At 63.3% G+C, this 57428-nt stretch carries 53 protein-coding genes (1 of these 53 only partly in view); 37 read left to right on the top strand and 16 right to left on the bottom strand.

What is annotated here, in order from left to right; translation table 11 throughout:
- Positions 1–48 precede the first annotated feature (48 nt).
- From U0S50_RS13865 to U0S50_RS13850, 4 genes are all read right to left on the bottom strand, one after another.
- Positions 49–1023, bottom strand: a complete 975-nt coding sequence (locus U0S50_RS13865; protein WP_322309357.1) for a sensor domain-containing diguanylate cyclase — start codon at positions 1021–1023, stop codon at positions 49–51.
- 269 nt (positions 1024–1292) lie between these two features.
- Positions 1293–3011: a gamma-glutamyltransferase gene (gene ggt / locus U0S50_RS13860; protein ID WP_322309356.1), complete on the bottom strand. Its 1719-nt coding sequence runs from the start codon at positions 3009–3011 to the stop codon at positions 1293–1295.
- 68 nt (positions 3012–3079) lie between these two features.
- On the bottom strand, positions 3080–3424 hold the full coding sequence (locus U0S50_RS13855) for a RidA family protein (RefSeq protein ID WP_322309355.1): 345 nt from the start codon (positions 3422–3424) through the stop codon (positions 3080–3082).
- A gap of 115 nt (positions 3425–3539) precedes the next feature.
- The gene (locus U0S50_RS13850; protein WP_322309354.1) at positions 3540–4286 is read right to left on the bottom strand and encodes a helix-turn-helix transcriptional regulator; all 747 of its coding nucleotides are present in this window, start codon (positions 4284–4286) and stop codon (positions 3540–3542) included.
- A 134-nt stretch (positions 4287–4420) separates the two neighbouring features.
- Between U0S50_RS13850 and U0S50_RS13845 the strand changes: the two genes are divergently transcribed.
- The 3 genes from U0S50_RS13845 (at position 4421) to U0S50_RS13835 (ending at position 8581) form a co-directional block, all read left to right on the top strand.
- Entirely contained in the window at positions 4421–6889 is a 2469-nt protein-coding gene (locus tag U0S50_RS13845; protein ID WP_322309353.1) for a TonB-dependent receptor, read from the top strand.
- Between the two features lie 26 nt (positions 6890–6915).
- Positions 6916–7830, top strand: a complete 915-nt coding sequence (locus tag U0S50_RS13840) for an oxygenase MpaB family protein (RefSeq protein ID WP_322309352.1) — start codon at positions 6916–6918, stop codon at positions 7828–7830.
- Between the two features lie 61 nt (positions 7831–7891).
- Positions 7892–8581: a Crp/Fnr family transcriptional regulator gene (locus U0S50_RS13835; protein ID WP_322309351.1), complete on the top strand. Its 690-nt coding sequence runs from the start codon at positions 7892–7894 to the stop codon at positions 8579–8581.
- Between the two features lie 80 nt (positions 8582–8661).
- Here the strand turns inward: U0S50_RS13835 and U0S50_RS13830 are convergent, their stop codons facing one another.
- On the bottom strand, positions 8662–9333 hold the full coding sequence (locus U0S50_RS13830) for an OmpW/AlkL family protein (RefSeq protein ID WP_322309350.1): 672 nt from the start codon (positions 9331–9333) through the stop codon (positions 8662–8664).
- A gap of 167 nt (positions 9334–9500) precedes the next feature.
- On the opposite strand from U0S50_RS13830, the gene ccoN reads away from it, so the two are divergent.
- The 12 genes from ccoN (at position 9501) to U0S50_RS13770 (ending at position 21429) form a co-directional block, all read left to right on the top strand.
- On the top strand, positions 9501–11159 hold the full coding sequence (ccoN, locus tag U0S50_RS13825; RefSeq protein ID WP_322309349.1) for a cytochrome-c oxidase, cbb3-type subunit I: 1659 nt from the start codon (positions 9501–9503) through the stop codon (positions 11157–11159).
- A gap of 12 nt (positions 11160–11171) precedes the next feature.
- Positions 11172–11954 carry a cytochrome-c oxidase, cbb3-type subunit II gene (gene ccoO / locus U0S50_RS13820; RefSeq protein ID WP_322309348.1) on the top strand — a complete coding sequence of 261 codons (783 nt, stop codon included), beginning with the start codon at positions 11172–11174 and terminating at the stop codon, positions 11952–11954.
- Positions 11951–12109 (top strand): cbb3-type cytochrome c oxidase subunit 3, encoded by a 159-nt coding sequence (locus U0S50_RS13815; protein WP_322309347.1) that lies wholly within the window; start codon positions 11951–11953, stop codon positions 12107–12109. Before ccoO ends, U0S50_RS13815 begins: the two co-directional genes overlap by 4 nt.
- Complete coding sequence (ccoP, locus tag U0S50_RS13810) at positions 12102–13037, top strand: cytochrome-c oxidase, cbb3-type subunit III (protein WP_322309346.1); 936 nt, start codon at positions 12102–12104, stop codon at positions 13035–13037. Before U0S50_RS13815 ends, ccoP begins: the two co-directional genes overlap by 8 nt.
- Positions 13024–14481, top strand: coding sequence for a cytochrome c oxidase accessory protein CcoG (ccoG, locus tag U0S50_RS13805; protein ID WP_322309345.1), 1458 nt, complete (start codon positions 13024–13026; stop codon positions 14479–14481). The genes ccoP and ccoG overlap by 14 nt, the downstream gene beginning before the upstream one ends.
- On the top strand, positions 14478–14948 hold the full coding sequence (locus tag U0S50_RS13800) for a FixH family protein (RefSeq protein ID WP_322309344.1): 471 nt from the start codon (positions 14478–14480) through the stop codon (positions 14946–14948). The genes ccoG and U0S50_RS13800 overlap by 4 nt, the downstream gene beginning before the upstream one ends.
- The gene (locus U0S50_RS13795; RefSeq protein WP_322309343.1) at positions 14945–17068 is read left to right on the top strand and encodes a copper-translocating P-type ATPase; all 2124 of its coding nucleotides are present in this window, start codon (positions 14945–14947) and stop codon (positions 17066–17068) included. The genes U0S50_RS13800 and U0S50_RS13795 overlap by 4 nt, the downstream gene beginning before the upstream one ends.
- Positions 17065–17220: a cbb3-type cytochrome oxidase assembly protein CcoS gene (gene ccoS, locus U0S50_RS13790; RefSeq protein WP_322309342.1), complete on the top strand. Its 156-nt coding sequence runs from the start codon at positions 17065–17067 to the stop codon at positions 17218–17220. The genes U0S50_RS13795 and ccoS overlap by 4 nt, the downstream gene beginning before the upstream one ends.
- Positions 17217–17447, top strand: a complete 231-nt coding sequence (locus tag U0S50_RS13785; RefSeq protein WP_322309341.1) for a hypothetical protein — start codon at positions 17217–17219, stop codon at positions 17445–17447. Before ccoS ends, U0S50_RS13785 begins: the two co-directional genes overlap by 4 nt.
- 64 nt (positions 17448–17511) lie before the next feature.
- Positions 17512–18855 carry an oxygen-independent coproporphyrinogen III oxidase gene (gene hemN, locus U0S50_RS13780; protein ID WP_322309340.1) on the top strand — a complete coding sequence of 448 codons (1344 nt, stop codon included), beginning with the start codon at positions 17512–17514 and terminating at the stop codon, positions 18853–18855.
- 395 nt (positions 18856–19250) lie between these two features.
- Positions 19251–20270 (top strand): dipeptide epimerase, encoded by a 1020-nt coding sequence (locus U0S50_RS13775; protein ID WP_322309451.1) that lies wholly within the window; start codon positions 19251–19253, stop codon positions 20268–20270.
- A gap of 91 nt (positions 20271–20361) precedes the next feature.
- Positions 20362–21429: a DUF1611 domain-containing protein gene (locus tag U0S50_RS13770; RefSeq protein ID WP_322309339.1), complete on the top strand. Its 1068-nt coding sequence runs from the start codon at positions 20362–20364 to the stop codon at positions 21427–21429.
- A 117-nt stretch (positions 21430–21546) separates the two neighbouring features.
- Here the strand turns inward: U0S50_RS13770 and U0S50_RS13765 are convergent, their stop codons facing one another.
- Both U0S50_RS13765 and U0S50_RS13760 read right to left on the bottom strand, forming a co-directional pair.
- Positions 21547–21789: a hypothetical protein gene (locus U0S50_RS13765; protein WP_322309338.1), complete on the bottom strand. Its 243-nt coding sequence runs from the start codon at positions 21787–21789 to the stop codon at positions 21547–21549.
- Entirely contained in the window at positions 21790–22842 is a 1053-nt protein-coding gene (locus U0S50_RS13760) for a Leu/Phe/Val dehydrogenase (RefSeq protein ID WP_322309337.1), read from the bottom strand.
- A 126-nt stretch (positions 22843–22968) separates the two neighbouring features.
- On the opposite strand from U0S50_RS13760, the gene U0S50_RS13755 reads away from it, so the two are divergent.
- On the top strand, positions 22969–23436 hold the full coding sequence (locus U0S50_RS13755) for an Lrp/AsnC family transcriptional regulator (protein WP_322309336.1): 468 nt from the start codon (positions 22969–22971) through the stop codon (positions 23434–23436).
- Positions 23437–23463: 27 nt separating this feature from the next.
- On the opposite strand, the gene U0S50_RS13750 is transcribed toward U0S50_RS13755, so the two are convergent.
- The gene (locus tag U0S50_RS13750; RefSeq protein WP_322309335.1) at positions 23464–23967 is read right to left on the bottom strand and encodes a MarR family transcriptional regulator; all 504 of its coding nucleotides are present in this window, start codon (positions 23965–23967) and stop codon (positions 23464–23466) included.
- Between the two features lie 190 nt (positions 23968–24157).
- Between U0S50_RS13750 and ectA the strand changes: the two genes are divergently transcribed.
- The 7 genes from ectA to U0S50_RS13715 are packed head-to-tail and all read left to right on the top strand — an operon-like array spanning position 24158 to position 31517.
- Entirely contained in the window at positions 24158–24733 is a 576-nt protein-coding gene (ectA, locus tag U0S50_RS13745; protein WP_322309450.1) for a diaminobutyrate acetyltransferase, read from the top strand.
- A gap of 4 nt (positions 24734–24737) precedes the next feature.
- Positions 24738–26042, top strand: a complete 1305-nt coding sequence (ectB, locus tag U0S50_RS13740; RefSeq protein WP_322309334.1) for a diaminobutyrate--2-oxoglutarate transaminase — start codon at positions 24738–24740, stop codon at positions 26040–26042.
- A 15-nt stretch (positions 26043–26057) separates the two neighbouring features.
- Positions 26058–26471, top strand: coding sequence for an ectoine synthase (locus U0S50_RS13735; protein ID WP_322309333.1), 414 nt, complete (start codon positions 26058–26060; stop codon positions 26469–26471).
- A 29-nt stretch (positions 26472–26500) separates the two neighbouring features.
- Positions 26501–27421: an ectoine hydroxylase gene (gene thpD / locus U0S50_RS13730; protein ID WP_322309332.1), complete on the top strand. Its 921-nt coding sequence runs from the start codon at positions 26501–26503 to the stop codon at positions 27419–27421.
- Positions 27418–28863, top strand: a complete 1446-nt coding sequence (locus tag U0S50_RS13725; RefSeq protein WP_322309331.1) for an aspartate kinase — start codon at positions 27418–27420, stop codon at positions 28861–28863. Before thpD ends, U0S50_RS13725 begins: the two co-directional genes overlap by 4 nt.
- 21 nt (positions 28864–28884) lie before the next feature.
- Positions 28885–30153 (top strand): MFS transporter, encoded by a 1269-nt coding sequence (locus U0S50_RS13720; RefSeq protein ID WP_322309330.1) that lies wholly within the window; start codon positions 28885–28887, stop codon positions 30151–30153.
- A 2-nt stretch (positions 30154–30155) separates the two neighbouring features.
- Complete coding sequence (locus tag U0S50_RS13715; RefSeq protein ID WP_322309329.1) at positions 30156–31517, top strand: MFS transporter; 1362 nt, start codon at positions 30156–30158, stop codon at positions 31515–31517.
- Between the two features lie 10 nt (positions 31518–31527).
- Here the strand turns inward: U0S50_RS13715 and trxB are convergent, their stop codons facing one another.
- The 5 genes from trxB to U0S50_RS13690 form a co-directional block, all read right to left on the bottom strand.
- Positions 31528–32502, bottom strand: a complete 975-nt coding sequence (gene trxB / locus U0S50_RS13710) for a thioredoxin-disulfide reductase (RefSeq protein WP_322309328.1) — start codon at positions 32500–32502, stop codon at positions 31528–31530.
- Between the two features lie 108 nt (positions 32503–32610).
- Positions 32611–33429 (bottom strand): IclR family transcriptional regulator, encoded by an 819-nt coding sequence (locus U0S50_RS13705; protein ID WP_322309327.1) that lies wholly within the window; start codon positions 33427–33429, stop codon positions 32611–32613.
- Positions 33430–33506: 77 nt separating this feature from the next.
- A complete protein-coding gene (argE, locus tag U0S50_RS13700; protein WP_322309326.1) occupies positions 33507–34691 on the bottom strand; it encodes an acetylornithine deacetylase in 1185 nt (394 codons plus the stop codon).
- Positions 34691–36361 (bottom strand): thiamine pyrophosphate-binding protein, encoded by a 1671-nt coding sequence (locus U0S50_RS13695; protein ID WP_322309325.1) that lies wholly within the window; start codon positions 36359–36361, stop codon positions 34691–34693. Before U0S50_RS13695 ends, argE begins: the two co-directional genes overlap by 1 nt.
- A gap of 115 nt (positions 36362–36476) precedes the next feature.
- On the bottom strand, positions 36477–37733 hold the full coding sequence (locus tag U0S50_RS13690) for an MFS transporter (protein ID WP_322309324.1): 1257 nt from the start codon (positions 37731–37733) through the stop codon (positions 36477–36479).
- A gap of 464 nt (positions 37734–38197) precedes the next feature.
- On the opposite strand from U0S50_RS13690, the gene U0S50_RS13685 reads away from it, so the two are divergent.
- Positions 38198–40471: a TonB-dependent receptor gene (locus U0S50_RS13685; RefSeq protein ID WP_322309323.1), complete on the top strand. Its 2274-nt coding sequence runs from the start codon at positions 38198–38200 to the stop codon at positions 40469–40471.
- Between the two features lie 202 nt (positions 40472–40673).
- Here the strand turns inward: U0S50_RS13685 and U0S50_RS13680 are convergent, their stop codons facing one another.
- Both U0S50_RS13680 and U0S50_RS13675 read right to left on the bottom strand, forming a co-directional pair.
- Complete coding sequence (locus U0S50_RS13680; protein ID WP_322309322.1) at positions 40674–40994, bottom strand: thioredoxin family protein; 321 nt, start codon at positions 40992–40994, stop codon at positions 40674–40676.
- Positions 40995–41058: 64 nt separating this feature from the next.
- Complete coding sequence (locus tag U0S50_RS13675) at positions 41059–41652, bottom strand: carboxymuconolactone decarboxylase family protein (RefSeq protein ID WP_322309321.1); 594 nt, start codon at positions 41650–41652, stop codon at positions 41059–41061.
- A gap of 359 nt (positions 41653–42011) precedes the next feature.
- On the opposite strand from U0S50_RS13675, the gene U0S50_RS13670 reads away from it, so the two are divergent.
- The 12 genes from U0S50_RS13670 to U0S50_RS13615 all read left to right on the top strand — a co-directional run bounded on the left by U0S50_RS13670 (position 42012) and on the right by U0S50_RS13615 (position 55938).
- A complete protein-coding gene (locus U0S50_RS13670) occupies positions 42012–42887 on the top strand; it encodes a DJ-1/PfpI family protein (protein WP_322309320.1) in 876 nt (291 codons plus the stop codon).
- A gap of 37 nt (positions 42888–42924) precedes the next feature.
- Positions 42925–44265, top strand: a complete 1341-nt coding sequence (gene hmgA, locus U0S50_RS13665; protein ID WP_322309319.1) for a homogentisate 1,2-dioxygenase — start codon at positions 42925–42927, stop codon at positions 44263–44265.
- 29 nt (positions 44266–44294) lie between these two features.
- A complete protein-coding gene (gene fahA / locus U0S50_RS13660) occupies positions 44295–45551 on the top strand; it encodes a fumarylacetoacetase (RefSeq protein WP_322309318.1) in 1257 nt (418 codons plus the stop codon).
- Positions 45552–45564: 13 nt separating this feature from the next.
- A complete protein-coding gene (locus tag U0S50_RS13655) occupies positions 45565–47007 on the top strand; it encodes an FAD-binding oxidoreductase (RefSeq protein ID WP_322309449.1) in 1443 nt (480 codons plus the stop codon).
- Positions 47008–47085: 78 nt separating this feature from the next.
- On the top strand, positions 47086–48273 hold the full coding sequence (locus U0S50_RS13650; protein WP_322309317.1) for an amino acid aminotransferase: 1188 nt from the start codon (positions 47086–47088) through the stop codon (positions 48271–48273).
- A gap of 13 nt (positions 48274–48286) precedes the next feature.
- Positions 48287–49246, top strand: coding sequence for an MBL fold metallo-hydrolase (locus tag U0S50_RS13645; RefSeq protein WP_322309316.1), 960 nt, complete (start codon positions 48287–48289; stop codon positions 49244–49246).
- Between the two features lie 6 nt (positions 49247–49252).
- Positions 49253–50827 carry an FAD-dependent oxidoreductase gene (locus U0S50_RS13640; protein WP_322309315.1) on the top strand — a complete coding sequence of 525 codons (1575 nt, stop codon included), beginning with the start codon at positions 49253–49255 and terminating at the stop codon, positions 50825–50827.
- Positions 50827–51039 carry a DUF2783 domain-containing protein gene (locus U0S50_RS13635; protein ID WP_322309314.1) on the top strand — a complete coding sequence of 71 codons (213 nt, stop codon included), beginning with the start codon at positions 50827–50829 and terminating at the stop codon, positions 51037–51039. The genes U0S50_RS13640 and U0S50_RS13635 overlap by 1 nt, the downstream gene beginning before the upstream one ends.
- Before the next feature lie 266 nt (positions 51040–51305).
- Positions 51306–52538, top strand: coding sequence for an aromatic ring-hydroxylating dioxygenase subunit alpha (locus tag U0S50_RS13630; protein WP_322309313.1), 1233 nt, complete (start codon positions 51306–51308; stop codon positions 52536–52538).
- Positions 52539–52568: 30 nt separating this feature from the next.
- Complete coding sequence (locus U0S50_RS13625) at positions 52569–53534, top strand: fumarylacetoacetate hydrolase family protein (RefSeq protein WP_322309312.1); 966 nt, start codon at positions 52569–52571, stop codon at positions 53532–53534.
- Between the two features lie 2 nt (positions 53535–53536).
- Entirely contained in the window at positions 53537–54529 is a 993-nt protein-coding gene (locus tag U0S50_RS13620) for an amidohydrolase family protein (protein ID WP_322309311.1), read from the top strand.
- Complete coding sequence (locus U0S50_RS13615) at positions 54526–55938, top strand: aldehyde dehydrogenase family protein (RefSeq protein ID WP_322309310.1); 1413 nt, start codon at positions 54526–54528, stop codon at positions 55936–55938. Before U0S50_RS13620 ends, U0S50_RS13615 begins: the two co-directional genes overlap by 4 nt.
- 183 nt (positions 55939–56121) lie before the next feature.
- On the opposite strand, the gene U0S50_RS13610 is transcribed toward U0S50_RS13615, so the two are convergent.
- Positions 56122–57099 (bottom strand): fumarylacetoacetate hydrolase family protein, encoded by a 978-nt coding sequence (locus U0S50_RS13610; RefSeq protein WP_322309309.1) that lies wholly within the window; start codon positions 57097–57099, stop codon positions 56122–56124.
- Positions 57100–57185: 86 nt separating this feature from the next.
- On the opposite strand from U0S50_RS13610, the gene U0S50_RS13605 reads away from it, so the two are divergent.
- Positions 57186–57428, top strand: the beginning of a protein-coding gene (locus U0S50_RS13605) for a hypothetical protein (protein ID WP_322309308.1). It continues 789 nt past the right edge of the window; the window shows 243 of its 1032 coding nt (coding positions 1–243); its start codon is at positions 57186–57188; its stop codon lies beyond the right edge, outside the window.

The raw sequence follows: 57428 nt of genomic DNA, 5'->3' as shown, positions 1-57428 counted from the left end.
ACATCCCCCCTCGATAATCGGATCCGGCGCCGTTCGGGCGCCGGCGGTTCACGCCAGCTCGATGCGGTTCCGTCCGCCTTCCTTGGCCCGGTATAGGGCGTCGTCGGCGGCTTTCAGCGCCGATCGGGCGTCGTCATAACCAAAGACATCGGCCACCCCGCCGGAAAAGGTAATGCGCCCAAAGGGCTCGTCGGTCTTGCGGTTGATCAGTTTGCGGTTTGCCAGTCCTTCGCGGGCACTGTCGAGCTTTGATGCGGCTTCGCTGGGTGCCAGCCCCCGGAACAGCATGACGAACTCTTCGCCGCCATGGCGCGCGACATGGCAATGGTCGTTGGAAATCTTGGCCAGCGTGTCCGCGATCAGCTTGATGACGCGGTCCCCGGCTTCATGGCCATGGACGTCGTTGACCCGCTTAAACTCGTCGATGTCGCAAAAGGCAACGCTCAGCGGTTCGCATGCGGAGCGGGCTTCGGCGTAATGCTGGTCGAGCAGGGTTTCGAACGCGCGGCGGTTGGGCAGGCCGGTCAGATGGTCGATCTCGGCGTCGCGCTTGGCGCGCGCCAGACTGCGGCGCAGCGCCTTTGCCTCTTCCTCGCTCTTGCGCATTTCCGCTTCGGCCTTGCGCGTGCGCTCGAGCATCGCGCGGGCAAGGCCGGCGAGGTTGGACACGATCCGCCCGGTTTCCTGAATTTCCTCAAGATCGGAAACATGCTGTTCGAGTTCGGTGCCATAGTCGGTGGTGACGCGGCGCGCGGCCTTGGTGTGCGTCTGAAAGGAATCGAGATTGGTTTCGAGGCGGGTCATCAACTGTTCAAGGTCGGCCTGGTTCGGTCCGGCGACCTCTTCAGAGGATACCTCGTCCAGCCATTGCTGGGTAATGGGCTCGCCCGCGTGCAGGCGGGCGGCGATACGCCGCGCGAGCCGGGGGCTGGCGCCTGAAAAGGCGGCGTGGGCGACCGTCAGGTTGGACGCCGAAATATCAAGATCATGGTCGAGCAGGAAAGCGGTGATGGTCTCCGCCAATTCCTTGCGCGCTTCGTGCGACAGGCGGCGGGGACTCCGCCCGCTGGGTGGCGCGTGCGCTTCATTAGGGGCGTCGCTTCGCGAGCCGCGAAACCCCAGCCAATCCAGAAGCCGCCCTACCGGCTCATGTGTTGATGTCGCTTTTGTGGTCATGCGACAGTTAACGGGCGCAATCTTCACATTTTAAGGGCGGTGGCGACAGTTTCATCGATTATGGATGGAACCTTGGCACAAGCGCTATGATCCGCTGCGTGCAACCGCTGCCGCGATCAGGGTTCGACGGCCAGCGCGCCCGGCCGACGCGGATCGGCGGCGCCCAGAAACAGCCCCTTTTCGATCATGATCGACTGGGCGCTGCCCATTGTTTCGTCGCTGGTGATCGGGTGGCCCATCGCTTTCAGGGCCGCGACCGTATCGGGGTTGAAATTGGGCTCGACGCGCAGTGCGTCGGTCGCACCCTGATAGATGCGCGGCTGGTGCGTGGCTTCGGCGACATTCATTCCGTGATCGATCATGTTGACGACCAGTTGGACGACCGAAGTGATGATGGTGCTGCCGCCGGGGGTTCCCGTGATCAGCCAGGGCTTGCCGTCCTTCATCACGATGGTCGGCATCTGGGTGGACAGCATGCGCTTGCCAGGGGCGAGCGCATTGAGCGGCGGCGGCGTGCCGTCGCGGCGGGCTTCCCAGGCTTGTTCGTGACTGAAATTGTTCATCTGGTTGTTGAACAATACCCCGGTGCCTGCGGCGACCACGCCCGATCCGAAATCGGAACCCAGCGTATAGGTGACCGAGACTGCGTTGCCCGAGGCGTCCGAGATCGAAAAATGGGTGGTCGATGGGCTTTCATATTTCAGCGGGTCGCCAAAGGGCATGGCGTCCATCGGCTTGGCGCGCGCCGGGTCGATCAGCTTGGCGCGCTCGGCGGCATATTCTTTCGAGATAAAGCCTTTGACCGGCGCGGTAACGAAGGCGGGGTCGCCGAGGGCGCGGTAACGGTCGACATAGCCCAGCTTCATCGCTTCCGCCATGATGTGCAGCGAAGCGGCGCTATTGGCGCCCATCGCCTTGATGTCGAAATGTTCGAGCTGATTGAGGATGTTGAGCATCGTTGCACCGCCCGCGCTGGCCGGCGGGCTGGTGTAGATGGCGTGGCCGCGATAGCTGCCGACCAGCGGTGCCCGTTCGACAGCGCGATAGGCGGCAAGGTCGGTGGTGGTGATCAGGCCCCCGTGCGCTCGCATGTCGGCGGCGATGCGGGCGGCGACCGGCCCCTTGTAAAAACCGTCGGCACGATGCTTTGCGACCTGTTCCAGCGTCCAGGCGAGGTCGGGCTGCTTCAACAGCTCGTCCTTGGCATAGAGGCCGCCGTCGGCCTTGTAGAATGTCGCCTTGCCCGATGCGCTTTTCGACAGCCGATCCTTGCCCCAACTGAAGACAAAAGCTTCGTCGGCGGTCAGGCGGACGCCGCCGCGTGCCAGGGTGATGGCGGGGGCGACCAGATCGGCCCACGGCATTTTGCCCCATTTGCGGTGTGCATGATCAAATCCCGCAACGGTCCCGGGGACCGCGGCGGAAAGATAGCCATAGTTGGCGACGTCGCGTTCCTTGCCCTTTTCGTCGACGAACATCGCGGGGGTGGCGGCGCCGGGTGCGACGCTTCGGAAATCGATCACCCGCACTTGACCGCTTGCGGCGTCATAAAGCGTCATGAAGCCGTCGCCGCCGATATTGCCCGCGCGGGGAAGGGTGACGGCAAGCGCGAAGCCGACGGCTATCGCCGCATCGACTGCATTGCCGCCCTCGCGCAGGATGCGAGCCCCGACTTCGCTGGCGATCGCATTCTGGCTGACGACCATGCCGCGCGTTCCGACCGTCGGTGAATGAACCGACGGATATTCCAGCAGGTGGCGGCTCTGCGCGGCCAGCGGGGCGGGAAGGGTCAGCGCCAACGCCAGGGCGGATGCGATCAGGCGGCGAACGGTCATGGGCATTCTTTCACGGGGGTGTCGGGGCGTCATGCTTTCACCGCGCTGCCGCGATGACAAGGATGGCGTCAGGGGCGAACGGCGATGGCTTCGATCTCTACCAGTGCGCCGGGTGCGAGAAGGGCCGATACCACGGTCGATCGGGCCGGATAGGGGGCGCCGAATATCCGGCAATAGGCGGCGTTGAACGCCGCGCCGAACGACGGATCGGTCAGCCAGGCCGTGACCTTGACCACATCATTTGGCTTGCAGCCCTCTGCTTCCAGCACTCTGACCAGATTGGCGAGCGCCTGTTCGGCCTGGGCCTCGATTCCACCGGGAACGATGGCGCCGTCGCCGCCGCGTGCCAGCTGGCCAGAGGTGAAGACCAGCGAACCGGCGGTGCGGGCGGCGGAAAGGGGCGGAGCGGACATGGCAATTCCTCGAAGGCTGGATAAGGGCGCGCGACGATATGGCGCGCGCGTGGCCGCGCCAAAGTCAAATCGCTTGCCGTGTCATAGGCTGGGGTTATGGGCGGGGCGCGACGGGTCAGGCGGCTCCGACGAAGCCCAGCCCGGCCGCCAACTGGATCGACTGGGCGCGCCCCGTCGCACCAAGCTTGGCGGCCGCGTTGCGCAAATGGAATCGCACCGTCGATACCGACAGCGACAGGATGATGCCGATTTCGCCGTCGGTTTTCCCCGCCGCCGCCCAGCGCAGACACTGGACTTCGCGCCGGGTCAGACGCTGCGGCACTGTCGCGTTGCGTGGGCGCCCCCGGGCTTCATTGTGGGTCGCAACCAGTCGCATGGCCAGGCAATGCAATCCTTCGGCGTGCTCCGCGAACGATGCCTCGACGCCCACCGCTTCGCGTGAGCACCACACGACCGCGCCGATCAGACCGCGGGGCAAGTGGACGGGGGCGATGATCGCTTCGCCCAGATGCGGACTTTCCTTGGCTTGCGTGCAGTCCACCGCGTCGAGCAGCGCGGTGGGACGCCAGCTTCGCAAGCGGCCATCGGCATAGAAAAACGGCTCCGCGACCAGCCGGGCGGCGGTCAGAAAGGCGATGTGCAGCGCAAGTTTCCGGTCCCGCCAATATTGGTGCGACGGGTCGATCCACTGAAAGGTCGATGCGGCATAGGGGCGTCCTTCGGCGTCGGCCATCGGCTCCGGGTCGCCCAGGTCCGCCTGTGCAGCGATATAGGGCATGCCGAGAGCCTGTCCGGCCGTCTGCACCGCGTCGATCAGTTCGGGCATTTGTGCCCAGCACAGCGCCTTATAATCCTCGTTCACGCCTGTCCCTCACACCATCCTGTCACAGATGCCAGCTTGCGGCGGCAACCGCAATTGCCTCCTCTGTCACCGTCCGGTTTTCCGCGATGCCTGCAAAAGGACGGGTGCGTGTGACGCCGATCGAGGGAGGATGGATGATGAAGGCAATTCGATATTTGCTGCTCGCCGGAACGGCTGCCGGCTTGACGCTTTCGGTCCCGGCGATGGGTGCGGAAACAGTCGCTGCTGCTGCTGCTGATGCGGAATCGACCGACGGCGCGCCGGCCGACATCATCGTCACGGCACAGCGACGCGCGGAATCGCTCAACGACGTCGGCATGGCGGTGCAGGCGGTCGATGCCGAAACGCTTCAGAATCTGCGTGTCACCGACGTTCGCGATCTGACCGCGGTGGCACCCAGCTTCACCGTGTCGCAAAGCTATCAGGGCGTTCCGACCTATACGCTGCGTGGGATCGGCTTCAACACGATCAACCTGTCTTCGACCTCTACCGTCGGCACTTATGTCGACGAGGTCGCCTATGCCTATCCGATCATGAACACCGGGCCCGTCATGGATCTCGAGCGGGTCGAGGTGCTGAAAGGGCCGCAGGGTACGCTTTATGGTCGCAACACGACGGCGGGGTTGATCAATTTCATCACGGCCAAACCCACCGACCGCTTCGAAGGCAGCATAAAGGCCGATCTCGGCAATTATCAGACCTATAATTTCGCGGGACATCTTTCGGGCCCGTTGGGCGAGGGGATCGCCGCGCGCATCGCCTTTCGCAGCGAGAACAGCGACAAGGGGTGGCAGGTCAGCAACACGCGCGGCGAACGCCTGGGCCAGGTGGACAAGCTTGGCATTCGCGGATCGCTGGCGGTCGACCCGGCGCCGGGGACTCATTTCGATCTGTCGGTGACATGGTGGCGGAACCGCTCGGATACGGTGGCAGGGCAGGGGATCGGATTTACGCCCGCAACCGATCCGGTGACGGGTACCAGCAGTTCTCGCTTCTTTAACGCGCCCGGCCTTGCAGCTTATATCGCTGGCAACGTTCCGACCCGCGCAAGCCAGGCCGATTGGGCACCGCTTGCCGTCCGTTCGGCCGATGTCGGCACCGGTCTGGGGCTCGACGGGCCATTGGCGGAAGACAATCGTTTCTGGGGTCTGAAGCTGCGATGGGATCAGGATATCGGCGATGCGATGAAATTCGTCTCGCTCACCAGCTATAATGATTTCAAGCGCGACGCGCTGTCGGACTGGAGCGGCGCGCCATTCGAAATTCTGCTTCAAAACACCGTGGGACGGATCAAGAGCTTTGCGCAGGAGGTCCACCTCGAGGGCGAAGCGGGCCGTGTTACATGGCTGGTCGGTGCTTATTATGCAAAGGACCGGATCATTGATTCAAATCGCACGCTGCTCGGCCAGAATGCCAATGTCGGCCTGATCCGGGCGGCGGGGGCGCCGCTGCTCGGAACGCCGTTCAATTCTGGCGGCTATACGCTGGCCCAGCTTGCCCAGGCCTTTCGGACCTACGAGGATTTCGGGCGCATCCGTACGCGGACCTGGAGCCTTTTCGGCAATGCCGATGCCGAACTCACCGATCAACTGAAACTCACCCTGGGCCTGCGCTACACAGAGGACCGGCAACGGTACAATGGCTGTTCGCGCGATTTCAACGGCAACATGCTGCCCAACGTCAACGTCGTGAACCGGGCGCTCTACTTTCAGACCTATGGCGTCCTCGCGCCCGAAATCTCGCAGGGGCAATGCAATACGTTCGATCCGGAAACCGGCAACTTCGGAGAGGTGCGCTCCTTGCTCGACGAGAATAATCTGGCGTGGCGCGCCGCGCTCGACTGGTCGCCCAACGATGACACGCTGATCTATGCCTCGGTATCGCGCGGCTATAAATCTGGGACGACCCCGATCAACGCGGCCAATCTTGCGCGGCAGAATGCGCCGGTGACGCAGGAAAAGCTGACGGCATATGAAGTCGGCGTAAAGGCGACATTGGCGGACCGCAGGGTGCAGGCCAATCTGTCGGCCTTCTATTATGATTATGCGGACAAGCAGATCAGCACCTATTTCGCCGACCCTATCTACACGGCGCTGTCGCGGCTCGACAATGTTCCCGATTCAAAGGCCTATGGCATAGAGGGCGAATTGACGCTGCGTCCCGTAACCGGCGTGACCATTGCGGCCAACGGTCTGTGGCTGAAAACCCGTATCGACGATTATGACGGCACCAATGCCGCGGGACAGCCGCAGAATTTCGACGGGGCACCCTTTATCTACAGTCCGCGGTTCCAGGGCAGCATCCTGCTGTCCTATGACACGCCGGTTTCGGACACGCTTGATCTGACCGGGGCAATCAGCGCCCGCTATCAAGGCAAATCGAACACGATTTTCGAGGACCTGCCGCTGTACAAGGTGGACAGCTATGCCGTGGTCAATGCCAGTGTCGGATTGCGCGACGAAAGCGGCTGGTCGGTGTCGTTGTGGGCAAAGAATCTGTTCGACAAATATTATTGGTCGGCGGTCGCCAGCAACGCCAATGTCGTCGTCCGTTTCGCCAACCAGCCTCGGACCTATGGCCTGACTGTCGGCTATGATTTCTAAGGCGGATTGCGAAGGGCGCGCGCGACATGCGGGACGCTGAACCGGCCGCGGCGATCGACTTTTCCCGTCCGGCGGGAGAGGACGCCTTGCTGGCGCCCGACAGCGTTCAATGGCGGGTGTATAAAAATCCGATCGCACTCGGGATCGGCGGCATAGCGGCGGTGCTGCTGGAGTTCGCCGATCCGCGCATCCGGTCGGGGGTATGGGATCATTCGACGTACAAGGTCGATCCCATCGGCCGGTCGCGTCGAACCGGCACGGTGGCCCTGCTTGCCTGCTACGGTCCGGCAAGCCAGGCCCGCGCGGCGATAGCCCAGGTCAACCGGATGCATGCCAAGGTGCGGGGGGGCACCCCGGCGGGCGATAAATATCGTGCGCTCGATCCCGTGTTGCTCGACTGGGTCGCGGCGACGGCCTCCTATGGCTTTCTGATGGCCTATGACCGCTTCGTGCATCGGCTCGGCGATGCCGACAAGGATCGCTTTCTGCGCGACGCCGATGCGATCGGCCGCGAATTCGGCGCGCGGCGGACGCCGCCCTCGGTCGATCGTTTCATGGCGATGCTGGCGACGATGGAAGCCGGCTTCGAACCGCACCCGATCATCTTCGAATTTCTGGAGATCATCGAATCGGGCCGCGCCGCACCGGGGATTCCGCGGCGCCTGCACCGCGCCGTCGCGCGCGCCGCGGTGTCGTTGCTCCCGCCGCAGGTCCGGGCGCGGCTGGAGTTGGGGCGGCGATATGATCTGACCCGGATCGACCGGTTGCTGCTCGGCCTTGCGGGGCGGCTCGCCGATCGCCGGGCCGACCGGGAATCCGCGCCTTGTCAGGCGTGCGTGCGCTTGGGGCTGCCCTATGATTTTCTTTATCGGTCGACGGCGGAACAAGGCGCCTTGCTGCGGCAAAGAGGGGAAGGGCGCGCACCGGCTGCCGCCGCCTGATCGACAGGGCTTTTCGTCGCCGCCTATTCCCAATGCGCCAATCGTCGGGTAATCGGACGGGGTGACTGACTGCGCATCCTGTATTGTCCGCAATCGCGCCATTTGTGCGAGCCTTAATCCCGACGAGCTGATTCTGCTCGGCAAGATGGGGCGGCGCCAGCGCGTCAAGGCGGGGCATACCCTGTTGTGGGAAGGCGATGATGCCCCCGTCGTCGCCAATGTTCTCGAAGGCGTGCTGAAACTGGTTGTTGCGGCTGCCGACGGGCGCGAACAGATTGTGGGCGTCGTCTTCCCCTCGGACTTCATCGGTCGGCCTTTCGGGAAGGAAAGCCCGTACAGCGTGACGGCGATGACCGACGCCGAAGTCTGCATCTTCAACCGCAACAGCTTTGACGAATTCGCGGGGCAGCACCCCGATCTGCAACAGAAGCTGCTGCGCCGTACGCTCGACGAGCTTGATCGGGCGCGGCATTGGATGATGTTGCTGGGGCGCAAGTCGGCAACCGAAAAGGTCGCATCCTTCCTGCTTGAAATGTCGGAGCGCCTGTCGGGGCTGGGGTGCCATTCCGACCGTCAGGGAGCGTTCGAGCTGCCGTTCGGGCGCCAGCAGATCGCTGACATATTGGGGCTGACGATCGAAACGACCAGCCGCCAGCTGACCAAGATGCGCGCCGACGGGGTTCTCGACCTGCCGTCCCGCCGCGAAATCGTGATCAATGACCGCACGGCGATGGAGGCATTGGCCGGCTAGGGCTTGTGGCTGAGGGCCGATCGACACCCGCCTTGGGGGACGACCGGCCCTGATCTGCTACCGGCGCAAGGTTCCGGTGGTCAGAAACGGAAACCGATGCCGGCGCTGATGACCCACGGGTCCAGCTTGTGCTTGGTGCGCAGCACTTCGGTATTGCCCGCGAACCAGCGTGCCGTCGGCCGCAGGAAATAGCGCTTGGCATCGAAAGTGACCGACAGGCCCTTGTCGTTGACCGGGACGTCGATCCCCGCCTGCAATGCAAAGCCGAACTTGTCGTTCATCTTCTGCTTCGTTGCGCCCAGCGTTGCCGCGGTTGCACCGGGTTTCTCGTCGATGAAGATGAAATAGCTGGGTCCCGCGCCGACATAGGGCTGGACGCCGCCATCCTGTCCGAAATGATATTTGACGGTCAGGGTCGCGGGAACGATCTTGGCGTCGGAAACCAGGCCAGCGCCAGCCAGCGGCCCCCGCCCGACGACATCGTGCTGGGTTACGCCCGCAATGGTTTCAATCGACACATTATCGGCAACGAAATATTCGACCGCAATCGTCGGAATGACGTTATCGTCAGCCTTGGTCTGGGTGCCGGCGGGGAGGCCGATCGCATCGAGCTCGACGTCCTTGATCTTGCCGTCCGGCGCGACGAGCGTCGCGAGCAGCTTGACGTTGACGTCGCCGCTCTTGGCGGCCGCCTGCCCGGGCACAGCCATTGCGGCAGCCAGGACGGCAAGGGAGAGATGGTTGCGATTCATTGCTTTGCTCCTCAGTTGATGGCATTTTTTTATGGGGGCGGACAAATCGCCGCATTGACGCGGCGCAATATTTAAGTTGATCCAAATCAATGTTCTGGGCCGCGCGTGCGGCCATGGCATTTCTATCCAGGCAGCTTGGCGGCTGCGACGAACGGGGATTCGCGAATATGGACAGTCTGGTTTTCAAGGCGGGGGGGTGGTTGGCCTTGACCCTGCTAGCGCTGGTGATGGCGGCACTTGCCGTTGATGCGCCGTTTGCGGTGCATATGGGCATTGTCGCCGTGGCCTGCCTTGTCGCGTTGTGGGCGACCGTTTCGCGCGCCGATTTCGACGGCATCGCCCGCGGTATATTGAAGATGCCGGCGGACGAGGGGGTCTATGACGACGATCCGGTCCGCTGGGGCGTGATCGCGACCCTGTTCTGGGGTCTCGCGGGCATGGCCGCCGGTCTTTATATCGCGCTTCAGTTGGCGTTCCCCGCGCTCAATCTGAATTTCGAATATACGACTTTCGGAAGGCTGCGGCCGCTGCACACCTCGGCGGTCATCTTCGCCTTTGGCGGTAACGCGCTCATCGCGACCAGCTATTATGTCGTGCAGCGCACCTGCCGCGCCCGGCTGGCCTTCCCGAACCTCGCGCGCTTCGTCTTCTGGGGTTATCAGCTGTTCATCGTGCTTGCCGCGACGGGTTATCTGCTCGGCGTCACGCAGAGCAAGGAATATGCCGAACCCGAATGGTATGTCGACCTGTGGCTGACCATCGTGTGGGTCGCCTATCTGGCCGTTTTCGTCGGCACGATCGTCAAGCGCCGCGAACCGCATATCTATGTCGCGAACTGGTTCTATCTCAGCTTCATCATCACCATTGCGATGCTGCACGTCGTCAACAACCTGACGCTGCCCGCCAGCATCTTTGGGTCGAAAAGCTACATCGTCTTTGCCGGCGTACAGGATGCGCTGACCCAGTGGTGGTATGGCCATAATGCGGTCGGCTTCTTCCTGACCGCGGGCTTCCTCGCGATGATGTATTATTTCGTTCCGAAACAGGCCGAACGGCCGGTGTACAGCTATCGCCTGTCGATCATTCACTTCTGGTCGCTGATCTTCCTCTATATCTGGGCGGGTCCGCACCACCTTCACTATACCGCGCTGCCCGACTGGGCGCAGACGCTGGGCATGGTCTTTTCGGTCATGCTGTGGATGCCGAGCTGGGGCGGCATGATCAACGGCCTGATGACGCTGAACGGCGCCTGGGACAAGATCCGCACCGATCCTATCATCCGCATGATGGTCATGGCGCTCGCCTTCTATGGCATGAGCACCTTCGAAGGCCCGATGATGTCGATCAAATGGGTCAACTCGATGTCGCACTATACCGACTGGACCATTGGCCATGTTCACTCGGGTGCGCTCGGCTGGAACGGCATGATCACCTTCGCCTGCGTCTATTACCTCGTGCCGCGCTTGTGGGGTCGCCAGCGTCTCTACAGCCTGCGCATGGTCAACTGGCACTTCTGGCTCGCGACGGTCGGCATCGTTTTCTACGCCGCGTCGATGTGGGTCGCTGGCATCATGCAGGGTCTGATGTGGCGCGAATATGGGGCGGACGGCTACCTCGTCTACAGCTTTGCTGAAAGCGTCGCGGCCATGCATCCCATGTATCTGATCCGCGCGGCGGGCGGGGCGATGTACCTCGCTGGCTTCCTGATCATGATCTACAATGTGTGGGCCACGCTCGCCGGCAAGGTCCGCGAGGAAAAGCCCATGACCGAAACGCCCTACAACGCCGCAGCGGACCGCCCGCTCGCGCCCGTTCCCGCCGAATAAGGAGCCCGAAACATGGCCACTGAACCTGCTGAAAAGGGCTTCAGCCACAAGAAGATCGAGCGCAACGTGACCTTGCTCGGCCTGCTGTCGCTGGTCGTCGTCACCATCGGCGGCATCGTCGAAATCGCGCCGCTCTTCTGGATCGACAACACGGTCGAAAAGGTGAAGGGGATGCGCCCCTACACCCCGCTCGAACTCGCGGGTCGCAACATCTATATCCGCGAGGGCTGCTATACCTGCCACAGCCAGATGATCCGCCCGTTCCGGGACGAGGTCGAACGCTACGGCCATTACAGCCTGGCGGCGGAAAGCATGTACGACCATCCGTTCCAATGGGGCTCGAAGCGGACCGGGCCCGACCTGGCGCGTGTCGGTGGGCGCTATTCGGATGAATGGCACAAGGCGCATCTGATCGATCCGCGCAGCGTGGTCCCCGAATCGATCATGCCGCCCTATGCCTTTCTGGCGGAACGCGAGCTCAAGGCCGGGGATATGAGCGCCGACCTGACCGCGCTTTCGCGGATCGGCGTTCCCTATACCAAGGCGGATATCGCCGCCGCCAACGACGACCTCAAGGCACAGGCTGATCCCGATGCTGGTGCGGGCGACATCGTAAAGCGCTATCCCAAGGCGCAGGTTCGCGACTTCGACGGCGATCCTTCGCGGATCACCGAAATGGACGCGCTGATCGCCTATCTCCAGATGCTCGGCACGCTCGTCGACGTTGAAAAGGCGGCGCCCCAGGAACAGGGACGCGCGCCGGTTGCGGGCGCGCCCCAGGGGAAGGCGCCATGAACTATAACGACCTTCGCCACTTTGCGGACAGCTGGGGGCTGCTGTTCATGACCCTGCTGTTCCTGTGTCTGGTCGCCTGGCCGTTTCGCAAGGGCGCGCGCCGCCGGAACGAAGAAGCCGCGAACATGATCTTCAAGGACGACGAACATGGCTGACAACAAACGCATCGACGAAGCGACCGGCACCAGCACGGTCGGCCATGAATGGGACGGTATCGAGGAACTGGATACCCCCATGCCGCGCTGGTGGCTGTGGACCTTCTACGCCACCATCGTCTGGGCTTTGGGCTATGTGATCCTCTATCCGGCCTGGCCGATGATCAACAGCGCGACCGAGGGCGTGCTCGGTTGGTCAAGCCGCGGGGAACTGGAAAAGGAACTGCAGGCCGATGCCGCGCGCCGCGCGCCGATCGTTAACGCCATTGCGGCGACGCCGATTGCCGAACTGCCCGCAAAGCCCGAACTGATGCAGGCGGCGGTGCAGGGCGGCAGCGCCGCGTTCAAGGTGCATTGCGTCCAGTGCCACGGTGCGGGCGGGGCAGGGGTTTCCAAACTCTATCCCAGCCTGACCGACGATGATTGGCTGTGGGGCGGTGATCTCGACAGCATCGAATATACGATCGTCCACGGCATTCGGAATCCCGACCATGGCGAAACGCGCACCAGCCTGATGCCGGCCTTTGGCCGCGACGGCATCCTCGATGCGCGCGGTGTCGCCGATGTGGTCAGCCACATTCGCGTCATCAGCGGTCAAGAAAAGCCGAGCGCGTCGGCAACCCGCGGTGCGGCGCTTTACGAAGCAAATTGTGCCGTTTGTCACGGCGCGGCAGGTGAAGGCGGCCGCGCGTTCGGCGCGCCGAAACTGACCGATGCGATCTGGCTTTACGGCGGCGACCGCGCCAGCCTGACGGCCACGGTCCACAATCCGCGCAACGGCGTGATGCCGCGTTGGGGCGCGCGCCTCGATCCCGTCACGATCAAGATGCTGACCGCCTATGTCTATTCGCTGGGCGGGGGTGAGAAGGCGCCGGTCGCGGCGGCTACGCCGACGGTGGAAGGACAGGGAGCCGATGGCCAGCCCTGACAATCTGGCCGGGCCGCTCGCCTCGCTCTATGAAGCGCGGAAGGGCGTCTATCCAAAAAAGGTGGACGGACCCTTCCGCCGTTTCAAATGGCTGGTCATGGCGGTTACGCTGGCGATCTATTATGGAACGCCGTGGATACGCTGGGATCGCGGTCCCTATGCGCCCGATCAGGCGGTGCTCGTCGATCTTGCGAACCGCCGCTTCTACATGTTCCAGATCGAAATCTGGCCGCATGAATTTTACTATGTCGCGGGCCTGCTCATCATGGCGGGGATCGGGCTGTTCCTCGTCACCAGCGCGGTTGGCCGCGCCTGGTGCGGCTATGCCTGTCCGCAAACGGTGTGGACCGATCTGTTCCAGCACGTCGACCGGTTGGTCGATGGCGACCGCAATGCGCAGATTCGTCTTGCCAACGGCCCCTGGACGTTCGAGAAAATATCAAAACGGACAATCAAATATCTGATCTACCTAACGATTGCCTTCTGGACCGGCGGCGCGTGGATCATGTACTTTGCCGACGCACCGACCCTGACCGTGCAATTCTGGTCGGGGCAGGCGGCACCCGTGGCCTATGGCACGGTGGCGGTTCTCACCGCCACGACCTTCATTCTGGGCGGCTTCATGCGCGAACAGGTGTGCATCTATATGTGCCCCTGGCCGCGCATCCAGACCGCGATGATGGACGAAAAATCGCTGCTGGTGACATATAAGGACTGGCGCGGTGAACCGCGCGGCAGCGTCAAAAAGGCCCAGGCGCACCCAGGTGCCTTTGGCGATTGCATCGACTGCAACCAGTGCGTCGCCGTTTGCCCGACCGGGATCGATATTCGCGAAGGCCCGCAGATCGGCTGTATCACCTGCGCCTTGTGCATCGACGCCTGCGATGGCGTCATGAAACAGGTCGGGCGTCCGCGCGGTCTGATCGACTATTGCACGCTCGACGATGCCGCGGTCGAAAAGACCGGCGGCCAGGGCAAGCCGGTGATCAAGACGCTTCTGCGTCCACGGACCCTGATCTATTTCGGCGTGTGGGGCGCGATCGGCCTCGCCATGCTTTTCTCGCTGGGACAGCGGACCCGGCTCGACCTTGCGGTTCAGCATGAACGCAGCCCGCTTTATGTCCAGCTATCGGACGGCCATATTCGTAACAATTACACGCTGAAATTGCGGAATATGGAGACACGGCCGCGCAAGGTCGAAATCGGGGTCAGCGGACTCGACGGCGCGCAGCTTTGGACCGAGGCGGGATCGCGCGAAACCGCGACGCAGCGCCTGACCCTCGACCTCACCCCCGACAGCGTGACGCGCGTGAAGCTGTTTGTCGCGGCCCCTGGCCAGGGGCCCGCGCGACAGGATTTCACGATCGAGACGCGCGGGCTCGACGGCGACCCCCGCGGGGATGCCGACACCATTCAGTTCGACCGGCCGGGAACAGGACAATGACCGACAAACCTCAGCAAAAGCGTTTTACCGGCTGGCATATGACGGCCATTCTCGTGGCCTTTTTCGGCGTGGTCATCGTCGTCAATTTTGCCATGGCCCGCTTTGCCATGTCGACCTTCGGCGGCAAGGTGGTCGAAAACAGCTATGTCGCCAGCCAGCATTATAACGAATGGCTCGACCGTGCCGCCGCGCAGGAACAACTCGGCTGGAAGGAAGAGGCCGCACTGGACGCTGATCGCCATATCCGGCTCGCGGTGCGCAAGGACGGCCGACCGCTGACCAGCCTGATGGTGACGGCGACGCTCAGCCACCCGCTAGGCCGCGCCGAACCGGTCGCCGTGCGTTTCGTTACCGCGTCCGATGGGACGCTGCGCTCGGTCGATGCTGTCCCTGCTGGCCGCTGGCGGCTCGACTTCATCGTTCGTCACGCCGCCGACGAAGCCCGTTACCGGATCGATCTCAAATGACAACGGCGGCCGCCACGGCGCTGATCGAGCGCGACTTTGCGGTGCCCGACATCCGCTGTGCCGGCTGTATCGCAAAGCTGGAACAGGGGTTGGTGCGCGACAGCCGCATTGCGTCGGCGCGGGTCAATTTTACCGAAAAGCGCGTTCACCTATCCTGTGCAGCCGATGCGAAGATGCCGGACCTGATCGGCGCTTTTTCGCTGCTGGGGTTCGAGGCGCATCCGATCGGCGACGGCCCTGCCGATGTCGATGCCCAGGCCGCGACCAGCCGCGAACTCGTGCGCGCGGTTGCCGTATCGGGCTTTGCGATGATGAACATCATGCTGCTGTCGGTGTCGGTCTGGTCCGGGGCCGCGGGCGCGACGCGCGACCTGTTCCACTGGCTGTCGGCGCTGATCGCCATACCGACCGTCGCCTATGCCGGGCGTCCCTTTTTCCGGTCGGCGTGGCGCGCGCTCAGCCATCGCCAGACCAATATGGACGTGCCGATCGCGATCGGCGTGCTGCTGACGACCGCGCTCAGCCTGTATGAAACCGCGACCAGCGGCCCGCACGCCTATTTCGACAGCGTCGTGATGCTGCTCTTTTTCCTGCTGTGCGGCCGTTGGCTCGACAGCGTGATGCGCGACCGGGCGCGCGGCGGCGTGACGGCGCTGCTGCGCAACATGGGCACCGGCGCGATGGTCCTCGACGATCGCGGTGCCACCCGCTGGGTCGATGCGACCGAATTGCAACCGGGGATGGTGATGCTGGTCGCGGCTGGTGAGCGGCTCGCCGCCGACGGGCTGATCGTCGGCGGTGCCAGCCAGATCGACCTTTCGCTTCTGACCGGTGAAAGCGCGCCGGTCGCGGCTGACATCGATGATCGCGTTCACGCCGGGACGCTTAACCTCGATGCGCCGATCCGGGTCAAGGTGACGGCGGCGGGGACCGACACGGCCATCGCCGACATCGCACGGCTGATGGGAGAGGCGGCGCAGGGCAAGTCGCGCTATGTCCGCATCGCCGATCGCGCCGCGCGCCTTTATGCCCCGGCGGTGCATCTGCTTGCGCTTCTGTCCTTCATCGGCTGGATGGCGGTCGGCGCGGGCTGGCACCACAGTCTGCTGATCGCGGTCGCGGTGCTCATCATCACCTGTCCTTGTGCTCTGGGCCTGGCGGTTCCGGCGGCGCAGATCGTCGCGGCGGGCGCGTTGATGCGCGTCGGCGTGCTGATCAAGGACGGGTCGGCGCTCGAACGGCTTGCGGAGGTCGACCGGGCGCTGATTGACAAGACCGGGACGCTGACGCTCGGTCGTCCCGACGCCATCGATCTCGACCGCGTCGACGAAATGCAAAGGCCGCTCCTGCTCGCGCTCGCGCAGGCCAGCCGCCATCCGCTGAGCGAAGCGCTGACCCGCGAGCTTGCCGCGCGCGGCGTCATGCCCGATGCGGTCGACAATATCCGCGAAACCCCGGGCTTCGGGGTCGAGGCCATATGGCGGGGGCATCAGGTCTCGCTCGGCCGGCCGCAGGTGCCGCTTTTTGGCAGCACGCTCGCGACCGAACTGGCTATCGACGGCGTTCCGGCCGCGACGATCCATTTCGCCGACCGGTTGCGCCCCGATGCCGGCGCTGCAATCGACGCGCTGCGCAAGGCGGGAATCGAGCCGACCATCCTGTCGGGCGACCGTGCCGAAGCGGTCGCACCGATCGCGCGCGAACTCGGCATGACCGCGCAAACGGGGATGAGCCCGCAGGACAAATTGTCGGCCATCGCGCGGCAGTCGGCGGCAGGGCACAAGGTGCTGATGATCGGCGACGGGCTGAACGATGGTCCGGCGCTCGCCGCGGGCCATGCCTCGATCGCGCCGGGGTCGGCGAGCGACGCGGGAAAAAATGCCGCCGACTGCATCTTCCTCGGCGATCGGATGATGCCGGTGGTGCAGGCGATCGACATGGCGCGCCGTACGCAGGCGATCGTCCGCCAGAATTTCATTCTGGCCATCGGCTATAATGTCTTTGCCGTGCCGCTCGCGATATTGGGCCATGTCACGCCGCTGGTTGCCGCGGTGGCCATGTCGGGCTCGTCGCTGATCGTCGTGGGCAATGCCCTGCGTTTGAAAGCGGCGATCCGGTGAACGGACTGATTTTCCTGATCCCCGTCGCGCTGGGGCTGGGGCTGCTCGGTCTCGCGGCATTTTTCTGGTCGGTGCGAAAGGGGCAGTTCGACGATCTCGACGGCGCTGCGCTGCGCATCTTTGTCGAGGAAGAAGAGGAGAAGGAGTCATGATGCTGGCCGGCTCCGCTTCCCTTGTCGCCGCATTCGGCCTTGCTCTCGCACCGCTGGGCGGCGGCGCGCGGGTGGTCATCATACCCGGCTGCAACACGCCCGCGCATCTTCTCGTCATCCCGTCCGATCCCGCGGCGCCCGGCGACGGCGATCATTGTGCCAAGCCTTGTCACGCCATCAATGATCGCCGGGGAAAGTCGGGCGGCGACCGAAAAGGCTGCTGCTGAAAGGCGGCCCAAATCGTTGATCCCGGTCAATGTTTCCGGGACGCGCCGCCCATAGTCTGGCGCTATGTGGAAATATCACCCCGACCTGCTCGCCAAACCGGTTCCGCGCTATACCAGCTATCCCACTGCGGTCGAATTTGCAGAGGCCGTGGGGGCGAACGATTATGGGCTGGCCCTTGACCGGATCGAGGCGGCGACCCCCGTGTCGCTCTATGTCCACATTCCCTTTTGTGAGCAGATTTGCTGGTATTGCGGCTGCAACACCGGCGCCGCCAATCGCAAGCAGCGGCTCGCCGACTATCTGACCGCGCTTCGGGCAGAGATTGCGCTGGTTGCCCGGCGTCTCGGCGGACGCGCGCGGGTTCAGCATATCGCGTTCGGGGGCGGCAGCCCCAATGCGATCGCACCCGTTGATTTCGTTCGGCTGCTGGACCGGATCATGACGGTGTTCGACGTCAGCCGACCGACTATCTCGGTCGAAATCGATCCGCGCGGATTTTCGGCGGAATGGGCACTGGTGCTTGCAGCGTCGAACGTCACAAGGGTCAGCATGGGGGTGCAGACCTTCGCGCCCCATATCCAGCAGGCGATCGGACGGGTGCAGCCGCTTGCGGAGATCGAGGCGGCGGTCGCGGCGCTGCGCCTGCGGGGTATCGACGCGATCAATTTCGACCTGATGTATGGCCTTCCGGGACAGACCATCGAAGACCTCGACGCCACGCTTGACGAAACCATTCGGCTCGCGCCCAGTCGGATCGCGCTGTTCGGCTATGCGCATCTGCCGACGATGATCCCGCGTCAGCGCCGGATTGATGCGACCAACCTTCCCGACCATGCGCTGCGTTTCCGTCAGGCCGAACATGGCTTCGGACGGCTGACGGCGGCGGGCTATCTGCCGGTCGGATTCGACCATTTCGCCCGAGCCGACGACAGCTTGGCAGAGGCCGCTCGTGCGGGGCGGGTGAACCGCAATTTTCAGGGATTTACCGAGGATCACGCGCCCGTCCTTCTCGGTTTCGGGGCGAGTGCGATCAGCCGGTTTCCGGGCCTTATCGTCCAGAATGAAAAGCGGGCGGGCCTCTATCGCGACCTGGTCGGCGAAGGGCGGCTCGCCGCCGCGCGCGGTGTCACGCTGGACGAGGAAGAACAGCAGCGCGGTGCGATCATCCGCGATCTGCTGTGCCGGGGACAGGTTGATCTTGGCGAATCTTGGCTCGCTGCCGCCCGCGAGGGGCTGTCCGATTTCGATGCGCTGGGTCTGGTTTGCTGGGATGGTGCGCGGTTGATCGTGCCTGCCGACGCGCTCCCCTACGCCCGGCTGGTCGCCGCCAGATTCGACCGCGTCAGGGGGAATATCGTTCCGGCGGGTGGGGCGCCGCTCCGCGATCGGGATGCGGCAGCGGCCTAGGCCGCCGCTGCTTTCGCGGCGTCGGTTGCGCCGCGTTGCCGGTGCATTCTTTTCGATCCGGCCTCGGCACTGTTTGGTGCGCCGAAGGGGCGCGCTTCGGCTTTCCTCGGCGAAAGGGCGGGGGGCGGGTACTCCGTATCACGCTCATTTCTTCGAATGTCCGCTCGCTCCGGCTTCGAATTCCGCGTCCATCCCACCCGGCGCAGTATCAGCCATCTCACGATGAGAGGCGTCGCTCTGCTTGACAATTTTCCAATTGGGATATTTAGATCCTAAAAAGGACTCTTCCAGTTTGCGCTTGATAGGCGCCTGCTTGCGTGGCCGCAAGTGCAGCGTCGGCAAGCGGGAGGGGGCTTTCCCTTCTATCTGCCTGGCTTTGGATTGGTAATTTGACAATGATCGCTGCTTCGCCTGTTGATGCCCGCCGCAAACTGTCCCTGCGACTGTCGGTTGAACGCTTCGCCTATCACCAACCGTTCCGCATCGCGGGGCACGTCTTTACCGAAACCGCGCTGCTCGTTGCCGAGTTGTCGGACGGCGAACATGTTGGGCGCGGCGAGGGGGCGGGGGTCTATTATCTCGGCGACGATGTCGATCATATGCTCCGCGCGGCGACCGGGGTTCGCGCAGCGGTGGAGGAGGGGGCGACGCGGCAGGAGCTTCAGCATCTGCTGCCGCCCGGCGGAGCGCGCAACGCCATCGACTGTGCCTATTGGGATCTGGAGGCGCGCCAGAGCGGGTGCCCGGCCTGGCAATTGGCGGGACTGGCGGCGCCCACGGCGCTTCGTTCGACGCTGACGCTGGGCGCGGCATCGCCCGACGTCATGGCTCAGGCCGCGTGCGCGCTCGATCCCCAGGCGCCGGTGAAGGTCAAGCTGACGGGCGATCTGTCCGATGATGTCGCGCGTATCCTGGCGATCCGCGCCGCACGCCCGGATGCGTGGATCGGTGTCGATGCCAATCAGGGCTATGATCGCGCTTCGCTGCCGCACTTGTTGCCGGTGCTGGTCGATCAGAGCGTTGCGCAGCTCGAGCAGCCGTTGCGCCGCGGCTGCGAAGCCGATCTCGACGGGCTCGACCGGCCGCTTCCCTTCGTCGCCGACGAAAGTGCACTGACGGAAGCGGACACGCCCGCGCTGGTCGGACGTTTCGATGTGGTCAATATCAAGCTCGATAAATGCGGCGGACTTACCGAAGGATTGGCGATCGCGCGTCAGGCGCGTTCGCTGGGGCTCGACGTGATGGTCGGCAATATGATGGGGACCAGCCTGTCGATGGCGCCATCCTATATTCTCGGTCAGCTGTGCGATATTGTCGATCTCGACGGGCCAACCTTTCTCGCCCGTGATCGCACCCCCGGGGTATCATATTCCGGGGGCAAGGTGCATTGCCCCGCCGGGATATGGGGATGGTAAGAATGTCCTATACAGGACAAAAGTTTCTTATTAGGATGATTTGTCGATTTGGCCGACCCGTATCTGGGCGGCGGGCAAGATGGAGATAAAGATGATAAGCGAATCCCGTTTCACGCGCCGCGCGATTGTTGCGGAGCCGTTGGAGCAGTTGGAGGCGCTCCCTGTCCCCTATCTTCTGTTCCTCGGCGACACGACGGAGGCCGGTTTTGCAAAAACGGCCTTTGGCCTTGCCGACTGGGCTCCCGATCGCTGTGTTGGTGAATATGGGGTGGACGGGTGTACGGTATCGGCTGGATTGCCGCACCTGTCCCCGGCGCAGGCGCGTGCGGCAGGGGCGCGGTCGTTGCTGATCGGCGTGGCCAATCAGGGCGGTGTCATCGGCGCGGGTTGGGTCGCGGCACTCGTCGAGGCGATGGAGGCCGGGCTCGACATCGTCAGCGGCCTGCACATGCGCCTTGCCAGCGTTCCCGAACTGGCTGCGGCGGCGCGGCGGACCGGGCGGCGCCTGATCGACGTACGGACACCGCCAGAGGGCATACCGATCGGGACGGGGCGCAAGCGCAGCGGGATGCGGCTTTTGACGGTCGGAACCGATTGTGCCCTTGGCAAGAAATACACGGCGCTCGCGCTGCATCGCGCATTTGTGGCGCGCGGCATCGATGCCGATTTCCGCGCGACCGGGCAGACCGGGATCATGATCGCGGGGCGCGGCGTGCCCATGGATGCTGTCGTGTCCGATTTCGAAGCCGGGGCGGCCGAAATATTGAGCCCTGACGCAGCGGAGGATCATTGGGACATCATCGAAGGACAGGGTTCGATCTTCAATCCCGCTTACGCGGCGGTGTCGCTCGGACTGTTGCACGGAAGCCAGCCTGACGTTTTCGTCGTATGTCACGATCCGGGGCGCAAGGTGATTCTCGGCATGGAAAGCTTTGCCCTGCCGACGGTAGAGGAGGTCATCGATCTGACCATTCGGCTGGGCAGCCGGACAAACCCGGCGATCCGCTGTGCGGGTGTCAGCTTCAATACGGCGGGCCGCGATGCGGCTGAAGCCCAGGCCTTGATGGAGGGCGAGGCGCGTCGCCTGGGATTGCCGGTGGCGGACCCCATCCGCGGCGGGGCTGCGTTTGACGCGCTGGTGGAAAACTGTCTCAAATAACCACGGGCGGCCGGGGAACGGGATCGTGCTTTCCGTTCCCCGGCCTGGCCTTTGTCCATGATCTTGCGCACCGATGCGTGATATCCGGCCTGTGCGCGGGCTGCGTTCGGTGCGGCTTTAGGCGACCGGCTCCCGCCTTTCGCATCCCGCGTCCAGCACGGCGTATAATTCGCCCAGCTTGGCTGCGATCACCGCCGCGCGGGCCGGGCATAGCCCGGCGACCGCAACGTCGATCAGCATCCTGCCATCCGCGATGCGCATCGACATGTCGTCCGGTACGATCGCGCGCTGCGCGAAAAATCCGGCGATGCGTGGCAACGACTGGGCGTCGACAATGGCGTCGATGCGGAAACGGTGCACTCAGGCGGCCTCGCGTCCGGCGTTGGCGATGACCTCTTCCGCCATCTCGTCGGCGACCAGGGCGGGCGACCTCTTTTCGCGGGCGGCACGTTCCAGCAAGGTTGCGACGCGGGGGGCGATGGCGCCGACGCGCGCGGCGACATGCTCCTCATCCTCGCCCAGATATTCGGCCGACACGCTGATGATCCCGCCCGCGTTGGCGACATAGTCGGGAACATAGGTGATGCCGCGTTCCAGCATCCGCGCCGCGACGTCGGGGGCGGCGAGCTGGTTGTTCGCGGCGCCGCAAACCAGGCGGGCTTTCATTGCGTCGACGCTGGCGTCGGTCAGTGCGCCGCCAAGCGCGCAGGGCGCAAAGATGTCGGCATCGACCGCCGCAATGTCCGCCACATCGACGACCCGCGCGCCCAGTATATGCTGCAATCGGTCGCGCCGCGCCGGATTGGGATCGGCGATGATCAGTTGCGCTCCGGCCTCGGCAAGGCGGCGGCAAAGATCGGCGCCGACATTGCCGGTGCCCTGAACGGCGACGGTCAACGCGCCAAGGTCGCGGTCAAAGACATGCCCGGCGGCGACGCGCATCGATTCGAACACGCCGCGCGCGGTCCATGGCGACGGATCGCCTCCGGCCCGGCCCTCGGCAGGGGGCAGCCCGGCGACGTGACGGGTCACGCCTGCGATCTCCTGCATGTCGGCGACGGTCGTGCCGACATCTTCCGCGGTGACGTAAAGGCCGCCGAGCGCTTCGACGGCGCGTCCGAAGGCGCGAAACAGCGCCGCGCGATCGAAATCGCCTTCGGGGCGGCGCAGCACCGCCTTGGCGCCGCCAAAGGGAAGCCCGGCCAGCGCATTTTTATAGCTCATCCCTTCGGCAAGCCGCAGCGCGTCGTCCAGCGCGTCGTCCATATCGGGATAGCTCCAGAAACGGCAGCCCCCGGCCCCCGGACCGAGCGCGGTCGAATGAATTGCAATGATGCCGTCCAGCTGAGCGTCAGCGTCAAAGAGCCGCACGCATTCCAGCGGCGGGGTCAGGCGGGCGGGACGAGCAACCATCGGATATCTCCTGCGAACAATGGCGCCATCATCGCATTTTCGTCGCGGACAAACTTGCTCGCTTTTCTGGACGTCGCGATGGATTCTGGGATAGAATGACCCAACAATAACGTATATGAGAATGATATGACCGATCTTGATGCTTATGAGGTCAAAATCCTCCGCGAATTGCAGCGCGACGCGAATCTGACGACGGCAGAGGTTGCCGACCGGGTCGGCCTGTCGGTTTCGCCCTGTTGGCGGCGCATCGACCGGCTGGAGCGCGATGGCTATATCCGCAAGCGGGTGGCGATCGTCGATCGGCGCAAGGTGGGGCTGAACGCGCATCTGTTTGCGCAGGTAAAGCTGAACGCCCACGGCCGCGCCAACTTGGACGAATTCAGCCGCGCGATCCAATCCTTTCCCGAGGTGCTCGACGCCTATGTCCTGATGGGCAGCATGGATTTCATGCTCCGCGTCGTCGCGCGCGACATCGATGCCTATGAACGTTTCTTCTTCGACCGCTTGAGCAAATTGCCCGGGGTGCAGGAAATCAATTCGACCGTCGCCCTGTCAGAGATCAAGTCGACGACCGAGCTGCCGCTGGAGGCGTGACCGCGGCGGGGCGGGGTGGATCAGGGGCTAGGGCGCCGGGGGCGGTTCCGCGCCCGTCCGGTCGATCGCGCCGGTATCGAGCAACGGCGCGGCGTCGATATCTTCGGCGCCGAGCAGCGCGGCGAGCCGCTCGGTCCCCGCCAGGATCATTGCCTGTTCCCACGTCGCAAGGGCGCCGAAACGGGCGGCGAAATCTTCCTGCAGCAAATCCGGCGCGGCGGCGGTTCGCTGTCGCCCCTGCGGCGTGACGTTCAGCAGGACCTGGCGCTTGTCGCGGTCGCTGCGGGTGCGCGTCACGAGCTCCAGCGCGGCAAGGCGGTCGACGATCGCGGTGATGGTGGCATGGCTGAACTGCAATTGCTGGGCAATGGTGCCGGGGGTCGCGCCGTCGCGCGCTTCGATTTCGCGCAGGACGAGCAGTTGGGACGGGGTCAGGCCGGTGGCCGCGGCCAGCCCGCGCCGTCCCGCTTCGGTCGCGCGCAGGATGCGGCGAACTGCCTTCAGTGTGGCGTTGGCAATCTCGGTCTCCATTCCCGCCGTTTAGCGGCCCCGCGCGCCATCGCCAAAGCCATTCTGCACGCCGCTGCATCGGGCATGTATTTCGATGTTCGAAATATATTTCGGTGGGCGGGGTTGAACCTCGGGCTATTCGGCATATATTTCATCGCATTGTCGCGACTCAGCGTCGCTCGAGCGCATTTTATATTTCAGGAGATAAAAGATTCTTGATCGTCCAAAAGACGATACCCCCCGGAATTATGGGGAGTTCCCTGTCTCCGCCGAGCCGCAAGCCATCCGGCTGCGCCGACCGCAAGCGACCGACGGCCCCGCCGTCACCGCGCTGATTGCCGCCTGTCCGCCGCTCGATCGCAACTCCGCTTATTGCAACCTCGTTCAATGCACGCATTTCGCGGCGCATTGCGTGATCGCCGAACGCGGCGGGCGGATCGTCGGCTGGGTGTCGGGCCACCGGCCCCCCTCCGATCCCGAAGCCTTTTTCGTGTGGCAGGTCGCCGTTGCGGCCGAAGCGCGGGGGCAGGGTCTCGCCGGCCGGATGATCCGGATGCTGCTTGCCCGCCCCGAACAGCGCGGCGTCGCCCGGCTCATCACCACGGTAACGCATGACAATGCGGCGTCCTGGGCGCTGTTTCGCGGTCTCGCCCGCGAATGGGGGGCGGGCCTTGAACAAGAGCCGCTTTTCGAACGCGACGCCCATTTCGCCGGCGCGCACGATACCGAATTTCAAGCCAGCATCGGGCCATTGCTGCCCCGGATGCTGCAACCAGAACAAGGGTAATCAGATGACCATCGTACCAAAACCGTCCGGAACGATTCCGGACCGCAGTATCTATGAGCGCCGGGAATCGGGGGTCCGCAGCTATGCGCGCGCCATGCCGCGCCAGTTCGCAAGGGCCGAAGGCGTCTGGATGCACGACAATCAGGGTGGACGCTATCTCGACTTTCTGTCGGGTTGTTCGACCCTCAATTACGGGCACAATCACCCGATACTGAAACAGGCGCTGCTCGACTATATCGGCGCCGACGGCATCGCCCATGGCCTCGATCTGCATACCGATGCCAAGCAGGATTTCCTCGATACGTTCGAGGCGACGATCCTGAAGCCGCGCGGGCTCGACCACCGCGTGATGTTCACCGGCCCGACCGGCACCAACGCCGTGGAGGCCGCGATCAAGCTCGCGCGCAAGGTAACGGGGCGCGAGATGGTGATCGCCTTTACCAACGGCTTTCACGGCATGACGCTCGGCGCGCTGGCCTGCACCGGCAATGCGGCGAAACGCGGCGGCGCGGGCGTCCCGCTCGCGCATGTTAGCCATGAACCCTATGACGGTTATCACGGACCCGACGTCGATACCGCCGATCTTCTGGAACAGCGTCTTTCCGATCCGTCGAGCGGTCTCGATGCACCCGCCGCGATCCTCGTCGAAACGGTTCAGGGCGAAGGCGGTCTCAACGCCGCATCGCCCGAATGGCTGCGCAAGATCGCGCGGATCGCAAAGGACCATGGCGCCCTGTTGATCGTCGATGACATTCAGGCCGGATGCGGCCGGACGGGCGGCTTTTTCAGTTTCGAGGACATGGGCTTCACGCCCGATATCATCACGCTGGCAAAGTCATTGTCGGGCATGGGGCTGCCATTTGCCCTGACCCTCTTTCGTCCCGAACTCGATCAATGGTCGCCGGGCGAGCATAATGGAACCTTTCGGGGCAATAACCATGCCTTCGTGACGGCCACTGCGGCGCTGCGTCATTTCTGGGTCGGCACCGCCTTTGTCGACGATGTTCGCCGCCGCGGCGATCTGCTCGACCAGCGGCTGGCCGCGATCGCTTCCGGTCATGGGTTTGAAACCCGCGGGCGCGGCATGATGCGCGGCATCAACGTCGGATCGGGCGAATTGGCCGCCACCGTGACCGCGGCCTGCTTCAAGGCCGGGCTGATCATCGAAACCAGCGGCGCCCATGACGAGGTGATCAAGGTTCTGGCGCCGCTCGTCATCGACGATGCGGTGCTGCACGCCGGTCTCGACATTCTGGAAACCGCAATCCGCGACGCGCTGGCGAATGACTACGCCGTCGCGGCCGAATAGGAACAGGAGGATTTTATGATCGTTCGCAATCTGGGCGAAATTCGCAAGACCGACCGCAATGTCCGCTCCGACGGCTGGGCCAGCGCCCGTCTGCTGCTCAAGGATGACGGCATGGGCTTTTCGTTCCACGTCACCACGTTGTTCGCCGGGTCGGAACTCAAGATGCACTACCAGAACCATCTGGAAGCCGTGCTGATCCTGAAGGGCAAGGGCACGATAGAGGATCTGGCGACGGGCGAGGTGCATCGCCTTGCACCCGGCGTGATGTATGCGCTGAACGACCATGATCGTCATATCGTTCGGCCTGAAACCGACATTTTGACGGCCTGCGTCTTCAACCCTCCCGTGACGGGGCGCGAGGTGCATGACGAAAGCGGCGCGTATCCCGCCGACCCGGACATGGTGCGCGAGCCCGCGCCCGCCGACTGACTGTCTCAAACATGAAAGGGGGAAGTCCCATGAAAGACATCTACCCATCCCGCCACGCGGCGCGTCCCGAAATGCTGCCGCGTCAGGATGCGGTCGTGCACCGCGAATGGAACGAGGACGCGCCCGTGACGCGCGAACAGGCCGCGCAGTTCGACCGCGACGGCTATATCGTGCTCGAGGATATTTTTACCGACGAAGAGGTGAAATATCTCCAGCGCGCGGCGGGCGGCCTGCTTGCCGATCCGGCTGCGCTCGATGACCAAACGATCGTTACCGAACCGCAGAGCAGGGAAATCCGTTCGATCTTCGAAATTCATCGGCAGAGCGCGGTGATGGCGCGGCTTACCGCCGACGCGCGCCTCGCCGACGTCGCCCGCTTCCTGCTGGGGGACGAGGTCTATGTTCACCAGTCGCGGCTCAATTACAAACCCGGCTTCAAGGGGCGGGAATTCTATTGGCACAGCGATTTCGAAACCTGGCACGTAGAAGATGGGATGCCGCGGATGCGTGCCCTGTCGATGTCGGTTCTGCTGGCCGAAAACACGCCGCACAATGGACCGTTGATGGTCATTCCCGGGTCGCATCGGACCTATCTCACCTGCGTCGGCGAAACCCCGGACGATCATTATCTAAGCTCGCTGAAAAAGCAGGAATATGGTGTTCCCGACGAGGACAGCCTGGCCGAAATGGCGCACAGCCACGGCATCGTCGCGCCGACTGGAAAACCGGGAACCGTGGTCCTGTTCGACTGCAACCTGATGCACGGGTCGAACGGCAACATCACGCCTTTCCCGCGTGCCAACGCCTTTCTCGTCTATAATGCGGTCAGCAATCGGTTGGAAAAGCCCTTTGGGGTCGAAAAACCGCGTCCCTGGTTTCTCGCCTATCGGGGCGAGCCCCAGGCGATAGAGGTCGCACATGGTCCGCTGTGCGATGCGGTGTCGGCATGACCGGACATCATAGCGTGGAAAAAATCGGTGGCACGTCGATGGCGGCCACCGCGACGTTGTTCGACAATGTGTTGATCGCGGGCCGGTCGGGGGCCGATCTCTACAACCGCATTTTCGTCGTATCGGCTTATGCCGGCATCACCAATCTGCTGCTGGAGGACAAGAAAACCGGACAGCCGGGGGTCTATGGCCGCTTCGTCGCCGATGACGAAGGCGCCGACGGCTGGCGCGACGCGATGGCGGCGGTGCGCCGCGCGATGCACGATCGCAATGCGGCGATGTTCGCACGCGCCGACAGCCGCGCGCAGGCCGACGCTTTCGTCGATGAACGGCTCGGTGCCGTCACGGCCTGTCTCGACGACCTTGCCCGGCTTCGCAGCCATGGCCGCTTCTGCGTCAAGGAACAGCTTGATACGGCGCGCGAACTGCTCGCCGGGCTGGGGGAAGCGCACAGCGCGCACAGCACCGCCTTGCTCCTTCGCGATCGCGATGTGAAGGCGCTGTTCGTCGATCTGACCGCCTGGGACCAGGACGATCTGCGCACGCTCGATCAGCGGATAGAGGAAGCTTTCGCCGCGATCGACCTGTCGGCGACATTGCCGATCGTGACCGGATATGCGGGTTGCCGGGGCGGCATGGTGCGCCGCTTCTCGCGCGGGTACACCGAAATGACCTTTTCGCGCATCGCGGTGCTCACCGGCGCGCGCGAGGCGATCATCCACAAGGAGTTCCACCTGTCCAGCGCCGATCCCAAGCTGGTCGGCGCCGACCGGGCGCGCAAGATCGGGCGGACCAATTATGACGTTGCCGACCAGCTCGCGAACCTGGGGATGGAGGCGATCCATCCGGGTGCCGGGCGCGGGCTGCGACAGACCGATATTCCGCTGCGCGTGCGCAATACCTTCGATCGCGAGGATCCCGGCACGGTGGTATCGGGCAAATATGTCTCCGACGTTCCGCGGGTCGAAATCGTCACCGGCATTCCCCAGATGCAGGCGCTGCAATTTTTCGAACAGGATATGGTCGGGGTAAAGGGCTATGACGCCGCGATCCTCGATGCGCTGACCCGTCACGGTCTCTGGATCGTCAGCAAATCGTCGAACGCCAACACCATCACCCATTATCTTTCGGCCGGCGCGGGGGCGGTGAAAGCGGTGATCGCCGATCTGCAGGAACAATATCCCGACGCCGCTATCTCGGCGCAGTCCGTTGCGATGGTGTCGGTGATTGGCAGCGACATCTCGCGCCCCGGTCTCGTTCCCGATGCGCTGCGTGCGCTCGACGCGGCGGGGGTCGACATGATCGCGATGCAACATCAGATCCGGAACGTCGATGTTCAGTTCATCGTCGCCAGCCGCGATTTCGACCCGGCGGTTCGGGCGCTTCATCAGGCCTTGGTGGAGGAAGAGGGACGGGTGAAAGAGGGGCGGTGCGCCGCCTGACGCGGCCCCTCCACCATCGGAATGTTCGCATCGATCCAGCCTGTGCGCAGCCTGCTGGCCGCCATCTTCGTCCTGATGGCGGGCAGCGGATTTCTTTCGACCCTCATCGGCTTGCGCCTTGAACGCGCGGGCAGCGGAACGATGGTCATCGGCCTGGTCGCCACCGCCTATTTCGGCGGGCTTGTCATCGGCGCGCTGCGCTCGGGTGCCGTCGTGCGGCGGGTCGGGCATATTCGCGCCTTTGCGGCCTTCGTGGCGCTGCTGTCTGCCAGCACGCTGACCTATGCGCTGCTTCAGCACCCGCTGCTCTGGGGAACGCTCCGCCTCGTCGACGGGATATGCGTCGCGGGCATGTTCATCTGTGTCGAAAGCTGGCTCAACGACCGGGCCGAACCCCAGACGCGGGGCAGCGTGCTCGCCTGGTACATGGTGGCGCTCTATTCGGGGCAGGCGTTGGGCCAATTGTTGCTGCGCACCGGAAACAGCGACCCTGCGGTGCCCTTCGAACTGGCATCGATCCTGATCACGCTGGCCATCATTCCCGTCTGCCTGACGCGCAGTCCCGCGCCCGCGTTGGGCGAGGTCGCATCGCTTCCGCTGCGACGACTGTTCGAAGCCTCGCCGCTCGGCGTTGCGGGGGCGGGGGCCACCGGGCTGGTGCTCGGGGCCTTTTACGGGATGGCGGCCATTTATGCCCGGCGCCTGGGGCTCAGCCTTGGCGATACCGCCAATTTCATGATGACGGCGATCCTGGGCGGGGTTGCGCTGCAATGGCCCCTCGGCCGGCTGTCCGATCGCTATGATCGGCGTCACGTCATCATCGGTTGTTTCGCTCTGACGCTGGCGGTCAGCGCGGGGCTCGCGATGCAGCCGCGCGGCCTGTCGCTGCTGGCGCTCGGGGCCGCGTTCGGGGGGCTGGCCTTCGCGCTCTATCCGCTGTGCGTCGCATATGCGAACGACCGATTGCTGCCGTCGGAGCGCGTCAGCGCGAGCAGCCAGCTCGTCCTCCTCTATTCCAGCGGGGCGGCCTTGGGGCCGGTCGGCGCGGCGGTCGCGATGACGCTTGCGGGCAATGGCGGCCTCTTTCTGTTCATCGCCTTTTGCGCCGCCGCGATGCTCGGTTTCGGGCTGTGGAGGCTGGCGACCAGCGCTCCGGTTCCGGGCGCTGAGCAACAGGATTTCCAGATCCTGCCGCGCACCACCCCCGTCGCCGCGCTTCTGGACCCGGCGGGTCCCGCCGACGCGATCGTTTCTGCGGCGGAACCGCACAAGACAACAGGGAAAATATGATCATGCAAGCCACCCCCGATACCTCGGCGCTTTCGGGGCCTTCCGCCCCCGGCGGTCAGCCTGTCGCCGGCCCCCAGGATGCGGCAACGCTGCGCCGGGCGATCACCGCCTCGGCGCTCGGCAATGCGACCGAATGGTTCGACTATGGCATCTATGCCTATGGCGTTACCTATATCTCCGCCGCGCTCTTTCCCGGCGATCTGGAGGAAGCGACGCTCTTTGCGCTCGCGACCTTTGCGATTTCCTTCCTGATCCGTCCGCTCGGCGGGCTGTTCTGGGGGCCGCTCGGCGACCGTATCGGGCGCAAGTCGGTTCTCGCGCTCACCATCCTGCTGATGGCGGGCGCCACGCTCGGGGTCGGGCTCATTCCCTCTTATGAGAGCATCGGTTTCTGGGCGCCGGCCCTGCTGATCCTGCTGCGGATGATCCAGGGTTTTTCGACCGGCGGCGAATATGGCGGCGCGGCGACCTTCATGGCCGAATATGCGCCCGATGACCGCCGCGGCTTTTTCGGCAGCTTTCTGGAGTTCGGGACGCTCGCGGGTTTTTCGCTCGGCGCGTTGCTGATGCTTGGCTTCTCGTTGCTGCTCGGCGATGCGGCGATGCATGAATGGGGGTGGCGCATTCCCTTTCTGGTTGCCGCGCCATTGGGATTGATCGGCATGTATCTGCGCGCGAAGATGGAGGACACGCCCATCTTCATCGAGGAGAGCACCGCCGCCGAAGGCCGCGCGCCCCCCGGCATCGGCGCGATCGTGCGCGAGCATTGGCGGCCGCTGCTCGTGGTCGGCGGGCTGGTCGTTGCGCTCAACGTCGTCAACTATACGCTGCTCAGCTATATGCCGACCTATCTGCAGCGCCGGATCGGCCTGTCGAACGACGAGGCGCTGGTGGTGCCGATCGTCGGCATGTTGTTCATGATGCTGTTCCTGCCCTTCGCGGGCGCGCTGTCGGACAGGGTGGGGCGAAAGCCCTTGTGGCGCTGGTCGCTGCTCGGCCTGATCGTCGCGGCGGTCCCGCTCTATATGCTCATCGGCACCGGCTTTGCCGGGGCGATCGTGGGTTTCATGCTGCTGGGCCTGTTGTACGTGCCGCAGCTTGCGACGATATCGGCGACCTTTCCCGCGATGTTTCCGACCGGCGTGCGCTTTGCGGGCTTTGCCATCGCCTATAATGTCGCGACCTCGATCTTCGGCGGCACCGCGCCCGCGATCGGCAGCGCGCTGATCAGCGCGACGGGCGATTATCTGATGCCCGCCTATTACATGATATTGGCGTGCCTCGTCGGACTGGCCGCGCTGCGTTTCATGCCCGAATGCGCGGGACGGTCGCTGCGCGAGGATCTGTTCGCGCGGCGCGGCTGACGCGCGGGGTTCAGGCGGCGACGGTCTCGCGCTGCTGCGCGAATTCGGCGGCGGCGATGAAGCGTTCGGCGTCGAGCGCGGCCATACAGCCCGAACCGGCGGCGGTGACGGCCTGGCGATAGATTTTGTCCATCACGTCGCCACAGGCGAACACGCCGGGGATGTTGGTGCGCGTCGATCCGGTTTCGACCGCGATATAGCCTTCATCGTCGAGGGTCAGGCTGCCGCGGAACAGGTCGGTCGCGGGCGAATGGCCGATCGCGACAAAGGCGCCCTCGGCCGCGATGTGGGATGTTTCGCCGGTCACCGTATCGCGCAGGTCCACACCGACCAGTCCGGCCGGATCGCCGCCCTCGACGAAACGGTCCACCGCCTTGTTCCAGGCGACGCTGATGTGGGGGTGGGCGAGCAAGCGTTCCTGAAGGATGCGCTCGGCGCGCAGGCTGTCGCGGCGGTGGATCAACGTCACGTCCTGGCTGTGGTTGGTCATGAAGATCGCTTCCTCGACCGCGGTATTGCCGCCGCCGATCACCACCACCTTCTTGTCGCGAAAGAAAAATCCGTCGCAGGTCGCGCACGCCGACACGCCGCGTCCCTGCAATTGCTCCTCGCTCTCCAGCCCCAGCCATTTGGCCGACGCGCCCGTCGCGATGATCAGCGTGTCGCCTTCATAAATGGTGCCGCCGTCGCCGGTCAGGCGAAAGGGGCGCTGCGACAGATCGACCGATGCAATCTGGTCCATCATCATCCGTGCGCCGACATGTTCGGCCTGCGCACGCATTTCTTCCATCAACCACGGGCCCTGGATCGCGCTGCGAAAACCGGGATAATTTTCGACATCGGTGGTGATGGTCAGCTGGCCGCCCGGTTGATAACCTTCGACCACGATCGGCGACAGGCCGGCGCGCGCGGCATAGATGGCGGCGGTCAATCCGGCGGGGCCGGAACCGAGGATCAGAACGCGGGTCGAATGGGTTGCGGTCATGCTGGTCGGGCCCCTGTTTTTCGCTACGGAATGCGGCTGTCCATAGGGCGTGCGAGGGGGTGGGCCATGGCCGCGATGCCGAAGTTGCGCAGCCCGCAACGCGCGCGGTCAGCGCGCGGGGGGAATCGGATATTTCATCCGCGAGCGCAGCAGGCGCGAGCATTTTTCGGCCGACAGCAGCAGCTCGCGGGTGTGCTCGCCCAGCGAGGTATCGAGCTCCGATGTCGGCAACATGATCGCGATGGCGGCGACCAGTTCGGCGTTCTGGTTGAAAACCGGCGCGGCGATGGCGGCATAGCCAAGACCGTATTTGTCGCGGTCCCAGCAATAATAGTTGCGCTGGATATCGGCGACCTGGCGCATGAATTGTGCTTCATTCTCCACCCGGAAATCGGGTTCGCGCGCCTGCAGTTCGGCGAGCTGTGCCTGGCGCTGTTCGCGCTGTTGAAAGGCGTAACAGACGCGCGCGGTCGGCGAATGGGGCAGGCTCAGTACCAGGCCGATCTTGACGTCGATGCGGATCGCCGATTGCGCCGGGATGCAATTGACGACGATCGCGTCGCCGCCCGCAGGGGCGCAAAGCAGCACCGTGCGATTGATCCGGGCGCCAAGCTGTTGCAGCGGCTCTTCGAGCGTCTTGGCGAAATCGAGCCGCGCCGACGCGATCTGGCCCCAGCGCATCACGCGCCAGCCAAGCTGGAAACCGCGGCCGCTGGGGTTGCGCATCACCAGCCCCAGCGATTCCAGATTGGCCAGATGACGCGACGCCCGCGATTTGGTCATGCCCAGCGTCGCGGCGGTGTGCTGGACGCCCACCGGCTGTTCGCTTTCGGCGAGGAAATCGATAATGGCCGACGCCGTCGCTACCGCCTCGATCTTGGCGGAGGTGGCTTGCGGTGCGCGGCGGCGAACGTCCCTGGTATCCATCTGCATCACTCTAGGATTTGTTGCGCTCTATGCAACTGCGAAGTTGATCTGTTGCGAGAAATGACATGCTTGACCGCTCAACCGGCGATGAAGGGCGTTTCCGCCAGTCGATCGATAAAATCCTCGCATCGTGCGAGCTGATCGAGGGTGAGATATTCGTCGGGCTGATGCGCCTGTGCGATCGAGCCGGGGCCGCAGATGATCGTCGGGATCGCGGCTTCCTGAAACAGCCCCGCTTCGGACCCGAAGGCAACATGGCCGGGGGCTGCGTTGCTGAGGGCGGCTCGCTGGACATGGCGAACCAGCGGGGCTTCGGGGTCGATTGCAAATCCGGGAACGCGGCCCAGTTTTTCGATGCGGATCGCGGCGTCGGGCGCGATGCGGCGCATCGCGGGAACCAGCTCGCGTTCGGCATAGTCCCTGATCTCGGCGATCAACGCATCACTGCTCGTCGTGGGCAGGGTGCGCATGTCGAAACGAAAGCTGCAATGGCGCGGCACGATATTGCTCGCCTGGCCGCCTTCGATCACGCCGGTCTGCATGGTCGAAAAGGGAATTTCATAACCGGGATGGCGGGGCTCTTCGCGTTCCAGCCGCTCGGCGATCTCACGGATGCGGACGATCATCCGTGCCGCATATTCGATGGCATTGACCCCGTGGGGAGCCAGCGAACTGTGGACTTCGCGGCCTTCGACCGAACAGCGCCAGGCGGTGCCGTCCTTGTGCCCGACGATCACATTCATGTCGGTCGGCTCGCCGACGATACAGCCGGCGGGGCGCACCCCTTGTTCGATCAGGTCGGCGATCAGATGGCCGACGCCCTTGCATCCGACCTCTTCGTCAAATGACAGGGCGATGTGAAATGGCGTGCCATTTTCTCGCGCCGCCAGCATCGGCACTTTCGCAAGCACCGCGGCGACGAAACCCTTCATGTCACAGGTGCCGCGGCCGTAAAGGCGGCCGTCGCGTTCGGTCAGTGCAAAGGGGTCGGTCGCCCACGCCTGTCCGGCGACCGGAACGACATCGCTATGCCCCGACAGCAACAGGCCGCCGTCGCCGGTGCCGATGGTCGCGAATAAATTCGCTTTGTTGCCCTCGGCATTGTGGCTCAGGCGGCTGGCGATGCCATGCCCAGCCAGATAGTCGCGAACCCAGTGGATCAGCTCCAGATTGGAATCGCGGCTGACCGTTGGAAAGGCCACCAGCCGGCCGAGCATCGCAACCGTCGTGTCGGACGGGCGGCGGCTGGTGGCCTCCGGCATCAGCGGACCTTGCGGCCGTGGACATGCTTCCACGGCGATGCGGTCGTTTCCAGATTCATCGGAACCTCGATCAGCACCGGACCGTCGGCGGCCTTGGCCTCTTCCAGCGCGGCGCGCAGGCCCTCGGGGCCTTCGGCACGGATGCCGACGGCGCCGAAATTGCGCGCCAGTTCGACGAAATCGGGGTTGTGCAGGTGCGACGCGATGACGCGGCCTGCATATTTGTTGGTCTGGATGCGGCGCACATTACCGAAGTTTCCGTCGGCAAAGACGATCGCGATCAGCGGGATGTTGTGCAGCACCGCGCTCGCCAGTTCGGGCATGGTGTACATGAAGCCGCCGTCGCCGTTCACCGAAATGACGCGGCGCTTGCCCGCGCCGACCTGCGCACCCAGCGCGGTGGCATAGCCATAGCCGAGCGTGCCCTGATAGCTGGAGCAGACATAGGTGCGCGGTTCATAGATCGGCAGGGCGTAACGCGCAGCGTAACCCACCTGCGTCATCTCGTCGACGAAGATATCGTCTTCGGCCATCGCCTCGCGAATGACGTCGAGATAGCCGACCTGCGGCTGGATATCGCGCTCGACCTCGTCGCGGAACGCCTGCTTGATCGCCTGGAAATCCGCAACGCGCGAGGGGCGCTGGATGCCGCGGGCGGCCAGTTCGGCGGTCAATGCGGCGGTCGCGTCGGCGGCGTCGGCGCAAATGCCCAGCGTCGGCGGTGCGATACGGGTGATTTCGGCCTGATCAAGGTCGATGCGCAATACCTTCAGTGCATCGTCCATGCCCCATTCGCGAAGCTGGGTCAGGCGGGTGCCGATGCCGATCGCCAGATCCACCTCTGCCCAATGGGGCAGGGCGGCGGCGGCGGGCATCGCATAATCATCGTCGGCGCGCAGCGTGCCGCGGCCCATGTGGCGGCTGACGACTGGCGCCTGAAGCAATTCGGCGAGCGCGCGGATTTCTTCGCGGGCGCCGAGGGCGCCCGAACCGACGACGATCATCGGATTCTTGGCATCGGCGCACAGCGCGGCGGCGCGGGCGATCTGCTCGGGGTCGAGCAGCGGATTGGCGAGCGAGGGCAGGGCCTCGGGATAGGCCATCATCGCGGTCTGCGCCAGAATGTCGGGCGGCACTTCCAGCGAGACGGGCTGCGGGCGTCCCGTCAGCAACTGACGGAAGGCTTCGTCGAGCAGCGCGGGGATTTCGCTGGCACAGGTGGCGCGGGCGCTCCACTTCGACAGGTTGCGGAGCAGGCCGGTCTGGTCGTTGATTTCATGCAGTGCGCCATAACGGCGGTCGATCAGCGCGCTCTGCACCGTGCTGGTCAGGCACAGGACGCGGGCGTTACAGGCATAGGCGGTCGACAGGGCGGCGCCCGCGTTCAGCACGCCGGGGCCGGGGACGACGGCGCACACGCCGGGCTTGCCCGTCACCATCGCATAGCCGAGCGCCATATAGGCGGCGCCCTGTTCGTGGCGGGTGTGGTACAGGCGAATGTCACCGCCGCCGCGCGACAGTCCATCGAAAAACTCGTCGAGCTGAACGCCCGGAACGCCGAAAACCGTGTCGACGCCCCAACGGTGCAGGCCGGCGACGAGTGCGTCGCCGCCCGTCATGCGCTTCGCCTGGTTCGAATCGCTTGCTTCCATCTTCACTACGGTGGCCATGCCGCCCCTTTCTGTCGATTGCATAGTTTGTAACGTATAACGAGACTCTGTTACGAATTGTGTTCCAAAATGCAAGACGATTCTTTGCGGGAATCGTCCTGCATGGTTCGGAAGCTCAGTTCGCGGTGGCGGGTTTCGCGGCCTCTTCGCGTACCGGTCGGAAGGCCGGCCGGATCGTCAGGGTCAGCACGCCGGCAACCAGTGCAGACACAATGAAGATCGCGAAGGGCAGGTGATAGGAACCCGTCGCATCATACAGATATCCCGCCAGCGCCGGGCCGATCGCGCTACCCGCCATGAAAAAGGTCGTCAGGACCGCGATGGCGCGTGCCATCGCGCGCGGACCAAAGACATGTTTTGCCAGAATGGGCACGTTGATCATCATGCCGCCCTGGGTGGGACCATACACAAAGGCAAACAAAAGCAGGGTCGCGGTTCCGGCGATGGGGAAGGTCATGGCGACCCCGGCGGCGACGATGAACCAGCAAAAGGCGACGCCGCGAACCGAGAAGCGATCGAACAGCCAGCCATAGCCGGCCTTGCCGATATTGCTCATGACCATCACCGCCGAAAAGCCGATGGCGGCCACTCCGGCGCCCAGGTGGACGTCGCGGTCGAGATAGATGACGAGGTGGGTCGACATGCCGTGATCGACCATGCCGATCAGCACGTTGATGATCGCGGCGGTGATGAACAGCCGGCTAAAGCGGATGTCGGCAAAGCTCGGGGCGTCCGGATTGTCCAGCGTTGCCTGCTGTACGGCGGCCGCGGTCTGCTCGGCGCTGCGCTCGCGGGCGCGCCAGATGAAAAAGGGCAGGGCGACGACCCAGATGCCCAGGCTCATGATCGCGCAGGTCATGCGCCATCCGTAATCCTCGGTCAAAAGGGTGGTGACATAAGGAACGATCACGCCCGCGACGCTGGTTCCCATCAGCGCGATGCCGATCGCCAGCCCCTGGTTGCGGGAGAACCATTGCGACACCAGGATCTTCATCGCGGTGGTCACGCCCAGCGCGCTGATGCCCAGGAAGATGCCGACCGCGTACAGCATCAGCAGGCTGTCGACCATCACCATCATCAACAGCGCGATGCCCGATAGGATAGAGCAAAGGATAGTAACCGGCCGAACCCCGAATCGCTCCACCAGCGGACCGGTCAGATAGGCGGCGATTGCTCCGGCGCCGAATTTGAGCGAGCTCAGCAATGCGACATCGCCGCGCGACCAACCTGTCTCGTCGATAATGGGCCCATAGAGGACGGGCATCATGATGGCCGGAATGCCCAGAACTGCGAAGAATATCAGGAAGGCGCAGGCGACATTCCATTTGCCGTCCCTGTCTTCACCGCTTGCGTCCATGCCTATCGTCGCCACCCTTTTTCTCCATGTTCTGGCCCCGCCCAGATCGGGCTGTCCGGCCTCTTTATAATGTGTCGGGGCAAATCAAACACGAATGAAGCGTCACGTCAATTGGGATGCTGTATCGCAATTCGATACAGGAAACATTGTGGGCGTCGCGAATCGCCATTCGGTCTCGGCATTTTATGTCCTTGCCGAAACTGCTGGGACATCCGTCATGGTCACGGTGGGCGCGGCTGTTTGCCGGCATGCGGCTTTGTTGGGGATAGGAATATGGCGATTGCTCTCATAAGACGGGGCATCGACCTCATCCTCAAAGCCCGTGCGACGTGACAAATTTGCCCGTTTTCATCCGGTTGCAAGACCAAGTATCGCCTAGTGCAACTTGGCTTCATCGCCTGTTTTCCGACCCTCTCCGCTTTTGTATCACGCTATGCGAGACAAAAATGCAAAATGCGAGACACGCAAGGGAGGACTGCATGGCCTACGAAAAAAATAAGCGATTGGGTAGCGGGCGTAAGTTGATTGCCGGGCTGCTGACGAGCGGCGCGCTTCTTTGGCCGACGCTCGGTCACGCGCAGGACGCGGGCGACGCCGCCCAGGCGAGCGAGCATCATGGAATTCAGGACATCGTGGTCACTGCTCGCCGTCAGGAAGAGCGGTTGCAGACAACACCGCTCGCGATCACCGCTCTGGGTGAATCCGAACTGCAGGCAAAGAATGTGTCGAGCCTGCTCGATGTCGGCAGCATTGCGCCGAACGTACTCGTCGGCAGCCAGTCGACCACCGGTGCTCAGAATGGCGGCTTCTTTATCCGCGGTTTTGGGCAGGACCGCTCGGGCATCACCTTTGACCAGGCGGTCGGCCTCTATGTCGACGACGTCTTCTACAGCCGCAGCGACAACACGCTGATCAACATCGTCGACGTCGAGCGCATCGAAGTTCTGCGCGGTCCGCAGGGCACGCTTTATGGCAAGAACACGATCGGCGGCGCCATCCGCTATATTTCGCGCAAGCCCGGCCCCGACTTCGGCGGCTATGTCGACGCCACTGTCGGCAGCTTCGATCGCCTCGACCTGAAGGCAGTGGTCAATGTGCCGCTGAGCGACAATGTCTTTGCCAAGGCCACCTTCGGCTCGCTCGAACGCGACGGCTTTATCAAGCATGTCATCGACAACAAGCGCGATGGCGACGAAAATACGCGCGTCGGCCGCCTCGAACTTCGTTTCCTGGCCGGCGACAATGTCACCATCGACCTCGAAGCCAACAAGATCCGCACCCGCACGCGCGGTCGCGGCTTCATCATCGACAAGATCAGCCCGAATGCGCTGTTTTCGCGGACCACACAGACGAAGCTCGGCATCGTCTATGACGACACCTATCTCAGCCCGGACAATCGTACGCTCTATGGCGGCACCGACACGGGTTATGATTATGACGGCCACGGCCTGTCGGGCGTCGTCACCGTCGATCTGTCCGATACCATCTCGCTGAAGTCGGTAACGGCCTATCTGCACGCCAATGTGCTGATCGATTCGGACTGGGATGGTACGCCGATCCCGCTCTACGACATTTCCTATGATCGCAAGATCGAGCAGTTCTCTCAGGAATTGCAGCTTTCCGGAACGCTGTTCGACGATCGTCTGAAGTTCGTCAGTGGCCTCTACTACATGCAGGAAACGCCCAGCGACAAACGGGTCCAGTCGACGACCTTTGACTCGCAGTTCCCGATTCCGCGCCTGCTGATCGACAACCACAAGGTCGACAGCTACGCCGCCTTCTTCCAGGGCACCTACAAGTGGACCGACAAGCTTTCGACCACATTGGGGCTGCGTTACAGCAAGGACACCAAATCGGGTCGCGCTCGCAACCTGACGCCGCGTCCGGATGGCACGCCTTATCCGAACGGCATTCTCGAAGGCCGCGACAAGCAAAGCTGGGACAATTTCTCGCCGCGTATCAGCGTCGAATATCAGTGGTCGCCCGATGTCATGACCTATGCGTCGTGGGCGCGTGGTTTCCGCAGCGGCGGTTTCAACGAAAACCTGCTGTCGACGGAGCCCGGCACCGGACTCAGCTATCGTGGCCGCATCCAGCCGTTCCTCGCTTACGACCCCGAAACGGTCGACACCTATGAAATCGGCATTCGTTCGGATCCGCTGGACATCCTGCGGTTCAACCTGACCGGTTTCTACAGCAAGTATCGCGACCAGCAGCTCAGCGCGTTCGATGCCGCACAGAACATCACCTACATCCAGAATGTCGGTAAATCGGTGTTCAAGGGCTTTGAACTGGAATCGACGCTCGCTGTGACCGATTGGCTGCGTGTGCAGGGAACGCTCGGCTACCTCGATGCGCAGTACAAGAGCATCGGTGCGGCGCAGGGGCTGACCACCAACAGCCGCGTTCTCCGCGCGCCGAAGTGGAACTATACGATCGGCGCTCAGCTTCGTCAGCCTGTGGGTGACGGCGAAGTCGTCGCGAACATCGACTATAACTATCGGTCGACCCAGGGCACGACGTCGAGCGACGGCAACACCGTCATCCTCGATCCCTATGGCCTGCTGACCGCGCGCATCCAGTACAATGCGCCGGACAACAAGTGGAGCATCGCGGCCTTCGCCACCAACCTGGCGGACAAGGATTATTTCATCGGCGGCATCGACTTTGCAACGCCCAACACCATCGGCATGCGCCAGATGGACGTCGGACGTCCGCGCGAGTTCGGTATCAATCTCCGCTACAACTTCTAATCTCCGACCGGACGGCCGTTTCTCCCACAGAGCGGCCGCCCCTGAAGGGCCCGTGCCGTCGCAGGACGCGCGGGCTCTTTTGCGTGAAGAGGGGGCGGTGGCGGCGAACCGGATGGCTGCGCAGGATCCGTGTCGTACGCAAAGAAAAAGGCCCCGACCTTGTTGGTCGGGGCCTTTTGTCCAAGCCAAAGAGCCTGGCGGCTTAGGTCGCGGGAAGCGACTGGTTCAGCCAGTTGACGAGTTGGGATTCGATGAGCGCGCCTGATCTCCGGGCAATTTCCTGTCCCTGGTGAAACAGGACCAGTGTCGGCGATGCGCGGACGCCCAACCGGGCCGCAGCTTCAGGAATATCTTCCTGATTGGCGAACAACAGCGAAAAGGCTTCGGGGTCGCGTGCATGAATGCGTTCCAGCCCGGCGCCGACCATTTTGCATGGGCCGCATCCATGTGCCCAGATGTCGACCAGAACTGGACCTGCGGCTTTCAGAACTCGTTCTTCGAAATCGGCGTCGTGAATGTTCATGGCGTCGTTCCTCTGAATAAGCGCTCGCGACGACCGCCGGGCCGCCGCGAGCTGCGATGGGGCGTCAGGCGTGCTTGCCGGGTTCCCATCCCTGGCCGCCAAGAATGCGGCTGGTCGCTTCGACCGCGACGTCTTCGGCCTGGGTTGCCAGTGTTTCATTCCAGCAGTTGAGCCAGCCGAACAGGCAGATGCACGCCACGATTTCGATGACTTCGCCTTCATCGAAATACTTCAGCAACTCGTCAATATCCTCCTTGGAGGTTTCGTTGGGAAGTTGCCCCGCCTTGAAAGCGACGCGGATGGCGGCGCGCTCGGCATCGCTGAACAGGTCGCTCGTTTCAAACTCCCACAGGGCCTGAATCTTCTCATCGGATGCGCCATAACGGTTCGACAGGTTGGTCATGTGCGACTGGCAATAACGGCATCCCGATGCCAGGCTGCGCGCAAGCGTCAGCAGCATCTTCAACTGGCCGTCGACCGTGCCTTCGTACATCACGACATTGTTCAGCTTGGTATAGGCTTTCAGGATATTCGGGCGGCGCGCCATCGTGCGCGCGGCGTTGACGACGAAGCCCCGCTTCTTGATTCCTTCCTTCCACGCCGCCAGGATTTCTTCATCCTGCACTTCGTCGAGTTCCAGCGGTCTGAGATGTGCCATTGCCTTTCAGTCTCCCTTTCATAATATGGCCCGCGACGTGCGGATCGGCGCAGCTTGGGCTGCCACCTGCCTGTTCGCCAATATCGCACAATTCAATCCGCCTGTCTCGTTTTGCGAGATTAAGTCGCGTATTTTGCAACATTGATGTGGATGACTTTGGCGTTCAACCTTGGCCTTTGCAAGCTGGCTTGCGAAAATTCTGTATCACATAACGAAACGCTGTAACGCAAATTGTTGATAGGGCCGTCGAGGGATGATAGCTGACCCTGCTCGCCAAGGAGGCGTCGGGCACCTCGACGCATGGGTGGGGGCTGTGATTTTCGCCGACCGGCGAGCGGCTGGCGAAGGCAGGAGGGGCTATGACAAGTGGTTTCGATGCTTTGCCCGGCGCAAGTCGTCGTGGCTTCCTGACTGGCGCTGTGGCTGGGGCCGCGCTGGCTGCGGGCGTCAGCGGCGCACAGGGGCGCTCCCATGGCGATGCCCCGGCTCAGGTCGAAGGGGGCGGTGCCAAAGAGGGAGTGGCCGCGCGCCCGGTTATCGCCTTGCTGGTGCATCCCGCGATGGTGCTGCAGGACTTGGTTGGTCCCTTAACCGTTTTCAACATGATGCGTGCCGATATTCATCTGGTGTGGAGGGATTTGGCGCCGGTTTCCAACGACCTTGGTATATTCGTGACGCCGACTACGCGCTTCGCCGACTGTCCGCATGATCTGGACATATTGTTCGTGCCCGGCGGGCTGGAAGGCTCCATTGCGATGATGGGCGATGCCGACGTGCTGTCCTTCCTTGCCGATCGCGGCGGGCGGGCGCGATATGTGACGAGCGACTGTACCGGGTCGTTGGTATTGGGGGCGGCTGGGCTGCTTCGTGGCTATCGCGCGACGAGCCATTGGACCGTGCGCGACGAACTCGCGCTGTTCGGGGCGATCCCGTCGGCCGATCGCGTGGTCCAGGATCGCAATCGTCTGACGGGCGGCGGCGTCACGGCGGGGATCGATTTCGGCCTGACGCTTGCTGCGCTGATCCGGGGCGAGGAGGCCGCCCAGCGTATCCAGCTTGTTATCGAATATGCACCGGCGCCGCCCTTCGACGCTGGAACGCCGGAAACCGCGCCGCCCGCGATCCGCGAGGCGGTGGAGGCCGCGCGCCGGCCTGCGGTGCTGCGGGCGCGGGCACAGGCGGCGGCGGTCGTAGCGGGATGGGCCGCCGGTGGCGGCGGTGCCTCGGTTCAATGACGCGCGGCGCTACGTTTCTTTTGGGTGAGAGGGTGTGATGAGCAATTTGGGACGCAATGCGCCGCAGTATATGCCGGGTTTCGGCAATGATTTCGAAAGCGAGGCTTTGCCGGGCGCGCTGCCGCAGGGGCAAAATTCGCCTCAGAAATGCGCCTATGGTCTCTATGCCGAACAATTGTCGGGCACCGCCTTTACGGCGCCGCGCGGGCAGAATGAGCGAAGCTGGTGCTACCGTATCCGTCCCAGCGTCAAGCATGTCGGACGGTTCCAGGAAATCGAGGTGCCGCATTGGAAATCGGCGCCGCATATTGTTCCCGGCGTCGCAAGCTTGGGGCAATATCGTTGGGACCCGGTGCCGCACGCAGATATACCGCTGACCTGGATCAACGGGATGCGGACCGTGACGACGGCGGGCGACGTCAATACCCAGACAGGAATGGCCAGCCACATATATTGCGTCACGCAATCGATGGTCGACGAATATTTCTGCTCGGCCGACGGCGAACTGCTGGTGGTGCCGCAGGAAGGGCGCCTGCGTTTCGCCACCGAATTGGGCATCATCGATATCGAGCCGAGCGAGATCGCGATCCTGCCGCGCGGGCTGGTGTATCGGGTCGAGGTGCTCGACGGGCCGTGCCGCGGCTTCGTTTGCGAAAATTACGGACAGAAGTTCGATCTTCCGAACCGAGGTCCGATCGGCGCCAACTGCCTGGCCAACCCCCGCGATTTCAAGACGCCGGTCGCGGCCTTCGAAGATCGGCAGGCACCGTCCACGCTGACGATGAAGTGGTGCGGCCAATTTCACCGGACGGCTATCGGTCACAGTCCGCTCGATGTGGTCGCGTGGCACGGCAATTACGCTCCGTGCAAATATGATCTCAAGACCTATAGCCCGGTCGGCGCGATCCTGTTCGATCATCCCGACCCGTCGATCTTTACCGTGCTGACGGCACCGTCGGGTATCGAAGGCACGGCCAACATCGATTTCGTGCTGTTTCGTGAGCGCTGGCTGGTCGCGGAGCACAGTTTTCGCCCGCCTTGGTATCACAAGAATGTGATGTCCGAACTGATGGGCAATATTTACGGCGAGTATGACGCCAAGCCCAACGGCTTTGCCCCCGGCGCCATGAGCCTGCACAATTGCATGTTGCCCCATGGCCCCGATCTTGATGCGTTCGAAGGGGCCAGCAACGCCGAGCTCAAGCCGCAAAAGCTGGAAAACACGATGAGTTTCATGTTCGAAACTCGCTTTCCGCAGCATTTGACCGAATGGGCTGCCCAAGAGGCGCCGATGCAGGCGGACTATACCGAATGCTGGGCCGGTCTCGACCGCCAGTTCGATGGCAGCCCAAATCCGGGCGAGCCGTTGCGGATCTAGGCGAAGCGCGATTTTCAAGGAGAAACGATATGGCGCTGATGCGCTCCTGGCTGGAAAGCGCCAATGCGCCCGGCTGTGCTTTCCCGCTCAATAATCTGCCGTGCGGTGTGTTCGGCCGCGATGGAGAGGCGCCGCGTTGCGGCGTCGCGATCGGCGACCAGATTGTCGACATGGCGGCGGCGGAGTCGGCGGGGCTGGTGCAGCTGGCCGACGCGCCGCTGTTTGGCGCGCCGTCGTGGAACGCGGTGATGGAGGCCGGGCCGGCGACGTGGCGGGCGATGCGGGCGCGGCTGGCGGAGCTGCTGGGCGAAGGAACTGCCGAACGCGCGGCGGTCGCCGACTATCTGGTCCCGCAGGATGGCGCGCAAATGTACATGCCGTTCCGCGTTGCGGGTTTCACTGATTTCTATGCAAGCCGCCAGCACGCCTTCAACGTCGGCACGATGTTTCGGGGCCCCGAAAATGCGCTTCCACCCAACTGGCTGCATATCCCCATCGGCTATAATGGCCGCTCCTCGTCGGTTATGGTGTCGGGCGGCGAGGTTCGACGGCCGTGGGGACAGGTGAAAGGCCCCGACGATGAAGCTCCACGCTTTGCTCCTTCTGCGCGCTTCGACATCGAACTGGAACTCGGTGCGGTCGTTGGCCAGGCGTCGAGCGGGCCGGTAACGGTGGCAGAGGCCGATGCGATGATCTTTGGCTATGTGCTGCTCAACGACTGGTCGGCACGCGACATTCAGGCATGGGAATATCAGCCGCTGGGCCCGTTTCAGGGCAAGGCGACCGCGACGACGATCGGGTCGTGGATCGTGATGAAGGACGCGCTGGAACCTTTCCGCGTGGCGACGCCGGAGCGGGAGAAGCCGTTGCTCTCCTATCTCGCGGAGCCGGGGCCGATGCTTTATGACATCGCGCTCGACGTAGCGCTGACGCCCAAGGATGGGGCGGAAACCGTCATCAGCCGTACCAACTATCGCACCATGTATTATTCGGCCGCGCAACAACTGGCGCATCACACGACTGCTGGTTGCCGGATGGATGTCGGCGATCTTCTGGGGACCGGAACCATCTCCGGCGCGGAGGCGGGCAGCTTCGGCAGCCTGCTTGAGATGAGCTGGGGGGGCAAGCAGCCTGTGTCGCTCTCGGACGGCGGCGTGCGCAGCTTTGTCGAGGACGGCGATACGCTGGACCTTCGTGGCCGCTGCATCGGGGATGGATATGAGATTGGCTTTGGCGAATGTCGCGCCCGTGTGCTGCCCGCGCTAACCGATCCATACGCGCGCTGAAGGGCTTCAGGTGATGGGGAAGCAGCAACAGGTCGCGGCGCTGAAAGCCCTATTTGGCGACGATGTCATACTCGACAGCGCGGAGGATTGCGAAACCTATCGCCGGGATATCACCGGGCGCTGGCCTGCTCACGCCATCGCGGTCGCGCGACCGCGCGATACGGCGGAGGCTGCGGCAATCGTTCGGCAGGCGGTCGAGCAGGGGCTGGCGATCGTGCCGCAAGGGGGGAATACCGGCCTCGTTGGCGGCTGTGCAGCGCCGGCCGAGCGCCCGGCGTTACTGCTGTCGCTGCGGCGAATGAACCGTGTCCGCCTGATCGACACCGACGCGGCAGTGATCGTCGTCGAGGCGGGCTGCATTCTCGCCGACGTGCAGGCGGCTGCCGCCGACCGGGGCTTTGCGATCCCGCTCGGTCTGGGATCGGAGGGGAGTGCGACGATCGGCGGATTGGTATCAACCAACGCCGGCGGCGTGCGCGCGCTGCGCCATGGCGTGATGCGAGCGCAAGTTTTCGGTCTGGAAGCCGTTCTGCCCGACGGGCGCGTTTGGGACGGGCTGCGCCGCGTTGCCAAAAATAACATGGGTTACGACCTGAAACAGTTGTTCATCGGCGGGGAAGGGACGCTTGGCGTCGTTACGGCGGTGGCGCTTCGCATGGTGCCGGCGTGGCGTCAGGTCGAGACGGCCTGGCTGGCTGTCGAGAGTCCGGCGGCGGCGCTGAGCTTGCTCCATCGGCTGCGTGCGTCGCTAGGTGATCTGGTTGTGGCCTTTGAACTGGTACAGCGGCGGGGGTGCGAATGGGCGCTGCGTCGCAATCCGGCGTTGCGCATGCCTGACATGGGCGAACATGGATGGTTCGTGCTGGCCGAATTTGCTTCTTCCGCAAGCGATCATCCGATCCGCGCGGCGGTCGAGCAGGCGATTGCCGACGGTTTTGACGGCGGGCTGGTCCAGGACGGCACGCTGGCGGAAAATGAAACGCAGCGCCGTGAACTTTGGCGCATCCGCGAAACGGTGGTCGAGGGCAAGATCGCTCAGAAACCATCGGTCAGCGTCGATGTGGCGGTCCCGTTGGGGCAGGTGCCAGCATTCATCGACCGTGCCACCGCGGTGGCGGATCACCTGTTGCCGGGCAGCGAGTGCCTGAGCGTCGGGCATATCGGTGACGGCAATATTCATTTTTCGGTTCATCGCGGGGCCAATGTTCCCGCATCGCTTACAGCGGCTGGTCAATCGATCAGCGAGGCTATCGAAACGGTGGTGCTCGGCCTTGGTGGGTCGATCTGTGCCGAACATGGCGTCGGGCGCAGCATGCGGGATTCGGTGGCCAATGCGGTGAGCGATGTCGAACGCGATCTTTTTCGCGCCGTGAAGCGCGTGTTCGACCCCGCCAATCGGATGAATCCCGGAGCGCTCGTCCAAATCGATGACCAGGATGGCGGTGGCGGAGGGTGATTTCGCCATTGCCAGCCAAAGCGCTATTGTAACGTATTGCACTACGCTGTATCGTATAACGGAACAGATGGAGAGATTATGTTTGCTGAGCTTCCCGAACCGCCGGTGGATCCCATTCTCGGGCTCGCCCAACTGCTTGCGAGCGATTTGAGTCCCGACAAGGTCGATCTGGGTATCGGCATCTACAATGACGAAAATGGCGACGCCCCGGTGCTCGACTGCGTCAAGGCGGCCGAACGCTGGTTGGTCGAGAACCAGTCGAGCAAGCGCTACCTGTCGTCGGCGGGCCACCCCGAATATAATGACCATACGCGGGCGCTGCTGTTCGGCGAGGGAAGTGATGCCCATCAGCGCAGCCGGACCATCCAGGCTCCCGGCGGGACCGGCGCATTGCGTCTGGCTTCGGACCTGATCAAGCGCCTCCGTCCCGGCGGGCGCATTTTCTTGCCTGGTCCGACCTGGCCGAACCATCCGGTCCTTTTGAAGGCCAGTGGGCACGAACTGGTAGTCTATCCCTATTATGATCTTGCCAGCGGCGCGCTGCGCTTTGACGAAATGATGGCATGTCTGGCAGACATGACCAGCGCCGACACCTTGCTCGTTCACGGCTGTTGCCACAACCCGACCGGGGCGGATCTCAGCCTGGATCAGTGGAATGCCGTCGCGGATCTGGTGTCGAAAACCGGCGCCGGGGTACTTGTCGATCTGGCCTATCTGGGGCTCGGCGACGGGATCGATGCCGACGCCGCCGGTATCCGCCTGCTCGCGGAAAAGCTGCCGGAAATGATCGTCGCCAGTTCCTATTCCAAGAATTTCGCCGTTTACCGCGAACGGGTCGGCGCGCTTACGCTTGTCGGCGCCAATGCCAAGGATGCGGCACTGGCACACGCCCATACGCTGCCCGTGGCGCGTACTCTCTATTCGATGCCGCCGGATCACGGCGCAGCGGTGGTGGCCCGCGTGCTTGGCGATGCCGATCTGCGCCGCGGCTGGGAAATCGAGCTGCGTACGATGCGGGAACGGATCAACGCCATGCGTGCGCGCCTTTCATCGCGGCTCGCGGGACAGAGCAGCCGGGACTATGGCTTCATCGCTCGCCAGCGTGGCATGTTTACCATGCTGGGGATCACGCCCGAGGGTGTCGAGCAACTGCGCCGTGATCACCATGTCTATGTGACCAGCTCCGGGCGCGTGAACATCGCCGGTCTCAACAGCAACAACGTCGACCGCGTTGCCGACGCCATCGCGTCCGTCAGCCAGGACTGAGGAGAATATCATCATGGCAAAGCCATTTGCATCATCGGCCGATACGGCCGAAAAAAAGGAGACGCTCGAGGTTCTGGCCGACGGCGTTTATGCGCTGACCGCAGAGGGTGATCCCAATGTGGGCGCTGTGGAAGGCGAGGATTTCATCGTCTGTATCGAGGCGCGGGCAACCCCCGCCGCCGCGCGCGACTGGCTGGTGGAACTGCGCAAGCATACGCAAAAGCCCGTGCGCTATCTCATCCTCACTCACTATCATGCGGTGCGCGTGCTCGGTGCGAGCGCCTTCGAAGCCGAAGATATCATCATGAGCGAGGCGACTGCGGCGCTGGTCGAGGAGCGTGGCGAACAGGATTGGGCGAGCGAGTTCGGCCGTATGCCGCGCCTGTTCAAGCAGCCCGAGGAAATCCCTGGTCTGACGCGGCCGACGATCACCTTTGCCGATCATCATGTCATCGAACTGGGGGGTGATCGTGGTCGCCTCGAGCTGCAATTTTGCGGTCGCGGTCATACCGAAGGCGACATCGCGGTCTGGCATGAAAAGAGCGGTACGTTGTTCGCGGGCGACCTGGTCGAAGCGCAGGCTGCGCTTTACACCGGTGATGCCTTTCATTTCGACTGGGCATCGGACACGCTCGATCGGGTGAAGGCGTTCAACGCCGAGCATCTGGTCGGCGGACGGGGCGCTGTTGCCAACGGTCGCGCCGAAGTCGACGCGGCAGTCGAGCAGACCCGCGAATTTCTGAACGGCATGATCGAGCATGTCGGGGCCGCCCACAAGCGTGGCGGCACGCTGAAGGACGCGTTCGAGGCAACCCACACCGCGCTCGCGCCCAAATTCGGGCATTGGCCGATTTTTGAACATTGCTTGCCGTTCAACGTCCAGCGCCTGTGGGACGAATTCGACGGGATCGAGCGTCCGCGCATCTGGACGATGGAGCGCGACCGTGAGGTCTGGGACCAGTTGCAGGGCTGATCGGTCATGGCCAACGTCGCGAACATCCCCGTATGGCGAGAGGTCGGTGCTACACCGCATCCCGGTATTCCGGTGCAGACCGCGCCTGTCGTCATCGTCGGTGCCGGTCCCATCGGGCTGTCCATGGCCCTTGATCTTGGGCGTCGGGGACATCCGGTTGTTGTTCTTTCCCAGCTCGACTTTGTCGCAGCGGGTTCGAAGGCGATCTGTTTCGCCAAGCGCTCGCTCGACATTTTCGACCGGTTGGGTGTCGGCGACGCGATGGTCGACCAGGGGGTGATCTGGAACGTCGGCAAGGTGTTCTGGGGCGACCGCGAGGATCCGGTTTTCCAGTTCGACATGCTGCCGGTGAAAAATCAGAAGCGCCCCGGCTTTATCAATATCCAGCAATATCATGTCGAAGACCGGCTGATCGAAGCGCTTGCAGCGCTGCCGAATGTGGATCTGCGCTGGGGGCATCGAATGGAGGCCGTCGAGGCGACGGCCGACGGCGCCAACGTCGCGGTGGCAACGGCAGAGGGGCGTTATACCATCGATGCCGACTGGGTCATCGCTTGCGATGGCAGCCGTTCGGCGGTGCGCGATGCACTCGGGCTCGATTTCGAAGGCCGCGTGTTCGAAGATAATTTCCTTATCGCCGACGTGAAGATGAAGGGCGAGCGGCCGTCCGAGCGCTGGTTCTGGTTCGATCCGCCATTCAATCCTGGCCAATCGGCGCTGATGCACAAACAGCCCGATGATGTCTGGCGGCTCGACTTCCAGTTGGGCTGGAACATCGACCGCGAAGCGGCGGTGAAGCCGGAAAACGTCGATCCGCTGGTTCGCGCAATGCTCGGCGATGACGTCGAATATGAACAGGAATGGTATAGCGTCTATACCTTCCAATGCCGCCGCATGGCGCGTTTTGTCCATGGCCGGGTGATCTTCGCGGGCGACAGCGCGCACCTCGTTTCGCCCTTTGGCGCGCGGGGTTGTAACGGCGGGCTGGCCGATGTCGACAATCTGGGCTGGAAGCTTGACCTGATCCTGAAGGGAGAGGCCGGTGCGGCGCTCCTCGAAAGCTATGACGCCGAAGCGACGGCGATTGCGGACGAGAATATCCTCAATTCCAGCCGTTCGACCGATTTCATGACGCCGAAATCAGCCGCCAGCAGCGCTTATCGCGATGCCGTGCTCGAACTGGCCAGCGAGCTGCCATTTGCGCGGCCGTTCGTCAATTCGGGGCGCCTGTCGACGGCGGTGGCCTTGCCCGACAGCCCGCTGAACACGCCCGACGTCGATGTCTGGTTTGATGACGGCGTGGCGCCCGGCTTCCCGGCGCTCGATGCGCCGCTCGGAGGCGACTGGTTGCTCGAAAGTCTGGGCGCCGGCTTCACGCTGCTCGCCGACGGTTGGGCAGGGGATGCGCAGGGTTTCGCGGTGATCAATGTGGGCGCCGACGATGATGTTCTGCGCGCCCGCTATGCCATCGAACCCGGCACCGCCTATCTGATCCGGCCCGATCACTATGTCTGTGCTCGCTGGCGGGGCCCTGACGCGGATGCGATCCGCGCGGCGATCGCGCGGGCCAAGGGGAATTGATGATGGCGAGCCTGATTACCGATCCCAATATCGCTGGTATCGACGACATCTATGAACGCTTGATTGCGTTGCATGCGGGGGCTTCGGCCGACGAAAGCCTGAAGCTCGCGGCCCGGCTGAACCTTATCCTGATCAACCATATCGGCGATCCGTCGGTGGTTGCCGAGGCGATCGCCGCGGCCGGAAAACGGCGGAGCGAACCGATCACCTGACGGCAAGCTTCGCGATTGCGGGCTCTGTCGGCAATGGGAGGCGCGGGCAAGGGTCCGCGGCCTCCTTTTGTCGTTATGGGGCGGCGGATCGGCGGGCTGCGAGCATCGCCAGAATTGCTCCGATCGTTGTTGCGATATGTGCAACTATGGATGGGCCTTGTTGCGTATAGCGTTCCAGATAGTCAGATACGTCTCATAAATTAGGGAGGCGCATTGTGAGGGCTGAACAAAATCAACGCTTCACACAGGTTGGACCGGGCACGCCTATGGGCGAGTTGCTCCGTCGCTATTGGCATCCGTTTGCCGCGGTTGCGGAGCTCGATGAAACGGGGATCAAGCCCGTTCGGCTTCTTGGTGAAGATCTGGTCGCGTTCAAGTCGAAAAACGGCGAATATGGCTTGATCGACCGTCAGTGCCCGCACCGGCGGGCGGACATGGCGAATGGCATCATCGAAGAGGATGGTCTGCGCTGCAGCTATCATGGCTGGTGCTTTGCTGGGTCGGGGCAGTGCCTTGAACAGCCGTTCGAGGATGTCGCCAATCCGCGCGCCCGTTTTCGGGACAAGATTCGGACCAAGGCCTACCCGGTAGAGGCGAAGGCAGGGATGCTCTGGGCCTATATGGGGCCGCAGCCCGCGCCGCTTGTCCCGAACTGGGAGCCTTTCACCTGGGCCAACGGATTTCAGCAGGTCGTCTTTGCCGACGTTCCGTGCAACTGGTTCCAGTGCCAGGAAAACAGCTGCGATCCCGTGCATTTCGAATGGATGCACCGTAACTGGTCGTCGGTGCTCGGGGGCGATGGCAGCTATGGCCCGACCCATCTCGAGCTTGCCTTCGACGAATTTGAGTTCGGTCACATCTATCGCCGCGTTCGCGAGGATACCGACAAGGACAGCCAGCACTGGACGGTCGGGGCGACCGCCTTGTGGCCCAACGCCTTTTTCCTCGGCGATCACATCGAATGGCGCATTCCCGTCGATGACGAGAACACGCTTTCGATCACCTGGATGTTTCACCGCGTCCCGGTCGATCGCGAACCCTATGTCCAGAAACGCATTCCGTACTGGACGGGCCCCGTGAAGGACGAGCAGGGCAATTGGATCACCAGCCATGTGCTCAACCAGGATATCGTGGCCTGGGCCGGGCAGGGCGTCATTGCCGACCGTACCAAGGAGCATCTGGGCAAGAGCGACATGGGCATTGTGATGATGCGCAAGAGCTTCGAGGCCAACATGCGGATCGTCGAGGAAGGCAGTGGCGATCCCAAGGGCGTCATCCGCGATGCCGAGCGCAACACGTGCATCGAAATGCCGATCAAGCATCGTGAGCTGTTCACCAACTCGATGACGCTCGAGGAAAGCCGCCAGCTTGGCGACCGGTTGCAGTACCGGATCAACCGTCCCGACTATCAGCATCAGGTCGGCCAGCCCGAAGCGGTGAAGCGCGAATATCAGATCGCAATGGGGATGATCCCCGAAGACGCGACCGAAACCATCTAACTGACAATATTCTACAAGGAGTGGACGGCCATGAAGCTGGGAATGATACGACATGAGGGCAAGCCGCTGGTGATCGCCCGCGTTGATGGCGACCAGGCGGTCGCGATTGATGCCTATCGCTGGATGGAAGAACTGATCGAGGCCGAGGCCGCCGGTCTGGACGCTGCGAACGAGGCGATCATCGCCGCAAAGGCCGGACGCCTTCCGGTTATCGACGTGTCCAATGCCGACTGGATGCCGCCGAATCCGCGTCCGTCAAAGATTCTTGGCTGTGCGGTCAACAATAACAATCTGAATAACAAGGCGATGAAGCCGATGACCGCCCCGATGTTCTTCATCAAGGGACGTTCGGCGCTGACCGGCCACAACAAGACGATCGACATTCTGAAGGATCATGGCCCTTCGATTCCCGAACCCGAACCCGTCGTCGTGTTCGGCAAGAAGGCGAAGAATGTCGCGCCCGAAGATGCGCTCGACTATGTCTTCGGCTACACGCTCACCAACGACGTGACGGCGAGCGGCGTGAAGTTCACGCAGGATTCGATCGCGCTCAAGCAGACTGCCGATATCGTCAAGCCCCACCACACCGCCTGGCGCCCCAAGTTCGAGGGCGAAGATACCTGGCTGCTCTTCATCTATCACTCGAAGTCGAAGGCAGCGGACACCTTTGCGGCGATGGGCCCGTGGTTGACCACGAAGGACGAGATTGCCGATCCGAACAAATTGATCGTCCGCGGTTATATCGGCGACGAATGCTATGCCGACGATTCGACCGCCAACTATTTCTTCTCGGTCGAGCGGGTGATCGCAGAAGCGTCGAAATGGTTCACGATGGAACCGGGCGACTGCATCCACACCGGCACGGCTTCCAAGGGTACCGAAAAGCACCCGCGCGGGAACATCGGCACCTATTTGAACCAGTATGACGGCTATCTGACCGATGTTGAGGTCGAGGGTCTCGGCCGTCTGTCGAACCGCATCAATCTGGAGAAGTGATCATGTCGGGGCCGGTTATCGACGTTCACACCCACATGCTCAGCGAGGAGTGGGTGGCCATGATCCGCGAGCACGGCGGACCCAAATATGAGGTGAAGCCGACCAAGGCCGGACAGGAATCGGTTTATCTGGGCGGCAATCCCTTTGTCACCTTGATGCCCGGCATGTTCGACTATGACCTGCGCATCGCCAATATGGACAAGGCGGGGGTCGACGTGGCGATCGTGTCGCTGACCTGCCCCAACGTCTATTGGGGAGGCGAAGAGGTCAGCAACGCGGCGGCTGTCGCGATGAACGATCTGATGGCGTATCAGCAGAGCCGCTATCCCGACCGGCTTCGCTACTTCGCTTCGCTGCCCTGGCAATATGCCGATCGGGCGGTTTCCGAGCTGGAACGTGCGGTAAAGGGCGGCGCGGTCGGTGTGTTCGTTTCGGCGAACATCGATGGCGAAAGCCTGACCGCACCGCAGTTCGCGCCGGTTTGGGAGGCGATCGACCGGCTTGCCTTGCCGGTCCTTGTCCATCCGACGGCGCCGCAGGGCTCGGCCCAGCTGCAACTCGACGAATATGGGCTGGTGCCTCCGGTCGGTTTCATGATCGACACCACGCTGGCCATCTCGCGGATGATTTTCGACGGCTTCTTCGACCGCTATGAAAAGCTCGGTATCATCGCCGGTCACGGCGGCGCCACCTTGCCCTATCTGGCGGGACGCCTCGATCGTTGCCACGAAATGATCCCGGCCTGTTCGGAAAAGATCAGCGACAAGCCTTCCACCTATTTGCGCAAAATCTATTATGACAGTGTCGTATATGAAAAGTCGGCGCTCGAACTGTGCATCGAGGTTGCGGGCGGGCCCGATCGCCTGATGTATGGTTCGGATTATCCGCACAACATCGGCGACATGGAAGGTTGTCTGGCGCGGGTGAATTCGCTCGATGCCGGCACGGCGCGCCAGATCAAGAGCACCACGGCGGAGAAGCTGTTCAGACTATGACGACACCATCGCTGATCATCGACGGAAGGGCGCAGGCAACCGCCGCGACCTTCCCGGTTGTCAATCCCGCGACCGGCGAAGCCTTTGCGCACGCGCCGCTTGCCAGCCGCGACGACCTTGAAAACGCCGTGGCGGCGGCACGGCGCGCCTTCCCGGCCTGGGCGGCGACCGCGATCGACGACCGCGCCAAGGTTATCGAAGCGATCGCCGATGCGATCGAAGCCGACAAGGAGGCGCTGGCCGCCCTGCTTTCACTGGAGCAGGGCAAGCCGCGGCACGGCGGTGCGGCGGGAGAGATCAACGGATCGATCGGCTGGGCGCGTGCCACGGCGAAACTGCGTCCGGCGGTCGAGGTCGTTCAGGATGATGAGGCGATGCGGGTTGAAATCCGCCGCAAGCCGCTGGGTGTCGTCGGGTCGATAACGCCGTGGAATTTCCCGGTGATGATTGCGGTCTGGCACATCATTCCCGCGCTCCTGTCGGGCAATACGGTGGTGATGAAGCCGTCCTCCTACACGCCGCTTTCGGCGCTGCGCCTGATCGAGATCATGGCGGCGCATCTGCCGGCCGGGGTCATCAATTCGGTGACGGGCGAAGGCGACATCGGGCGTGCGATGTCGGAGCATCCGGGAATCGACAAGATCGTCTTTACCGGCTCGACCCCGACCGGGCGTTCGATCATGGCGAGCGGTGCAGCCAATCTGAAGCGGTTGACGCTCGAACTAGGCGGCAACGACGCCGCGATCGTTCTTGCCGATGCGGATGTCGACAAGGTCGCACCCAAGCTTTTCCAAAAGGCTTTTGGAAACAGCGGGCAGATTTGCGCAGCGGTAAAGCGCATCTATGTTCACGACAGCCTGCACGATGCGCTGGCTGGCAAGATGGCCGAGCTGGCGCGCGCCGCCGTGGTCGGACCGGGTGACGATCCGGCAACCCAATATGGCCCTGTACAGAACCGGGCGCAGTTCGATCTGGTGCGCAGTCTTGCCGACGATGCCCGCGCTCGGGGCGGGCGGTTTCTGGCGGGCGGCGAGCCGCTCGATCGACCGGGCTATTTCTTCCCCTTGTCGGTCGTGGTCGATGTCACCGACGGCGACCGTATTGTGGATGAAGAACAGTTCGGCCCGATTGTGCCGCTGATCCGTTTCACCGATCCCGAAGATGCGCTGGCGCGTGCCAATGCGAACGAGAACGGCCTCGGCGGATCGGTCTGGTCGTCGGATGCCGACGCGGCGGCGGAGCTTGCCCTGCGTCTGGAAACCGGCACGGCATGGGTCAACGACCATGCCGTCATCTCGCCCGATGTGCCCTTTGGCGGGGCGAAGCAGTCGGGCATCGGCGCCGAGTTCGGCCTCCACGGACTCGAGGAATATATGCAGCTTCAGACGGTGCGCGTGAACAAGGTCTAGCGCGCGGCCAACGGTCCCCCGTCGCTTCCGACCGGCTGCGACGGGGGCCGCACCCTCTCGATAAAAAGAAAGGGCGCCGATTTCCATCGGCGCCCTTTTTTGTTCATGGTCCAAAGGCGGGAAGGGTCCGGCACGCGAGTGCCCACAAGCGTGCCGGACCACCCCTCCCCAGGGGTTCAGAGATCAGGTGCGGCGTTCGCCGATGCGGTTGCGCAGGATGCCGATGCCTTCGACCTCGAGCTCGATGACATCGCCGGGTTCCAGATAGCGACCGGTTTCGAAACCGCAGCCATTGCCGGCCGTGCCAGAGCCAAAGACATCGCCGGGATACAGGGTTTCGTCGCGCGATACGAAGGCGATGCACTGTTCGAAACTGAACTGCATTCCCGACGAATTGCCGCGGCCCTGTACCATGCCGTTGATCCGCGATTCCATCGCAAGATTTGTCGCATCGGCGATCTCGTCGCGCGTGACGATCCACGGCCCCATCGCGTTGCCGGTGTCGAAATCCTTGCCCTTCGAGGGGCCCATGCGAAACTGCTGGTCGCGGACCTGCTCGTCGCGTGCGGAAAAGTCGTTATAGACGGTGTATCCAAAGATATGCTCTGCCGCATCCTCGGCGCGGATATCGACGCCGCGTTTGCCGATGATCGCGGCGAACTCCAGCTCATAGTCCATCGTGGTGCTGAAGCGCGGCCATTGGATTGTCGATTCATGGCCCGAACAGGTCATCCGGTTGCCCTTGAAATAATAGGGGCGTTCGTACCAGATCGCGGGCAGGTCATAGGCGCCGCTGGCCTTGAAGGAGGCATAGGCCGCCTCGGGATCGGGTTGGCTTGCTGCGCGCATTCGCATGCTGGTGTCGAGCGCCTGCAGGCAATGCAGCTCAAAGTTCGAAAAGTCGCGGATCGAGTTGGGCACCGGCAGCGGCGGGCAAAAAATTATGTCGGCTGCGGCATGGCGGTGGTCGCCTCGGTTGCGGGCCAGGATATCGCGCGCGCGATCGAGGACGACGTCGCCGCCTTCGATCAGTGACTGCATCGTTGCCAGCGCGGGGCGGTCCGCTGGCGCGGCGGCGGCGGCTAGGTCGAGGATCGATCCGTCGGACGCCACGGCGCCGACCATCTCGCCCTGACCGGCATCGAAAGTGACGAGTCTCATCTTTGCTCTCCACATTTATATCGTAATTCGCTACAGCGTCACGCATAGCGCTACAAATGGTGCCGTCAATCGGTTGAGGAGGAAAAATGGCGAAGATAGTTTTGGGGATCGGATGTGCACATACGCCGCAGCTCCACACGATGGCGAAGGACTGGGATATTCGGGCCGCTCGCGACCGGCAGGACGGCATTCCGCTGTGGTTCAAGGGGCGCAAGCTGAAATATGCCGAGCTGGAAAGCGAGCGCGCGGCAGAGCGTCTGGGCGATCAACTCGACCTGGCGACGCGGCAGGCGGCGCTCGACAAGAGCTTTGCTGCGATGGATCGGCTG

It is taken from the genome of Sphingopyxis sp., assembly GCF_034380315.1.
Lineage (GTDB): Bacteria > Pseudomonadota > Alphaproteobacteria > Sphingomonadales > Sphingomonadaceae > Sphingopyxis.
Note: the sequence above shows the minus strand (reverse complement) of the source record. Positions and strands in the feature narration are given on the sequence as shown.

Excerpts from the sequence above, each read along its gene's own strand:
- U0S50_RS13750 (WP_322309335.1), bottom strand. The coding sequence starts at position 23,967 with ATGGAGACCGAGATTGCCAACGCCACACTGAAGGCAGTTCGCCGCATC.
- U0S50_RS13840 (WP_322309352.1), top strand. The coding sequence starts at position 6,916 with ATGCGGGACGCTGAACCGGCCGCGGCGATCGACTTTTCCCGTCCGGCG.
- U0S50_RS13770 (WP_322309339.1), top strand. The coding sequence starts at position 20,362 with ATGATAAGCGAATCCCGTTTCACGCGCCGCGCGATTGTTGCGGAGCCG.
- fahA (WP_322309318.1), top strand. The coding sequence starts at position 44,295 with ATGGCGCTGATGCGCTCCTGGCTGGAAAGCGCCAATGCGCCCGGCTGT.
- U0S50_RS13680 (WP_322309322.1), bottom strand. The coding sequence starts at position 40,994 with ATGAACATTCACGACGCCGATTTCGAAGAACGAGTTCTGAAAGCCGCA.
- U0S50_RS13785 (WP_322309341.1), top strand. The coding sequence starts at position 17,217 with ATGATGCTGGCCGGCTCCGCTTCCCTTGTCGCCGCATTCGGCCTTGCT.
- hemN (WP_322309340.1), top strand. The coding sequence starts at position 17,512 with ATGTGGAAATATCACCCCGACCTGCTCGCCAAACCGGTTCCGCGCTAT.
- U0S50_RS13640 (WP_322309315.1), top strand. The coding sequence starts at position 49,253 with ATGGCCAACGTCGCGAACATCCCCGTATGGCGAGAGGTCGGTGCTACA.
- trxB (WP_322309328.1), bottom strand. The coding sequence starts at position 32,502 with ATGACCGCAACCCATTCGACCCGCGTTCTGATCCTCGGTTCCGGCCCC.
- U0S50_RS13705 (WP_322309327.1), bottom strand. The coding sequence starts at position 33,429 with ATGGATACCAGGGACGTTCGCCGCCGCGCACCGCAAGCCACCTCCGCC.
- hmgA (WP_322309319.1), top strand. The coding sequence starts at position 42,925 with ATGAGCAATTTGGGACGCAATGCGCCGCAGTATATGCCGGGTTTCGGC.
- U0S50_RS13795 (WP_322309343.1), top strand. The coding sequence starts at position 14,945 with ATGACAACGGCGGCCGCCACGGCGCTGATCGAGCGCGACTTTGCGGTG.
- U0S50_RS13720 (WP_322309330.1), top strand. The coding sequence starts at position 28,885 with ATGTTCGCATCGATCCAGCCTGTGCGCAGCCTGCTGGCCGCCATCTTC.
- U0S50_RS13815 (WP_322309347.1), top strand. The coding sequence starts at position 11,951 with ATGAACTATAACGACCTTCGCCACTTTGCGGACAGCTGGGGGCTGCTG.
- ccoO (WP_322309348.1), top strand. The coding sequence starts at position 11,172 with ATGGCCACTGAACCTGCTGAAAAGGGCTTCAGCCACAAGAAGATCGAG.
- U0S50_RS13760 (WP_322309337.1), bottom strand. The coding sequence starts at position 22,842 with ATGGTTGCTCGTCCCGCCCGCCTGACCCCGCCGCTGGAATGCGTGCGG.
- U0S50_RS13670 (WP_322309320.1), top strand. The coding sequence starts at position 42,012 with ATGACAAGTGGTTTCGATGCTTTGCCCGGCGCAAGTCGTCGTGGCTTC.
- ccoG (WP_322309345.1), top strand. The coding sequence starts at position 13,024 with ATGGCCAGCCCTGACAATCTGGCCGGGCCGCTCGCCTCGCTCTATGAA.
- U0S50_RS13610 (WP_322309309.1), bottom strand. The coding sequence starts at position 57,099 with ATGAGACTCGTCACTTTCGATGCCGGTCAGGGCGAGATGGTCGGCGCC.
- U0S50_RS13625 (WP_322309312.1), top strand. The coding sequence starts at position 52,569 with ATGAAGCTGGGAATGATACGACATGAGGGCAAGCCGCTGGTGATCGCC.
- U0S50_RS13735 (WP_322309333.1), top strand. The coding sequence starts at position 26,058 with ATGATCGTTCGCAATCTGGGCGAAATTCGCAAGACCGACCGCAATGTC.
- U0S50_RS13715 (WP_322309329.1), top strand. The coding sequence starts at position 30,156 with ATGCAAGCCACCCCCGATACCTCGGCGCTTTCGGGGCCTTCCGCCCCC.
- ccoP (WP_322309346.1), top strand. The coding sequence starts at position 12,102 with ATGGCTGACAACAAACGCATCGACGAAGCGACCGGCACCAGCACGGTC.
- U0S50_RS13845 (WP_322309353.1), top strand. The coding sequence starts at position 4,421 with ATGATGAAGGCAATTCGATATTTGCTGCTCGCCGGAACGGCTGCCGGC.
- U0S50_RS13775 (WP_322309451.1), top strand. The coding sequence starts at position 19,251 with ATGATCGCTGCTTCGCCTGTTGATGCCCGCCGCAAACTGTCCCTGCGA.
- U0S50_RS13695 (WP_322309325.1), bottom strand. The coding sequence starts at position 36,361 with ATGGCCACCGTAGTGAAGATGGAAGCAAGCGATTCGAACCAGGCGAAG.
- U0S50_RS13685 (WP_322309323.1), top strand. The coding sequence starts at position 38,198 with ATGGCCTACGAAAAAAATAAGCGATTGGGTAGCGGGCGTAAGTTGATT.
- thpD (WP_322309332.1), top strand. The coding sequence starts at position 26,501 with ATGAAAGACATCTACCCATCCCGCCACGCGGCGCGTCCCGAAATGCTG.
- U0S50_RS13675 (WP_322309321.1), bottom strand. The coding sequence starts at position 41,652 with ATGGCACATCTCAGACCGCTGGAACTCGACGAAGTGCAGGATGAAGAA.
- ectB (WP_322309334.1), top strand. The coding sequence starts at position 24,738 with ATGACCATCGTACCAAAACCGTCCGGAACGATTCCGGACCGCAGTATC.
- U0S50_RS13630 (WP_322309313.1), top strand. The coding sequence starts at position 51,306 with ATGGGCGAGTTGCTCCGTCGCTATTGGCATCCGTTTGCCGCGGTTGCG.
- U0S50_RS13615 (WP_322309310.1), top strand. The coding sequence starts at position 54,526 with ATGACGACACCATCGCTGATCATCGACGGAAGGGCGCAGGCAACCGCC.
- U0S50_RS13755 (WP_322309336.1), top strand. The coding sequence starts at position 22,969 with ATGACCGATCTTGATGCTTATGAGGTCAAAATCCTCCGCGAATTGCAG.
- U0S50_RS13635 (WP_322309314.1), top strand. The coding sequence starts at position 50,827 with ATGATGGCGAGCCTGATTACCGATCCCAATATCGCTGGTATCGACGAC.
- U0S50_RS13800 (WP_322309344.1), top strand. The coding sequence starts at position 14,478 with ATGACCGACAAACCTCAGCAAAAGCGTTTTACCGGCTGGCATATGACG.
- U0S50_RS13830 (WP_322309350.1), bottom strand. The coding sequence starts at position 9,333 with ATGAATCGCAACCATCTCTCCCTTGCCGTCCTGGCTGCCGCAATGGCT.
- U0S50_RS13650 (WP_322309317.1), top strand. The coding sequence starts at position 47,086 with ATGTTTGCTGAGCTTCCCGAACCGCCGGTGGATCCCATTCTCGGGCTC.
- argE (WP_322309326.1), bottom strand. The coding sequence starts at position 34,691 with ATGCCGGAGGCCACCAGCCGCCGCCCGTCCGACACGACGGTTGCGATG.
- ccoN (WP_322309349.1), top strand. The coding sequence starts at position 9,501 with ATGGACAGTCTGGTTTTCAAGGCGGGGGGGTGGTTGGCCTTGACCCTG.
- U0S50_RS13645 (WP_322309316.1), top strand. The coding sequence starts at position 48,287 with ATGGCAAAGCCATTTGCATCATCGGCCGATACGGCCGAAAAAAAGGAG.
- ggt (WP_322309356.1), bottom strand. The coding sequence starts at position 3,011 with ATGACCGTTCGCCGCCTGATCGCATCCGCCCTGGCGTTGGCGCTGACC.
- U0S50_RS13725 (WP_322309331.1), top strand. The coding sequence starts at position 27,418 with ATGACCGGACATCATAGCGTGGAAAAAATCGGTGGCACGTCGATGGCG.
- U0S50_RS13855 (WP_322309355.1), bottom strand. The coding sequence starts at position 3,424 with ATGTCCGCTCCGCCCCTTTCCGCCGCCCGCACCGCCGGTTCGCTGGTC.
- U0S50_RS13620 (WP_322309311.1), top strand. The coding sequence starts at position 53,537 with ATGTCGGGGCCGGTTATCGACGTTCACACCCACATGCTCAGCGAGGAG.
- U0S50_RS13655 (WP_322309449.1), top strand. The coding sequence starts at position 45,565 with ATGGGGAAGCAGCAACAGGTCGCGGCGCTGAAAGCCCTATTTGGCGAC.